Source organism: Algoriphagus sp. AK58, assembly GCF_014324365.1.
Lineage (GTDB): Bacteria > Bacteroidota > Bacteroidia > Cytophagales > Cyclobacteriaceae > Algoriphagus.
Genome location: NZ_QEIG01000007.1, coordinates 1 through 57,671 on the forward strand (window position 1 = coordinate 1; position 57,671 = coordinate 57,671).

General features: G+C 43.7%; 55 protein-coding genes (1 of these 55 running past the window's edge). 22 read left to right on the forward strand and 33 right to left on the reverse strand.

From position 1 onward, the window contains the following. The 5 genes from DDT91_RS05585 to DDT91_RS05605 form a co-directional block, all read right to left on the reverse strand. Nucleotides 1-879 (reverse strand): Ig-like domain-containing protein (locus DDT91_RS05585; RefSeq protein WP_187175165.1); only part of this gene is annotated, 879 nt, incomplete at its 3' end. A 568-nt stretch (nucleotides 880-1,447) separates the two neighbouring features. Beyond that, nucleotides 1,448-3,349: a transcription termination factor Rho gene (gene rho / locus DDT91_RS05590; RefSeq protein ID WP_187175166.1), complete on the reverse strand. Its 1,902-nt coding sequence runs from the start codon at nucleotides 3,347-3,349 to the stop codon at nucleotides 1,448-1,450. A gap of 204 nt (nucleotides 3,350-3,553) precedes the next feature. After that, nucleotides 3,554-4,243: a DNA repair protein RecO gene (gene recO, locus DDT91_RS05595; RefSeq protein ID WP_187175167.1), complete on the reverse strand. Its 690-nt coding sequence runs from the start codon at nucleotides 4,241-4,243 to the stop codon at nucleotides 3,554-3,556. 11 nt (nucleotides 4,244-4,254) lie between these two features. Next, a complete protein-coding gene (locus DDT91_RS05600; RefSeq protein ID WP_187175168.1) occupies nucleotides 4,255-4,839 on the reverse strand; it encodes a thymidine kinase in 585 nt (194 codons plus the stop codon). 2 nt (nucleotides 4,840-4,841) lie between these two features. Continuing rightward, nucleotides 4,842-5,168: a 2Fe-2S iron-sulfur cluster-binding protein gene (locus DDT91_RS05605; protein WP_187175169.1), complete on the reverse strand. Its 327-nt coding sequence runs from the start codon at nucleotides 5,166-5,168 to the stop codon at nucleotides 4,842-4,844. A gap of 33 nt (nucleotides 5,169-5,201) precedes the next feature. Here DDT91_RS05605 and DDT91_RS05610 point away from each other — a divergent pair, with 33 nt between their 5' ends. Next, nucleotides 5,202-6,323 carry a hypothetical protein gene (locus DDT91_RS05610; protein WP_187175170.1) on the forward strand — a complete coding sequence of 374 codons (1,122 nt, stop codon included), beginning with the start codon at nucleotides 5,202-5,204 and terminating at the stop codon, nucleotides 6,321-6,323. A gap of 79 nt (nucleotides 6,324-6,402) precedes the next feature. Here DDT91_RS05610 and rodA read toward each other — a convergent pair whose 3' ends face one another. The 5 genes from rodA to DDT91_RS05635 form a co-directional block, all read right to left on the reverse strand. Continuing rightward, nucleotides 6,403-7,677, reverse strand: coding sequence for a rod shape-determining protein RodA (rodA, locus tag DDT91_RS05615; RefSeq protein ID WP_187175171.1), 1,275 nt, complete (start codon nucleotides 7,675-7,677; stop codon nucleotides 6,403-6,405). Next, nucleotides 7,678-9,480, reverse strand: a complete 1,803-nt coding sequence (gene mrdA / locus DDT91_RS05620; RefSeq protein ID WP_187175172.1) for a penicillin-binding protein 2 — start codon at nucleotides 9,478-9,480, stop codon at nucleotides 7,678-7,680. A gap of 184 nt (nucleotides 9,481-9,664) precedes the next feature. Next, nucleotides 9,665-10,186, reverse strand: a complete 522-nt coding sequence (locus tag DDT91_RS05625; RefSeq protein WP_187175173.1) for a rod shape-determining protein MreD — start codon at nucleotides 10,184-10,186, stop codon at nucleotides 9,665-9,667. Next, nucleotides 10,176-11,015 (reverse strand): rod shape-determining protein MreC, encoded by an 840-nt coding sequence (gene mreC / locus DDT91_RS05630; protein WP_187175174.1) that lies wholly within the window; start codon nucleotides 11,013-11,015, stop codon nucleotides 10,176-10,178. Before mreC ends, DDT91_RS05625 begins: the two co-directional genes overlap by 11 nt. Before the next feature lie 7 nt (nucleotides 11,016-11,022). Continuing rightward, a complete protein-coding gene (locus tag DDT91_RS05635; protein WP_111394575.1) occupies nucleotides 11,023-12,051 on the reverse strand; it encodes a rod shape-determining protein in 1,029 nt (342 codons plus the stop codon). A 318-nt stretch (nucleotides 12,052-12,369) separates the two neighbouring features. Between DDT91_RS05635 and rimP the strand changes: the two genes are divergently transcribed. The 9 genes from rimP (at nucleotide 12,370) to DDT91_RS05680 (ending at nucleotide 23,128) form a co-directional block, all read left to right on the forward strand. After that, on the forward strand, nucleotides 12,370-12,843 hold the full coding sequence (gene rimP / locus DDT91_RS05640; protein ID WP_187175175.1) for a ribosome maturation factor RimP: 474 nt from the start codon (nucleotides 12,370-12,372) through the stop codon (nucleotides 12,841-12,843). Nucleotides 12,844-12,848: 5 nt separating this feature from the next. Further along, entirely contained in the window at nucleotides 12,849-14,093 is a 1,245-nt protein-coding gene (gene nusA, locus DDT91_RS05645; protein WP_187175176.1) for a transcription termination factor NusA, read from the forward strand. A 61-nt stretch (nucleotides 14,094-14,154) separates the two neighbouring features. After that, a complete protein-coding gene (infB, locus tag DDT91_RS05650) occupies nucleotides 14,155-17,028 on the forward strand; it encodes a translation initiation factor IF-2 (RefSeq protein WP_187175177.1) in 2,874 nt (957 codons plus the stop codon). A gap of 61 nt (nucleotides 17,029-17,089) precedes the next feature. Then, a complete protein-coding gene (locus tag DDT91_RS05655; protein ID WP_187175178.1) occupies nucleotides 17,090-17,272 on the forward strand; it encodes a hypothetical protein in 183 nt (60 codons plus the stop codon). Nucleotides 17,273-17,396: 124 nt separating this feature from the next. After that, nucleotides 17,397-17,942: a hypothetical protein gene (locus tag DDT91_RS05660; RefSeq protein WP_187175179.1), complete on the forward strand. Its 546-nt coding sequence runs from the start codon at nucleotides 17,397-17,399 to the stop codon at nucleotides 17,940-17,942. A 293-nt stretch (nucleotides 17,943-18,235) separates the two neighbouring features. Continuing rightward, nucleotides 18,236-19,156 carry a transporter gene (locus tag DDT91_RS05665; RefSeq protein WP_187175180.1) on the forward strand — a complete coding sequence of 307 codons (921 nt, stop codon included), beginning with the start codon at nucleotides 18,236-18,238 and terminating at the stop codon, nucleotides 19,154-19,156. 12 nt (nucleotides 19,157-19,168) lie between these two features. Then, nucleotides 19,169-20,710 (forward strand): phosphatase PAP2 family protein, encoded by a 1,542-nt coding sequence (locus DDT91_RS05670; RefSeq protein ID WP_187175181.1) that lies wholly within the window; start codon nucleotides 19,169-19,171, stop codon nucleotides 20,708-20,710. A gap of 19 nt (nucleotides 20,711-20,729) precedes the next feature. Then, nucleotides 20,730-21,830 (forward strand): hypothetical protein, encoded by a 1,101-nt coding sequence (locus DDT91_RS05675; protein ID WP_187175182.1) that lies wholly within the window; start codon nucleotides 20,730-20,732, stop codon nucleotides 21,828-21,830. 137 nt (nucleotides 21,831-21,967) lie between these two features. Further along, complete coding sequence (locus DDT91_RS05680) at nucleotides 21,968-23,128, forward strand: DUF3179 domain-containing (seleno)protein (protein ID WP_187175183.1); 1,161 nt, start codon at nucleotides 21,968-21,970, stop codon at nucleotides 23,126-23,128. On the opposite strand, the gene DDT91_RS05685 is transcribed toward DDT91_RS05680, so the two are convergent. Continuing rightward, nucleotides 23,125-24,756 (reverse strand): carbon starvation protein A, encoded by a 1,632-nt coding sequence (locus tag DDT91_RS05685; RefSeq protein ID WP_187175184.1) that lies wholly within the window; start codon nucleotides 24,754-24,756, stop codon nucleotides 23,125-23,127. The genes DDT91_RS05680 and DDT91_RS05685 overlap by 4 nt on opposite strands. A 212-nt stretch (nucleotides 24,757-24,968) precedes the next feature. On the opposite strand from DDT91_RS05685, the gene accD reads away from it, so the two are divergent. The 7 genes from accD to DDT91_RS05720 all read left to right on the forward strand — a co-directional run bounded on the left by accD (nucleotide 24,969) and on the right by DDT91_RS05720 (nucleotide 32,285). Then, nucleotides 24,969-25,811: an acetyl-CoA carboxylase, carboxyltransferase subunit beta gene (gene accD / locus DDT91_RS05690; protein WP_187175185.1), complete on the forward strand. Its 843-nt coding sequence runs from the start codon at nucleotides 24,969-24,971 to the stop codon at nucleotides 25,809-25,811. 135 nt (nucleotides 25,812-25,946) lie between these two features. Further along, nucleotides 25,947-27,251 carry an NADH:ubiquinone reductase (Na(+)-transporting) subunit F gene (gene nqrF, locus DDT91_RS05695; protein ID WP_187175186.1) on the forward strand — a complete coding sequence of 435 codons (1,305 nt, stop codon included), beginning with the start codon at nucleotides 25,947-25,949 and terminating at the stop codon, nucleotides 27,249-27,251. A 267-nt stretch (nucleotides 27,252-27,518) separates the two neighbouring features. After that, nucleotides 27,519-28,670 carry a formimidoylglutamase gene (locus DDT91_RS05700; protein ID WP_187175187.1) on the forward strand — a complete coding sequence of 384 codons (1,152 nt, stop codon included), beginning with the start codon at nucleotides 27,519-27,521 and terminating at the stop codon, nucleotides 28,668-28,670. After that, nucleotides 28,670-28,897, forward strand: a complete 228-nt coding sequence (locus DDT91_RS05705) for a cytochrome b5 domain-containing protein (RefSeq protein ID WP_187175188.1) — start codon at nucleotides 28,670-28,672, stop codon at nucleotides 28,895-28,897. The genes DDT91_RS05700 and DDT91_RS05705 overlap by 1 nt, the downstream gene beginning before the upstream one ends. 1 nt (nucleotide 28,898) lies before the next feature. After that, a complete protein-coding gene (locus tag DDT91_RS05710; RefSeq protein WP_187175189.1) occupies nucleotides 28,899-29,741 on the forward strand; it encodes an N-acetylglucosamine kinase in 843 nt (280 codons plus the stop codon). Further along, nucleotides 29,738-30,559, forward strand: a complete 822-nt coding sequence (murQ, locus tag DDT91_RS05715) for an N-acetylmuramic acid 6-phosphate etherase (protein ID WP_187175190.1) — start codon at nucleotides 29,738-29,740, stop codon at nucleotides 30,557-30,559. Before DDT91_RS05710 ends, murQ begins: the two co-directional genes overlap by 4 nt. A gap of 211 nt (nucleotides 30,560-30,770) precedes the next feature. After that, the gene (locus DDT91_RS05720) at nucleotides 30,771-32,285 is read left to right on the forward strand and encodes a pseudouridine synthase (RefSeq protein ID WP_187175191.1); all 1,515 of its coding nucleotides are present in this window, start codon (nucleotides 30,771-30,773) and stop codon (nucleotides 32,283-32,285) included. Between the two features lie 32 nt (nucleotides 32,286-32,317). Here DDT91_RS05720 and trxA read toward each other — a convergent pair whose 3' ends face one another. From trxA to DDT91_RS05770, 10 genes are all read right to left on the reverse strand, one after another. Next, the gene (trxA, locus tag DDT91_RS05725; RefSeq protein WP_187175192.1) at nucleotides 32,318-32,623 is read right to left on the reverse strand and encodes a thioredoxin; all 306 of its coding nucleotides are present in this window, start codon (nucleotides 32,621-32,623) and stop codon (nucleotides 32,318-32,320) included. Between the two features lie 45 nt (nucleotides 32,624-32,668). After that, entirely contained in the window at nucleotides 32,669-33,214 is a 546-nt protein-coding gene (locus DDT91_RS05730) for an OmpH family outer membrane protein (RefSeq protein WP_187175193.1), read from the reverse strand. Nucleotides 33,215-33,227: 13 nt separating this feature from the next. Next, nucleotides 33,228-33,758, reverse strand: coding sequence for an OmpH family outer membrane protein (locus tag DDT91_RS05735; RefSeq protein ID WP_187175194.1), 531 nt, complete (start codon nucleotides 33,756-33,758; stop codon nucleotides 33,228-33,230). Nucleotides 33,759-33,848: 90 nt separating this feature from the next. After that, on the reverse strand, nucleotides 33,849-36,545 hold the full coding sequence (locus tag DDT91_RS05740; protein ID WP_187175195.1) for an outer membrane protein assembly factor: 2,697 nt from the start codon (nucleotides 36,543-36,545) through the stop codon (nucleotides 33,849-33,851). 7 nt (nucleotides 36,546-36,552) lie between these two features. Beyond that, entirely contained in the window at nucleotides 36,553-37,290 is a 738-nt protein-coding gene (locus DDT91_RS05745) for an isoprenyl transferase (RefSeq protein WP_187175196.1), read from the reverse strand. An 80-nt stretch (nucleotides 37,291-37,370) separates the two neighbouring features. Beyond that, a complete protein-coding gene (locus DDT91_RS05750) occupies nucleotides 37,371-38,132 on the reverse strand; it encodes a DUF6089 family protein (protein ID WP_187175197.1) in 762 nt (253 codons plus the stop codon). A gap of 92 nt (nucleotides 38,133-38,224) precedes the next feature. After that, nucleotides 38,225-39,100 (reverse strand): NAD kinase, encoded by an 876-nt coding sequence (locus tag DDT91_RS05755; protein ID WP_187175198.1) that lies wholly within the window; start codon nucleotides 39,098-39,100, stop codon nucleotides 38,225-38,227. 89 nt (nucleotides 39,101-39,189) lie between these two features. Next, on the reverse strand, nucleotides 39,190-39,855 hold the full coding sequence (locus DDT91_RS05760) for a CBS domain-containing protein (protein WP_187175199.1): 666 nt from the start codon (nucleotides 39,853-39,855) through the stop codon (nucleotides 39,190-39,192). Nucleotides 39,856-40,133: 278 nt separating this feature from the next. Further along, the gene (chrA, locus tag DDT91_RS05765; RefSeq protein ID WP_187175200.1) at nucleotides 40,134-41,333 is read right to left on the reverse strand and encodes a chromate efflux transporter; all 1,200 of its coding nucleotides are present in this window, start codon (nucleotides 41,331-41,333) and stop codon (nucleotides 40,134-40,136) included. Nucleotide 41,334: 1 nt separating this feature from the next. Next, nucleotides 41,335-42,315 (reverse strand): isopenicillin N synthase family oxygenase, encoded by a 981-nt coding sequence (locus tag DDT91_RS05770; RefSeq protein WP_187175201.1) that lies wholly within the window; start codon nucleotides 42,313-42,315, stop codon nucleotides 41,335-41,337. Nucleotides 42,316-42,388: 73 nt separating this feature from the next. On the opposite strand from DDT91_RS05770, the gene DDT91_RS05775 reads away from it, so the two are divergent. Genes DDT91_RS05775 through DDT91_RS05785 form a run of 3 tightly spaced genes read left to right on the forward strand, consistent with a single transcriptional unit; the run spans nucleotide 42,389 to nucleotide 44,943 of the window. Beyond that, entirely contained in the window at nucleotides 42,389-43,159 is a 771-nt protein-coding gene (locus DDT91_RS05775; protein ID WP_187175202.1) for a hypothetical protein, read from the forward strand. 36 nt (nucleotides 43,160-43,195) lie between these two features. Further along, the gene (gene serS, locus DDT91_RS05780) at nucleotides 43,196-44,467 is read left to right on the forward strand and encodes a serine--tRNA ligase (protein WP_187175203.1); all 1,272 of its coding nucleotides are present in this window, start codon (nucleotides 43,196-43,198) and stop codon (nucleotides 44,465-44,467) included. A 56-nt stretch (nucleotides 44,468-44,523) separates the two neighbouring features. Next, nucleotides 44,524-44,943, forward strand: a complete 420-nt coding sequence (locus DDT91_RS05785; protein ID WP_187175204.1) for a nuclear transport factor 2 family protein — start codon at nucleotides 44,524-44,526, stop codon at nucleotides 44,941-44,943. Between the two features lie 2 nt (nucleotides 44,944-44,945). On the opposite strand, the gene DDT91_RS05790 is transcribed toward DDT91_RS05785, so the two are convergent. From DDT91_RS05790 to DDT91_RS05825, 8 genes are all read right to left on the reverse strand, one after another. Further along, nucleotides 44,946-45,839 (reverse strand): bestrophin family protein, encoded by an 894-nt coding sequence (locus DDT91_RS05790; RefSeq protein WP_187175205.1) that lies wholly within the window; start codon nucleotides 45,837-45,839, stop codon nucleotides 44,946-44,948. Nucleotides 45,840-46,020: 181 nt separating this feature from the next. Continuing rightward, nucleotides 46,021-46,635: a dephospho-CoA kinase gene (gene coaE / locus DDT91_RS05795; protein ID WP_187175206.1), complete on the reverse strand. Its 615-nt coding sequence runs from the start codon at nucleotides 46,633-46,635 to the stop codon at nucleotides 46,021-46,023. Then, nucleotides 46,628-47,593 (reverse strand): YbbR-like domain-containing protein, encoded by a 966-nt coding sequence (locus tag DDT91_RS05800; RefSeq protein WP_187175207.1) that lies wholly within the window; start codon nucleotides 47,591-47,593, stop codon nucleotides 46,628-46,630. The genes coaE and DDT91_RS05800 overlap by 8 nt, the downstream gene beginning before the upstream one ends. A gap of 7 nt (nucleotides 47,594-47,600) precedes the next feature. Beyond that, nucleotides 47,601-47,918: a preprotein translocase subunit YajC gene (gene yajC, locus DDT91_RS05805; RefSeq protein WP_187175208.1), complete on the reverse strand. Its 318-nt coding sequence runs from the start codon at nucleotides 47,916-47,918 to the stop codon at nucleotides 47,601-47,603. Nucleotides 47,919-47,922: 4 nt separating this feature from the next. Beyond that, the gene (locus DDT91_RS05810; RefSeq protein WP_187175209.1) at nucleotides 47,923-48,462 is read right to left on the reverse strand and encodes a DUF1573 domain-containing protein; all 540 of its coding nucleotides are present in this window, start codon (nucleotides 48,460-48,462) and stop codon (nucleotides 47,923-47,925) included. A gap of 1 nt (nucleotide 48,463) precedes the next feature. Further along, nucleotides 48,464-48,766, reverse strand: a complete 303-nt coding sequence (locus DDT91_RS05815) for a YtxH domain-containing protein (RefSeq protein WP_187175210.1) — start codon at nucleotides 48,764-48,766, stop codon at nucleotides 48,464-48,466. A gap of 7 nt (nucleotides 48,767-48,773) precedes the next feature. Continuing rightward, nucleotides 48,774-49,958, reverse strand: coding sequence for a transcription antitermination factor NusB (nusB, locus tag DDT91_RS05820; RefSeq protein WP_187175211.1), 1,185 nt, complete (start codon nucleotides 49,956-49,958; stop codon nucleotides 48,774-48,776). Nucleotides 49,959-50,077: 119 nt separating this feature from the next. Next, nucleotides 50,078-51,178, reverse strand: coding sequence for a Glu/Leu/Phe/Val dehydrogenase (locus DDT91_RS05825; protein ID WP_187175212.1), 1,101 nt, complete (start codon nucleotides 51,176-51,178; stop codon nucleotides 50,078-50,080). A 146-nt stretch (nucleotides 51,179-51,324) separates the two neighbouring features. Between DDT91_RS05825 and DDT91_RS05830 the strand changes: the two genes are divergently transcribed. Both DDT91_RS05830 and DDT91_RS05835 read left to right on the forward strand, forming a co-directional pair. Continuing rightward, nucleotides 51,325-53,115, forward strand: a complete 1,791-nt coding sequence (locus DDT91_RS05830; RefSeq protein ID WP_187175213.1) for an ABC transporter ATP-binding protein — start codon at nucleotides 51,325-51,327, stop codon at nucleotides 53,113-53,115. A 68-nt stretch (nucleotides 53,116-53,183) separates the two neighbouring features. Further along, nucleotides 53,184-53,501: a hypothetical protein gene (locus DDT91_RS05835; RefSeq protein WP_187175214.1), complete on the forward strand. Its 318-nt coding sequence runs from the start codon at nucleotides 53,184-53,186 to the stop codon at nucleotides 53,499-53,501. Nucleotides 53,502-53,554: 53 nt separating this feature from the next. Here the strand turns inward: DDT91_RS05835 and DDT91_RS05840 are convergent, their stop codons facing one another. The 4 genes from DDT91_RS05840 to DDT91_RS05855 all read right to left on the reverse strand — a co-directional run. Further along, nucleotides 53,555-54,919, reverse strand: a complete 1,365-nt coding sequence (locus DDT91_RS05840) for a peptidylprolyl isomerase (RefSeq protein WP_187175409.1) — start codon at nucleotides 54,917-54,919, stop codon at nucleotides 53,555-53,557. A 42-nt stretch (nucleotides 54,920-54,961) separates the two neighbouring features. After that, nucleotides 54,962-56,956, reverse strand: a complete 1,995-nt coding sequence (locus tag DDT91_RS05845; protein WP_187175215.1) for a peptidylprolyl isomerase — start codon at nucleotides 56,954-56,956, stop codon at nucleotides 54,962-54,964. 87 nt (nucleotides 56,957-57,043) lie between these two features. After that, nucleotides 57,044-57,457 (reverse strand): ATP-binding protein, encoded by a 414-nt coding sequence (locus tag DDT91_RS05850; RefSeq protein WP_187175216.1) that lies wholly within the window; start codon nucleotides 57,455-57,457, stop codon nucleotides 57,044-57,046. Beyond that, nucleotides 57,447-57,671, reverse strand: the 3' portion of a protein-coding gene (locus DDT91_RS05855) for an STAS domain-containing protein (protein ID WP_187175217.1). It continues 120 nt past the right edge of the window; 225 of the gene's 345 nt are visible here — the last part of the coding sequence; its start codon lies off the right edge, out of view — the gene reads right to left on this strand; the stop codon is at nucleotides 57,447-57,449. The genes DDT91_RS05850 and DDT91_RS05855 overlap by 11 nt, the downstream gene beginning before the upstream one ends.

Consider the following 57,671-nt stretch of genomic DNA (forward strand, 5'->3'; position numbering starts at 1 on the left):
ATCTCCGGTTACTAGGCCTGTTGAAGGATTGACTGTAGCAATGGCAGCATTATTTGTTGTCCAGGTACCCCCCGGAATTGTAGAGGCGAAAGTTGAAGTTCCGCCGATACAAACGGCTTGGTCACCACCCAGTGTACCTGCACTTGGCGGAGCGGTAACAGTCACGGTTCGTGTAGCTGTTGCGTCGGCACAACCTCCGGTTCCGGGCACGGTGTAGTTAATGGTAGCAGTACCTGCCGCTACCCCTGTTACTACGCCTGTAGATGGATTGACAGTGGCAATTGCAGAATTACTTGTTGACCAAGAACCACCGAGAACCGTGGAATAGAAAGTTTGAGTTCCACCTACACAAACATCTTGAATACCGCTCAAACTTCCTGCGTTGGCAGGGGCAGCTACGGTAATTGTTCCTGTTCCATTACAACTTCCTCCATTTGCTTCAATGGAGTAGGTATAAGGAGATCCAACGGAGCTATTCGGATCAGGGGTGCCACTGATTGTTAAGATATTAGAGGAGTAATTAAAGGTAATTCCTGCAGGAAGGCTAGTTACAATAACATTAGTCGCACCAATTATTTCATAAGTTATATTTACTATAGCTTGTTGCTCACAAACTGATTGATTAATTGTCCCAGCAGCAGAAGTCAAAGTTATCGGACACGGTAAAACCTCCATTTCCCTAAAGGCCTCCTCTATTGCGTCGGGATTTTCGGGCTCTATTTGGCTTTCTAATTCTTCCTCGACTTCAATTTCATCATGAAAAATTGTGGCGATAGGCTTGAATAAAATAAGCTTACCTGTATTGGTTTGGGTAAAGGAATACCAGCTGATCAGGATCAGTACCGATAAAAAGGTAAATTTTAATAAGCCTTTATTCATTTCTGCTTCTTAAAAAGCATTTTGACTACACAAAATTGCATTTTGTTTTTAAATAAATCAAATTTCCTCCTTACTATCTTATCGACTGACTTTTTGTGGATTGTTAGTTAAGGGATAATATTGGGGTGACTTGATTTTTATAATTCCTTTTCTGCCAGAATTGGGTAATCAGGAATTATTTTTCTTTCTATTCTATTATTTGATTTGGTGTATTGTTATGTTTTACAGCGCCTTAAAGATACGGCTAAAATAACATTCTAAACATTTTGTTATCAAAAAGCGACAGATTATTTAGTGGTTATTCATCTTAAGATTTTTTGGGCCACTCATTTAAATATTTGGGCCGATTATTTACCGGGAATCAGAAATTAAAACTTGGGTAAATACTGTCCTAGGATAAAAATCAGTTGGCTATGATGATTCCTGATTGAGCTAGAAATTGGGTTCTCTTACCTTAGGTAGGCTGGTGGTTATGAGTGGATTTTGCCAAATAACTTTTTTCTTGGAGAGGAAAAAAATAACCCCAGCCTTTCAGCCGGGGTCGTTTTAGGATTTATAGGAAGGGATATTATCCGTTCATCGATATCAAAAACTCGGCATTGTCCCGGGTTCCTTTCATACGCTGAAGCAAGAACTCCATGGACTCCTGAGAGGTCATGTCGCTCATCAGCTTACGGAGAATCCATACGCGCTGCATTTCTTCTTTGTCCATCAACAGGTCCTCTCTTCGGGTTCCTGAGCTGAGTACATCGATGGCAGGGTAGATTCTTCGGTTGGCCAGCTTCCGATCCAGCGCCAATTCCATGTTGCCTGTTCCTTTGAATTCTTCGAAAATCACCTCGTCCATCTTCGAACCGGTTTCTACCAGGGCAGTGGCGATGATGGTCAGGGAGCCTCCGTTTTCCACATTTCGGGCTGCACCGAAGAATCGCTTGGGCTTGTGCAAGGCATTGGCATCCACCCCACCGGAGAGAATCTTTCCGGAGCTTGGGACTACGGTGTTGTGTGCACGGGCCAGGCGGGTGATGGAGTCGAGAAGGATGACCACATCGTGGCCTACCTCGACCATTCGCTTGGCTTTTTCGAGTACGATATTGGCTACTTTAACGTGTCTCTCTGCCTGCTCGTCGAAGGTGGAGGAGATAACTTCTGCTTTAACTGAGCGTGCCATATCCGTCACTTCTTCAGGTCTTTCGTCGATCAATAAGATCATCAGATGGACTTCAGGATGGTTGACCGTGATGGCGTTGGCGATTTGCTGTAAGAGGACAGTCTTACCGGTCTTTGGCTGCGCCACAATCATGCCCCGCTGTCCCTTTCCGATCGGAGCAAAAAGGTCCAAAATTCGGGTGGAGTAGCCGTCCGGCTTGGTGGATAGGTTAAGTCTTTCCTCAGGGAAAAGAGGGGTGAGGTATTCGAAAGGAACACGGTCACGGATTTCGTCAGTCGTCTTGCCGTTGACAGTGCCAAGCTTGAGCAGGGCAAAGTACTTTTCTCCTTCTTTTGGAGGACGGATAGATCCTTTGATATGGTCACCGGTTTTCAGTCCGAAAAGTTTGATCTGACTTGGAGATACATAGATGTCGTCCGGAGATGCCAGGTAGTTGTAATCCAAAGATCTCAGGAAGCCATAACCCTCCTGCATGATTTCGAGCACGCCTTCATTCTCGATCACTCCGTCAAATTCCCGTGGGCTGACGAAAGGTTTTTTGCGGGGATTGCCCGGGATCGTTTCGGCTGCCGGCATCATTACTTCATCCTGAGACTTGAAGTTTTTGCGCTTGGGCAGTTCTACTTCTCCCTCAGGTCTTGGAGCTCTAGGCTCTTGGGTTGTCGGAGGGACAGGGGCAGGAGGGGTTTGTTCTGAAGTAGTTTCCTCTGCAATGCTTTCGGATACATTCACCTCTTCAAATACTCTCCTTCTTGGCCTAAAAGTTTTTGGTTCTTCCGCCGGAGTCTCGGAAGGTTCTTTTTTCTCCGGTCTTAGCTCTTTTACTTCGGGTTTGAATTCTTTGTTTTCCGGTCTGGGTTCACGTTCTGGTCTGGGTTCACGTTCCGGTCTCGGCTCGCGACGTTCGGGTCTGGGGGTGAATTCTTTTGGAGCTCTCGGTTCAGTTTTGGGAGCTTCTTTTTCCTTGGCTGCGGGAGTACTACTTGCCTCTGCTTCGGATGCAGCTTGGATCTCAGTGACGTTTTGTCTTCTGAACTTTGATTTGAATTCGGGTTGATCGGATGGAGCAGCAGGGGCAGGTGATTCGGGTTGTTTTTCTGCTGCTTCGAGGGCTTGGGTCTCTACGATAGAGGGCTTTTTCTTGGGGAGGGCTTGTTCAGGAGTGATTGCCTGCTGATCGAGTATGGCGTATACCAACTCGTCTTTCTTGAGAGATTTGAAGTTTTTGACTCCAAGCTCCTCAGCAATCTCCTTCAGTTCAGATAAAAGCCTGATTCTGAGTTCTTCTATGTTGTACATAAAGAGGGTGTGAGATAAATAAGATCTGTAAAATGCGGTTATTGGGATCGTGGATGATTTTCTGAGCAAAAAAGGTCTGCAGGAAAGACTCAAGTCAAAGTGGGCTGACTTGCTTCATACACGGTGATGGTACAATATTAAACGTTGTGGATGGATTTAACAAATTTTTTCTTTTTGCCTTGATTTTTTTAAACCTGATAGAATTCAGCCCATTAGCTGTCGGATGATGGGCAGGGATTTGAGTGGAGATGGATTGTCCAAATGCTCGGAGTGAAATTCCAGTAGGTGATCGAGAAGCTTTCTTCGCAACATCACGGGTATTCTGTATTGACTTTCATATCGCCGGGACAGTAAATCCTCCAAGTATTCCAAGGTGAGTCCGATTTCTTCCGGTGGAAAGGGATGGTTTACGGTTTCTACCAAAAACCCTTCTGAGGATTCCGGGGCAAACCCCAGGTATTTGGCTTTTTCGAGCAGGAATACCAAGGGGAAGTGCCCCAAAGTACTTTCCTGCCTGTCTAACACCAAGACACTTTCTTCCAAAAAATCAAAGAGCCATTCATTTTGATAGCCTTCGTAAATGCTTCGGTTGATCACCTCAGTCATAAACAAGGCGATGCTTGTACGGGCAAAATCAAAGGGAATCAGCCGGTGAGGGTGGACAATTTTGGCTTCGGAAATACGCTGAAGGCCAGCATTTTCCTTGTCATACACCACCAAATCGAGCATGGTTAGCGGCTGATAAAGTGCTATTTTACTGCCCTTTCCCTGAGTTCTGACTCCATTGACCAAGTAGGATTTAAGACCCAACTCCCGGGTGAAGATCTTCACGATGATGCTCGTGTCACCATACCTAAGGTAATTGAGCACGATCCCGGCGGTCTTTTTCAGCATGGTGAGAGGTCTTATTTTTTGTCCTCAAAGAAGCATTTGCGGCAGCGGGCTTCGTAGCTTTCCTTTTCACCCAAGACTACTTTTTCTTTTGCTTCGGTAAGCCGAAAGGAAAAAGCCGCCAAATCCCCGCACTTCATACAGATCGCATGCACTTTGGTGACATATTCGGCAATTGCCATAAGCCGGGGCATGGGCTCGAAGGGCTTGCCCTCAAAATCCATATCCAAGCCCGCTAGAATCACCCGTTTGCCTTGATTGGCGAGGATTTGCACCACGCGAACGATTTCTTCATCAAAAAACTGTGCTTCGTCTATTCCTACCACATCACAGTTTCCGGAAAGAAGAAGAATATCTCCCGCAAAATGGACCGGAGTGGACCGGATACTGTTTTCATTGTGTGAAACCACATCTGACTCATGGTATCGCTTGTCCACGGAAGGCTTGAAAATCTCCACTTTGAGCTTGGCCAATCTGGCCCGGTTTAGTCTTCGGATCAACTCTTCCGTTTTTCCCGAAAACATAGACCCGCAGATCACTTCGATCTGTCCTTTTCGCTCGGTTTGTTTTCTACTGCTTAGGGAGGGTTCTATAAACATGGTTAATCCGAATACTTCAGGTGTGGGAATTTGTTGATTTCGGCAACTTTGATGGTGAGCGTGTTCTTCAGTAAGTTAGCCTGACAGCAAAGGCGCTCATCGGGCTTGAGTCGGTTTTGGTTTCTGTAAAATAACTCCCGGTCAGTTTCCGGACTTAGGTTTTCCTGTCCTTCCAAGATGATCATTTTGCAGGTGGTACAACGACCTTTTTTACCACAAGCATGCATCCAATCGATGCCGTTTTCATGAATTAATTCGATAACTTTACGATCGGTATTTTCCGAATCGATCGTGAAATTTTCAAGATTTTGAATGATAATTCGGGGCATCAGTTCGTTTGCTTTTGAAAACAAGACCTACCCATGACAGTTCAAATTAACAGCAATTATTTAGAAAATTATTCCAAAGAATACGCCCAGTTGGTCTGTGATCGATTTTTTAACGGGCGGCAATTTATCACCGGACAGGAAATAATTCAGCTTACCAGTAGTACTCAGGTTAATTTTTTTGTGATCAAGAGGTTGTTTGAGCTTTGGCAGGAAGAATTGGCCAAGCTGAAAAGCAGCCCTTATTTCGATTACAGAGACATTGCGGTGCATGACGCTTTGACCCAGTTTATGAATGTGCTTTCGCGCAGGATCAAAGTGGAGAGAACCTATCTCGAGCCTATGGTCAATACGGCTGTGAAACAAGCAATCGAGGTGGCCACTGACCCGGTTTCTTTTTATCAGCGGGAGATCAGAAAAGCCCCTTCAGGTAAAATCAATGATTTCCTACGGGAAAATAAAAAATACTATAAGTGGAACGATAAGGTGGTCACTTTCCTGATTGATAAAGCAGGTTTTGGACATGATGTGGAAGCGTATCACAGGGCCATTTCTGCTAATTACCAAGTGATCAAAGATTCCTTGGAGTCAGTCAACTTGCTTTTAGCCACTTTGGGAGAGGTAAAAGCTTTCAATCTTGATCTCTATCTGGTGAATGAGCCTGCTGCTTCCTCTCCTGAGGCAGAAGAGGAAAAACTGCCTCAAGAACCGGCTCCTTCTTTCTTTGAAGACATAGAGGATGATCAACCCATTAGTCCAGCCCCTTCGCCCACTCCAGTCAAGGAACCAGAATTTGTCTCCAAGGTAGTCGGAACCCCGCCGGTTTTCAAAAGTAACCCTGCAAGTGCAGGGGTTATGTTGAATGCTTCGAAGCTGAGGGCACAATTTTCCTCTGAGTCTTACAAAGGAATGAAAGGAATCATGGGGGAATTGTCAGAGAGCCTTGCCCTCAATCAGCGCTTTATGTTTACCAAGGAATTGTTTGACGGGAATGCGGATTTGCTCCGTCATGCGCTCAAGTCCATCGACGTGGCGGGATCATTTGAAGCGGCGGTGGACCTGGTAAATTCACGTTTTGTGGCTGAATTGGGGTGGGAAACCGACTCCGAACCCGTCCAGGAGTTTATGCGATTGGTCTACAGAAAATTTTTGGATTGATATCCAAAAGGCATTAAGAGAAGAGCGGAAAATTCAGAGTTTCCCGCTCTTTTTTGTTTTCTGGAGAGGCAAATCTGCCTTAGCTGATTCTACCGAGTTGAGTGGCTCTTGAAGAGTCAAATTTGATAAAAATGAATAACAGAACGGTGAATGACCAGAGTGAAGATCCTCCATAGCTAAAGAAAGGCAGAGGAATCCCCACTACAGGGAACAGGCCAATAGTCATGGCGATATTGATCATGAAGTGAAAAAGCAGGATGGAAACGACTCCGTATCCGTATATTCTTGAAAAACGAGTTTTCTGCCGCTCTGCCATAATCACCAATCGATACAGGAGCCCTGCAAATAATCCTATCACCACCAAGCTTCCTATCCATCCAAATTCCTCTCCGAGGGTACAGAAGATAAAGTCGGTGTGTTGCTCAGGTACAAAGTCAAACTTGGTTTGGGTTCCTTCCAGGTAGCCTTTTCCCAACAGTCCTCCTGACCCGATCGCAATTTTGGATTGGGTCACATTCCATCCCACCCCTAAAGGGTCAATGTCGGGATTAAACAATACCATGATTCGGTTTTGCTGATGGGGAGGGAGTTTTGCTACCACAAAATCGATGGAATAGATGTAGGCGATTATACCGATTCCGATCAGGGAAAATGCCAGGATTCTTTGCCAGGTTCTTTTTCCCAGGAAAATAAGAATCCCTGCAAAAATCGCCACAGCAAGCGCCAGATAAAGATTATTGTCAACTCCCAAGGCCAAAAGAGTAATAGCTACAAATCCAAATCCCAGAATGTAATACCACTGTGGAAGGCCCTCTCTATAAAACATCAGCAAAAAGGAAAAATACACCATGGCCGTCCCTGTATCAGGCTGAAGCAAAATCAGGGCAATGGGGATGAGAAGGACGCCAAAGGCGATGATTTGATAGTTCTTTTTGGAAAGGTCAAACGTAGGTCGCTCCATGACTTTAGCCAAGGCCAGTGCCGTGGCAAATTTGGCAAACTCTCCAGGCTGAATGCGGAAATCTCCAAAGCCAATGGACAAGGTCTGTCCGTTGACCTCTTTTCCTACAAAGGGGGTCACGACCAGCAGCAACATGAAAATTACATAGATCACTAGGGAGAGGTTTTCAAAAAACCTATAGTCAGCCACCATAATGATGGTGATCAATGCGATAGCCGTACCGATCCAAACCAGCTGTTTTCCCGAATTGATCGAAAAGTCAAAAATGCTTTTTTCTACCTGGCTGTCATACACTGCTGCATAAATGTTGAACCAGCCGATGATGACCAAGGCAAAATAGATGGATACTGCGATCCAATCCACCCGGTTGATATGAATGTCTGATTCTCTCATTTAGTAAATAAAGTTTCCTGCCAGTACATACTGCTCCAGTTCCGGTCTGGTGATTTGACCTTTGATGTATTTCTCGATCATGAGGGAGGCTGTACTTGCTGCTGCCCGACCTCCCCAGCCTGCATTTTCCACATACACGGCGATGGCGATTTTGGGATCGTCTTTTGGAGCAAATGCAATAAATACAGAGTGGTCCTCTCCGTGTGGATTTTGGGCAGTTCCGGTCTTGCCCGCAATCACCAAATCCTTGATCACTGCCCGGTTGGCCGTACCATAAAGTGCCTCCGCCATGGCATCCTGTATCAGGTCAAAATGATGGGCATCAATCCCCACATCGTGTTTGATCTGGAATTTGCCGGGTATCAAAGTTGGATCGCCATCGACTGCCTTCACCAGATGAGGTGTGTAATAATACCCCTTATTGGCAAAAATTGCGGCTAGATTGGCCATTTGAAGTGGAGTCACTTGCATTTCACCCTGACCGATGGAAAGCGAATAGATCGTGGAATATTTCCACCTTCCTGGGCCATAGACTCGATCATACAGTTTGCTGGAAGGAATATCTCCCCCCTTTTCTCCCATCATGTCCAAGCCCAAGGGGGACCCCAAGCCGAATTTGATCACATGCTCTCTCCAGGCATTCAACCCGATCTCTGTGTCCTTAAAGGTATTGGTGGAGACCTCCTGATTGATGATTTGCCGAAAAGCCTGATGGTAATAGGGATTGCAGGAGTTACGGATCGCCCCAAACAAATTCACGGGATTGGGGTGATTATGGCATGCTACCAGAGACCGGTTGCAGGCAAAGGTGGAATTGGGAGTCAATATTCCCTCCTGAAGACCTATCAAGCTTTGGACAATTTTGAAAATCGATCCCGGAGGATACATGGCCATGATCGGCCTGTTGAATAAAGGCTTCGATTTATCGTTGTTTAGCCTTCGGTAGGTTTTGCTGAATTCCGCGCCTGTAAGCTCGTTTGGGTCGTAGAATGGAGCAGAAATCATCGCAAGGATTTCGCCTGTTTTGGGCTCAATCGCCACCACAGAACCAGTCTTCCCATTCATCAGCATTTCTCCGTAACGCTGAAGTTCTAAGTCAATGGTAGAAGTGATGTTTTTTCCTGCCACAGAGGCTGTATCGTATTCACCGTCTTTGAATGGGCCTTTGTCCACCCCGCGGACGTTCACCATCTTGTATTTTACACCCTTTTTGCCCCTCAGCTCATTCTCATAGTAGCGCTCCAGCCCGCTGAGTCCCACATAATCGCCCTGGGAGTAATATTTGAGGGTGTCTTTTTCAAGTTGGCCTGCACTGATTTCACCGATATACCCTAAGGCATGGGCAGCAGTGGGAGTGGGATAGGATCTGACCGATCGGGTCATGATAAACAGTCCCGGATAATCCACCAAAAAGTCCTGAATTCTGGCAAAATCAGTGGTAGAGATTTGCTTGATCAGGGGGGAGGGTTTTACTCGGGAGTAATTTTTTGCTGCTTCATACTTCTCGATCAATTCCTCCTTGCTGATCTTGAAAAGCTGACAAAAGCGGGTTGTATCTCCGACTTTAAATTCTTTCGGTACCACCATCAGGTCAAAAATCGGATTGTTGAACACCATCAGCTTACCATTTCGGTCGTAAATCAACCCGCGATAGGGGTGGTCTACAATCCGCTGAATAGCATTCCGTTCAGCTCTTTTCATAAAGCTGTCATCCAGCACTTGGATCATAAAAAGCTTGGTAAGCAGTACAATACTCACCAAGAAAATAAAGATGAGAATGACTACAGGTCTTTGGTCTTTCATCTGATTACACCTTGATTTTTTATGGTCATCCTGATAGCTATTGGGAGGAATCTCGCACAGCTTAGTTTCATGCTCGTTTGAAATTTTTAATGCTGCTCGATTTCACGTGATTATAATTGTTTCTCCAAGGTCACATGGATTATAATTATCCCCGTTTCTGACCGTAACAACATGCTCGATTTCATCAGATTCCTCTCCTGCGTTTGAAGAACAGTAGTTGGACAAGTATAACCAAAAGCGTGGTGAAAATCGCGGAAAACAAGCTTTTGTTGATTACCCCCAAAAAGCCTCCGGTACCCCATTGGTCAGCAATAAAAAACACCAGGGAATACAAGAAAATCAAGGGAAACGCGTAACTGACAAATCTTCCAACCCCAATCTCTGAAAGGCTTGGAACTTCTGCTTCGTCATATCCTCCCGTTGGGCTGGTTGCTTTGAGCCAAAGTGGTCTTACAAAAGCCAAGGCCGTGGCTGCTGCGGCGTGCATCCCTATCGTTTCATAGAAAACGTCCAGAGCAAAGCCAAGCAAAAATGCAATGATCAACAGCGGAACAGTCCGAATGGAGGTCGGTAAAATCAAAATCCCCAAGAGGTACAAAAAACCAAATGCGACTCCAAAAAGGGCCAGGTTTTTCAATAAAAAAATCTGAACCAATCCCAATAGCAGCAGAAGGAGCGTAAAAGAGATTAAAGTTCTAATATTCATTGGTCAATTCAGCTTGACGATATAAAGAATCCAATTCGTTGAATCTGGTGTTTTCGACCAGATAGACATAAGTTAATTTACTGAAATCTGCGCTCAGCCTCACGGTCAGATCCAGATAATTGGGATCTTTTTTGTCAGCCTCTACTTTTGAGATGATTCCGATGAGAATTCCTTCCGGAAATACAGCATTGAATCCTGAGGTGATCACAGAGTCCCCTTCCTGTGTTTTCACGTGTCTGGGTACATAGAGCAGTTTGGCTTCTGCCGCATCTGCTCCATTCCACTGCACAGAGCCAAACACTTCGGTGGATTTGATCTTGGAGGAAACGAGCAAACTGGTATTCAGCAAGGAAAATGCCACGGAATAGTTTTCGGAAACAGATTTTACTCTTCCCACAGCACCTTCGGAATTGAATACGCCCATACCGGGTTTGACACCGTCTTTGGACCCCTTATTCAGGGTAAGGTAATTCTGAGAAAACCGAAGTGAATTGGCGATTACTCGGGCTCCTTTGAACTGAAAATTCATTTCCAGTGCGGAATCAAGGGCAATTGGCATGCTGTCCGGCTTGGATTGCAAGGCCAAGAGTTCACTCATGATCTTGGCATTTTCTTCGGTCAATGCTTCATTGGCATCTGCCAAAGAAAAAAACTGTACCACGTCGGCCTGCTTTTGCAATACCGATCCGATTACTGCATTCGAACTGTTGAAGAAAGCTGCACCCTGGGGAGAATTGTTGGAGACAATCATCCAGACTGCCACCACTTCTAGAAAAACAAATAAAAGAAATGCCCTTATTCGATAAAGGAACTGTAGGATGCGTAGCATTCAGTACTTAGGTCATCAGAACGGTTCGGAAGTTTTGGATATTTTTCAGGGCAGTGCCTGTTCCTCTTACTACAGCACGAAGCGGATCTTCGGCAATGTGGATAGGCAATTTGGTTTTTTGATGAAGGCGCTTGTCCAACCCTTTCAGCAAAGCACCACCACCGGTCAGATGGATACCATTGTCATAGATGTCGGCCGAAAGTTCCGGTGGAGCGATCTCCAAGGCTTTCAGGACCGCTTCTTCGATTTTTGAAACGGACTTATCCAGGGCAAAAGCGATTTCTGAGTAAGACACTTTGATCACTTTGGGAATGCCTGTCATCAAGTCCCTTCCACGGATTTCATAATCTTCCGGAGCATCATCCAGCTCAGTCAAAGCCGAACCAATGGCAATTTTTACTTTTTCGGCAGAGCGCTCCCCGATGAGCAAATTGTGTTGACGTCTCATGTAATCCAAGATGTCCTTGGTGAAGGTATCACCTGCTACACGGATAGATTGGTCAGCCACGATGCCGGACAGAGCAATCAATGCGATCTCGGTAGTACCACCTCCGATATCCACGATCATAGAGCCCATGGGCTTTTCAATATCAATACCGATACCAATTGCTGCTGCAATTGGTTCGTAGATCATGTACACCTCTTTGGCACCGGCATGTTCGGCAGAGTCACGAACTGCACGCTTTTCCACTTCCGTAATTCCGGAAGGAATACAGATGACCATGCGGTGAGATTGCGGGAACATACCTTTTTTCTGACCGGGGATCATTTTGATCAGGCCTCGGATCATTTGTTCTGCCGCATAGAAATCAGCAATCACACCATCCTTGAGAGGACGGATAGTTTTGATGTTTTCGTGGGTTTTTTCGTGCATGTTCATAGCCTCTCGGCCGACTGCAAGAACCCGATTGTTGGTTTTGTCTATCGCAATGATGGACGGTTCGTCCACCACGATTTTGTCTTTATGAATGATCAGGGTATTGGCTGTACCCAAATCGATGGCTATATCACTAGAGAAAAAATCAAATAATCCCATTTTGAAGTGTTGAGTTGGCTATGAACTGGATATTGGAGTTTAAGATAGTACCTGAGTACGGTTTTTAAACGTGGGTCGGCAAAATTATTATCTTAAATCGACAAAACTGAGGGAAAGAAGATTTTTTTGTTTTTAAATCACATTTCGTTTTTCAAGGACGATATCAGAATGTTTCCTTTGATTTTTCTGAAGAAAATGCTGAATAACCTCAGCTTTCATTTTGGTCGTTTTGTATTTCGGGATTCTTTATATTACTTTTGTGCCGTATTCGAAAGTTTCTGGAGGGGACACAAGTCCCCTCTTTCATTATCCTTACTTATGACTGAGCTGAAACAAACGATCCAAGAATTGGTAGATAAGCACCTTCCGGACCAAAGCCATTTTGTGGTGGAGGTAAAAATGGAGGAGAAAGCGGGCAAAACCAGGCTTTTGATTCTCATTGACGCGGATCAGGGATTGACTATTGATTCCTGTGCTTTGGTAAGCAGAGCGGTATCCGAAGAGCTTGAAGCCAAAGATCTGATCGGTCAGGCCTATGTCTTAGAGGTGTCCTCGCCAGGTTTGGATTATCCGCTGAGCAGCCGTAGGCAATACCTTAAGAATTTGGATAGAGAGCTAAAAGTTCTTTTGAGTTCAGGGTCAGAGTTGACCGGAAAGCTTTTAGAAGTAGGTGAATCTGAAATCAAATTGTTGGTCAAAAAGAAGGAAAAAGGGAAAAAGGCCACCGAAGAGGAAATGGTGGTTCCTTTCGAGCAAATCAAGAAATCAATCGTACAAGTATCTTTTAAATAACTCCAATGGATGCCAAAATCTTAATAGAATCCTTCGCAGAGTTTGCGAGATCTAAAAATGTGGATCGACCTACGATGATCCGTATTCTGGAAGATGTATTCCGAGCGATGATCCGTAAAAAATTTGAGACGGATGAAAACTTCGACGTGACTATCAACGCAGACAAGGGTGACCTTGAGATTTTCCGTATTCGTGAGATTGTGGATGACAACTCTGAGGATATTTGGGATTTTGACAAGATCAGCTTGAGCGATGCGCAAAAAATTGAGCCTGATTTTGAAATCGGTGAGGAAGTTTACGAGAAAATCGAACTGGAGGAATTCGGAAGAAGAGCGGTCCAAATGGCTCGTCAGACTCTGATTCAGCGTATCAAGGATCTTGAAAAGGACATCCTATACAATAAGTATGAGGAGCAAGTTGGAGAAATTATTTCTGCAGAAGTTTATCAGATTCTAGGTCGCGAAATTCTTCTGATCGACGGAGAGGGTAATGAATTGATTCTTCCAAAAGGAGAACAGATTCCTAAAGACCGATTCAGAAAAGGAGATACAGTAAAAGCTATTGTCCACCGAGTGGATATGATCAATGGTAATCCTAAAGTGATCCTGTCAAGAACATCTCCGGTGTTCCTGGAGAGATTGTTTGAAAATGAGGTGCCTGAAGTGTACGATGGGCTGATTACCATCGTGAAGATCGTTCGTGAACCGGGAGAAAGAGCCAAAGTAGCTGTAGAATCGTACGATGACCGCATCGATCCGGTAGGCGCCTGTGTGGGGATGAAAGGTTCTCGAATTCATGCAGTAGTGCGTGAACTTCAGAACGAAAACATAGACGTGATCAACTACACGGATAATTTGGAGCTTTATGTTTCAAGGGCTTTGAGCCCTGCCAAGGTCTCCTCTATCAGTGTCAACCCAGATTCCAAGCGAATCTCTGTGTTTTTGAAGCCAGATCAGGTTTCCCTTGCCATTGGCAAAGGCGGCTTTAATATTAAATTGGCAAGCCGATTGGTAGGTTACGAAATTGATGTATTCCGTGAATTGAATGAATACGACGATGAAGATGTGGACTTGAATGAATTCTCTGATGAAATTGATCAGTGGATCATCGATGAACTGAAGAAAACGGGTTTGGATACCGCCAAGAGTGTGTTGGCGCTGACCAAGGAGGATTTAATCCGAAGAACTGAGTTGGAAGAAGAGACTATTGATGAGATTTTCCGAATACTCAGAACAGAATTTGAACAATAAGGGGAATTAACCCCGAAGAATACCCTAATTTTATTTAAGATTTCGAAAGAGGTTTTTGCTTATGTCAGAAGAAAAAATGATGCGATTAGGCCAGATAGCCAGAAAGCTCAACGTGGGTACGGCAACCATCGTGGAGTCACTGGCTAAAAAGGGCTATGAGGTAGAGAACAATCCCAATTCCAAGATTAACATGGATCAAGTGGCCATGCTGGAAAAGGAGTTCAAATCCTCTGCCCTTGAAAAGGAAGAAGCTTCCCACCTATCCATAGGGAAGCGTCATGAGCCTATATCGCTCGAGCCTGAAACACCAAAGCAGGAAAAAGCTCCCGAGCCTATTCCAGCCCCGGTTCATAAGGAAGAACCCAAGCCGACTCCAGTTCCTTCAGTAAAAGCCGAGGAACCCCAACCTGAGAAAATCACGCCTGAAGCTCCAAAGTTGGAAGGGATAAAAATCCTGGGGAAAATTGACCTGGACAAAAAGCCGGCTCCTACCCCTACCCCTGCTCCAACTCCGGCTCCGCAACCCAAACCTGCTCCAGCTCCAACGCCGGTTGTGGAAAAAGCTCCTGAGGCTCCAAAACCTCAGCCAAAGCCACAACCCCAACAGCAAGCAGCGCCACAGCCTAGACCAGAGCAAGTTCAAAAGCAGCCCGTTCCCGCTCCTCAACCTAAGCCGGCTCCTGAGCCAGTGAAAGAGCAACCAGTAGAAAGCGAATTGATCTCTGCAAAAGCGGATTCCTTAAAAGGCTTGACCGTGCTTGGAAAGATCGAGTTGCCAGTGGACCGTGCCAAGAAAAAAGGAGGACCAGTAGCTTCTTCTGACGAAAAAGGAAGAGACAAAAAGCGACCTAGAAAACGTATTGACAAACCTGGAGCTCCAGGTCAATCTGCCGGGCAAGGTGGAGGCCAAGGTGGTCAGAACAGGCCTCAAGATCAGCGTGGAGGAAAACCAGGTCAGGGTGGAGGCCAACAGCAAAAGGGTGGACAGCAGCAGAAAGGCGGAGGAAATCAGCCACAGCAGCAACGCTTGCAAAAGGCTGAGCCAACCCAAAAGGAGATTCAGGATCAAATCAAACAGACTTTGGCTAGACTTCAGGGCAACAAGCCCGGAGGAGGAAAGACAAAGACAAGAAGAGATAAACGCGCAGATCGTGACCGAGAGGTAGAATCAGAAGGCGAAGAGTCAAAAGTATTGAAGGTTACCGAATTTATTTCGGCAAATGACCTAGCCGCCTTGATGGATGTTTCGGTGAATCAGGTCATTTCTACCTGTATGTCCTTGGGTATGTTCGTTTCGATCAACCAGAGACTGGATGCAGAAGCCATCACCATTATCGCGGATGAGTTCGGCTATGATGTGGAATTTACCAAGTCCATCGAAGACGAGATGGAGGAGGAAGCGGTGGATTCTGAAGAGGAATTGGAAGAAAGAGCACCGATCGTGACCATCATGGGTCACGTAGACCATGGTAAAACCTCTTTGCTAGACTACATACGCATGTCCAAAGTGACTGCGGCTGAAGCGGGCGGTATTACCCAGCACATTGGTGCTTACGATGTGATGACCAAGACTGGGCACAAAATTGCCTTCCTTGATACTCCGGGTCACGAGGCATTTACAGCGATGCGTGCTCGTGGTGCCAAAATCACTGACGTGGCCATCATTGTTATTGCAGCTGATGACAGCATCATGCCACAGACCAAAGAGGCCATCAACCATGCTCAAGTGGCGGGTGTGCCGATGATCTTCGCGATCAATAAGGTAGATAAGCCAAATGCCCGTCCTGAGAAAATCAAGGAAGAACTGGCAAACATGAATCTCTTGGTAGAAGATTGGGGAGGTAAATATCAATCCCAGGAAATATCCGCAAAAACGGGTCAAGGCGTAGATGAGCTCTTGGAAAAGGTGTTGCTTGAGGCAGAAATCCTCGAACTGAAAGCCAATCCAAATAAAAATGCTGTAGGAACAGTCATCGAAGCCTCCTTGGACAAAGGTCGCGGATATGTCGCCACCATCATGGTTCAGGCAGGTACCCTTCGAATCGGTGATATCATGCTGGCAGGTCAGCACTATGGTCGTGTGAAAGCCATGTTTGACCACAAGGGCAAAAAGCTGAAAGAAGCAGGACCTTCCACTCCGGTCCAAGTATTGGGTCTCAGTGGCGCTCCTCAGGCAGGGGATACCATTAAGGTGTACGACACAGAAAGAGAAGCCAGAGAAATCGCCAACTCCAGAGAGCAAATTCAGCGTGAGCAGAGCTTGCGTACCAAGAAACACATCACCTTGGATGAAATCGGTCGCCGATTGGCAATCGGAAGCTTTAAGGAACTCAACATCATCATCAAAGGTGACGTGGACGGTTCTGTGGAGGCACTTTCTGATTCCTTGCTCAAACTTTCCAAGGATGAGGTGAAAGTGAGCATCATTCATAAAGGGGTGGGTCAGATCTCTGAATCGGATGTATTGTTGGCCTCTGCCTCAGATGCGATCATCATTGGATTCCAGGTTCGTCCTTCTTCCAACGCCAAGAAACTGGCCGAGCAGGAAGAGATCGAAATCCGTCACTACTCCATCATTTACGATGCGATCAATCAAATCAAGGATGCGATCGAAGGTATGTTGGAGCCGGAATACGAAGAAGTCATCACTGGTAACATTATCGTGCGTGAGGTATTCAAGATCTCCAAAGTGGGAACAGTTGCGGGTTCGTATGTGACCGATGGTTTCATTACCAGAAAGAACAAAATCCGCATTATTCGCGATGGTATAGTTATCCATGAAGGAGAAATCGATCAATTGAAGCGATTCAAGGACGATGTATCTGAGGTGAAGGCTGGATACGAATGCGGTATCTCCATCAAAAACTTCAACAATATCCAAATCGATGACACGATCGAAGGATACGAGATGAGAGAAATCAAGCGCAAGAAATAAAGATTCTGACTTGAAAATAAAAAAAGGAACGGTGAAAGCCGTTCCTTTTTAGTTTTGGGCTATGCTAGAAGCTTTCAAAGTCTTACTGCTGATTTCTCTGGTGATCTCACTTGTCTTGCTTTTGGCAGGACTGGTCCGGCCTGTCTATGCATTATGGTTTTTGGCCCGGTTCAATCGTCTTAAGGTGATCAAAGTATATGGAATTGCTTCTTTGATTTTCCTCGGCATTTGGGTCTTGCTCTAGAATCAGAATAATTTTTCATATAAGAGAGAATTTCCATAAATCCATCTGTTCTTCAAAAAAAAGGATTCTGAAATTTTATTTTTCGAAGATTTTCATCCATTTTTCAATTTGTAAACTTGTAGCCTTGAGAAAAGCACTTGCCATAGTATTACTTCTTTGCTTTGCCATTTTTCACTTTGGCTACTATGCTTTTTATTTCTCTGCCAATATTTCTATAGAAAACCGTTGGAAAGACCAAATCTATGGCGATCAAATTGGGCAGTTGGAGGAACGAATGTTGGAAATTCCACTCAACGCTCCTTATATGTCCAATCAGGAGGAATTTCAGGCGACCAATACCCGTTTTGAGAAAGACGGTAAGTACTTCAGAGCGATTAAGCAGCGTTATCAAAATGATACTCTTCAGGTGGTCTATGTGCCGGATACTGCTAGAAAAGCCCTGGATTCTACTGTAAAAAAATGGATTGCTTCTTTGGTTGATGATGAGTTGCCTCAGGATCAAAGCGGCAAAAGCTTTCTCAAATTATTCGCAAAAGACTATCTGGAAACAGACGTATTCGGTTTGGAGTCTCCAAGCCGCATAGGTTATGAAATAATGATTGGGTTTATTTTTTCACCTTACATGAGTCCTTATTTCACCTTAGACTCTCCGCCTCCACAGCTGGGGTAATCTTTTAATCATATACGGTTTCCAAAAAGGGAGCAATCTTACATTTAGGTCTTACCAAACTAGGACAGGTCTATGGCACGTTTGGAGGTCGAAAGGCGGTTTGATTCATGCTTTACAGCCTTCTGACGCCCAACTACTCTTTGGGTTTATGCTATGGATTACCTAAGGATTTCCTTTTAAGATGATTCCCTGATTCTTTGGATTCCTGCCAGTTCCATTTTATCGATAAGTCCAGGCGTATGGTCTGGAAAGTTCGATGGAATCATCTTTTCCTCAATTCACTATCTATTACTATGAATTTCAAATCCAGAATTCTGGGCTTGCTTTGCGCAAGCTTGGGAATCGCTACTATATCTTTGGCACAAACCCCCACAGATGGCCTGATGATGCCCAAAGGGGAGATTTGTATTGCTGTTGTGTATGAAAATTCCTCCTGGGGACGTTACTGGGAGGGTACTTACTCGAGAGAGAATGCAAATATCGGAACCTTCACCAGGCAGATGCTGATGCCAATGGTGGTAGGCGGAATTACAGACAAAATCAATTTTATTGTAAGTCTTCCCTATGTAAAAACTGCCGCTACCGGCGGGCAAATGGCAGGGGTCGAGGGTATCCAAGATTTGGGTCTATCCCTCAAAGCTCAGGTAGTTGACAAAGCACTGGGAAAGGGGAAACTGATGGGTTTCACCAACCTCAGCTTTAGCACGCCAGCATCCAATTACCTATCGGATTATATGCCTTTTAGCTTGGGATTTGGTGCTAATGAACTTGGCCTGAGAGCTATCGGTCAATATGAATTGGATAAAGGGCCTTACCTCAGGGCTTCATTTGCCTACCTACACCGAGGGACAACTGAAGCGGAACGGGATTTTTATTACAATGATGGAGCATATTACACCTCTACCATGGATGTGCCAGATGCCATTCATGGTCAATTGGCTTTAGGTTCTTGGTTTTTGAATAAAAAACTCAGAGTCGAGGCCAGCCTGACTACTTTCCGCTGTGCCAATGGAGACGATATCCGGGTATACAATATGCCTCAGCCTACCAACAAGGTGGACTTTGATCGGATAGAAGGTTTTGCACAGTATTATTTTACCGGCGGACGCGGCTTTGGAGTGATCGCTTACTATAACCACATGTTTTCAGGTCGAAACATGGGACAATTTTCAGGATTTGGTCTGGGAATGACCTACCAGTTTAAGGCCTTTTAATCTACCATTCTTATGAAAAAATACTTCTACCTCATTATAACTCTACTGTCCTCTGCTTTTCTCTTAAATGCTTGTGTAGAGGATTTGCCAACTCAATATGAATATACCGGCTATGAATTTGCGGACCTCGACCCAAATGCTGGCCAGTGGAAATTGGTCATTCATACCTCTAACGAGCAGGTAGCTATTCCAACTCCTCCTCAGACGGGTTCTTCTGAATTAAACAGGGAGCTAGCAGAGGCCAAACAAAAAATCGCAGCGGCGACTTCTGCACAAAGGGAATCTGTCAAGTATTGGACCAATAATCCGCTTTTACGATGGAATGAAATCGCATTAGAGCTAGCTACCAAGTATAATCTGATACCTGCTCCGAATCCCGATGGAACCTATCCTTCGCCGGATCCTGCCAACCCTGGAAAATATCCACTTTTTCCATACTCCCATCCTCCTTATACCAGCCGAATGTTGGCGTATTTGAGTGTGGCCCAGTACGATGGTCTGATCATGGCATGGCATTACAAATACAAATTCAAGCGGGAAGCTCCCTATCAGCTTGATCCACAGATCAAGACTGCCTATGAGTCTAACAATCTCTTTTCCTACCCTTCTGACGGTGCGGTAATCGCAATTTCATCCCGGGAAATTTTGACGGCCATGTTTCCTTTGGAAAAAGAATATCTGGCTCGAATGGCTGAAGAGCATTTGGAATCTTTGATTCTTGCTGGGATCAATGTTTCCAGTGATGTGGAAGCAGGAAAATTAATCGGTGCAGAGGTGGCCAAAACTGCTTTGGCTCGTGCATCTACCGATGGGATGAGAAATGCGCAAACCAACAAAGCCAAATCAGATTCGATCAAAAATGCCGCGAAGGAAAGATTTGGATGGTTCTGGGAAAATCAGGAATCTCCCCAACGCCCCGTTGGATTGGCTCCACTATTCGGAAAAGTACGCCCTTGGAATATCCCTAATGTGGAAGCTGTACGGGTGGGACCTCCACCAGCCCCAGGATCAGCAGAGTTTAACAAGGATGCGGAAGAGCTGAAAAGATTTGCTGCAAATCTGACTCCCGAGCAGCGTAGAATAGCCAATTTCTGGAATGATGGGCTGAATACTTACACTCCTCCCGGACATTGGAACCGTTTTGCAAAAGAAAAAACCGTGGCATATCGCCTTAGTCCGGTGCGTACGGCGAGGATATTTGCCTACATGAATATGGCGATTATGGACGCCGGGATCAGTTGCTGGGATGTGAAATACTACTATCACTATCCACGACCTATTCAAACTATTCCGGGATTCAAGACTATTTTGGGGACGCCTAATTTTCCTGCCTATACCTCAGGGCACAGTACATTCTCTGCAGCAGCAGCTGAAGTTTTATCTTATTTCTTCCCAACAGATGCCGCTCAGTTTAGAAAATGGGCGGAAGAGGCGGCACTGTCCAGAATATATGGGGGAATTCATTACCGCTTTGATGCCGAGGTGGGATTGGAACAGGGCAAAAATGTAGGTTCCTATTCTGTGGCTAAGGCCAAGCAGGATGGAATCGATTAATAATTAACCTCAAAGCACTATGAAAAAGATTATACTATCCCTAGCAATTGGGATTTTCTCATACATGAATTCTTATTCCCAAGGATGTGTCGCTATCCGTCAATTCTCCGGAATCGCTAATGCTGTGGGTCAGCTTAATGTTCAGTCCAAAGGAGATTGGAACCTCAGCACCAACTATCGGTACTTCAAATCCTTCAGGCATTTCAGAGGCACTCATGAAGAGCCTGAGCGAGTCGAGCAGGGGACAGAAGTGATCAATTGGTCTCACGGAGTGGATTTCAACGTCAGCTATGCGTTGACAGATAGACTTTATGTTTTGGCTTCTTTGCCTTTTGCTTACAATGAAAGAAGCTCACTTTATGAGCACGGGAGACAATCCCGGCACATGTCCTATTCAGGAGGATTGGCTGATGTCAGAGTTGGGGCAGGATATTGGCTTCTATCAGGAGAAAGAGCTGCAAAAGGCAATCTGTCTCTGGGGCTAGGATTTAAGCTGCCTACCGGAAACTACAATGCCAAAAGCACCTTTTACAATGTCGGGCCGAATGGAACTTCACAGATTCGCCCAGTTGACCAAAGCATCCAACTGGGTGACGGCGGATTTGGGATCACTATCGAGTCTCAAGGACTCAAAGAATTCAAATCTTCCCTTTTCGGGTATTACAATGCCTTTTATTTGCTTAATCCCCGAAACACCAATGGCACCCAGACCTTTCGCGCCAGACCAAGTGAGGCAATCATGAGCGTGCCTGATCAATTTGGCTTGCGGGCAGGTCTTTTCTATGGGGTCAAAAAAATCCACGGATTGGGATTCTCCCTAGGAGGTAGATTGGAGGGAGTTCCAGTCCGGGATGTGATAGGGGAAAGTGATGGTTTCCGTCGTCCGGGATATGTCATTTCCGTCGAGCCGGGAGTGAGTTACATGTTGGGTAATGTGACTGCGACCCTCAACGTGCCGGTAGCCTTAGTCAGAAACCGGACCCGCAGCCTTACCGACATTGCCGATTCGACTCCAGAAAATATACGTCATGGGGATGCTGCCTTTGCCGATTACCTGATCAACTTTGGCGTGGCTTGGAGGATTTCTAAGAAAGAACCAGCTGTATTTAACTCACTTTAATGGACACAAGCCCGAAATGTGTGAATTCGGGCTTGTCTGTTTTTCCACAGCTGCACATTTCAAATGGGAAGGTTTTTCCAGCCTTCCCATGAAATTGGGCTTTTGTCAGTTTCATTTTCTACTGAAAAAATCATCCTATGAAAAACCTGTTTTATCTGGGTTTGAGCTTGTTGGTGCTGTTTGAATTTCTTAAGATTTACTTCATCATGCCCTTCCCTGGCAGCCAGCAATGGGATTCCATTGATTTTGCCCATTTCCTGCACCAGTACCGATGGGTGTTTAGGATAGCCTTGGGGGTTGTGATTTTAGTCGGAGTAGTGCCCGCTGTTTCAGGGAAAAGGAAATGGGTCTCGGCTCTTTCTCTGGTAATCACCTTGGCCGCTATTTGGGCCTTCCATTTCAAAATGGCAGCGGATGCCATGTTTCAAGAACCCAGAGAGCTCTGGTTCCTTACCCGCGACTCTTTTGATGAAAATGACAGTTTACTGGTCATTGCCATTGAGAAAGGTGACGAAGCCAAGGCCTATCCCATCCGGTACATTGTCTATCATCACCAAGTGAGAGATACCCTGGCCGGAGAGCCAGTGATGGTCACGTATTGTTCCGTATGTCGGTCAGGAAGAGTGTTTTCGCCATTTGTGGATGGGAAACCCGAGAATTTCCGATTAGTAGGCATGGATCATTTCAATGCCATGTTTGAGGATACAGAGACCGGCAGCTGGTGGCAACAGGCCACAGGAGAAGCGATCACCGGGGAGCTAAAAGGGAAAAAACTGGAGGAAATCGAATCCATCCAATTGACGGCTAGTGCTTTTTTCAAAGCTTACCCAAACGGGAAAATCATGGCTGAGGATCCAAACTTCCTATCGAAGTACGATTCTCTTGGAAAATTTGAGAAGGGAAAAAGCGAAAGCAAACTCACTGGCACGGATCCATTTTCCTGGAATGAAAAGTCCTGGGTGGTCGGCGTGGATCTGGAAAAAGGTGCCAAAGCCTATGACTGGAACCTGCTACTGGAAAAAGAATCAATCCGGGATCGGGTAGGCAGCCAAGACATTTTGATTCTCCTGAATAAAGACACCCAGAGTTTCGTGGTATTCGAAATTCCTGCGGATACCCAGTCCCATCTTTGGACTGGTGACACCCTTTACCTGGATTCAGCGGCCTTTACCTTTACGGGAAAATCACTGAACCCAACCCAAACAGATTTGAAACGTCTCAAGGCCTACCAGGAATTCTGGCACAGCTGGAGGACTTTCCATCCTGAAAGTGAAGGACCTAACCCAAAACCTCTCTAGACTTTTGCAGGCTCCCTAACCTCCTTTTTCAAACTCTTGAAGGCAAGAAAAATTAGAGAAATCGCCAAGACAAATAGCAAAGCAGCAATTACTGCCAAGACATACCCTTTTTCCTGATAATTTTTCCAGGCAAAAAGCCCTAAGGATGCCAAGGTCACGGTAAACATGAAGAACATGGGGATGGTGACAAACGTGGCAGGTATATTTTTCTTGATTAGCCATACCGCAATGGTCAATAAAGCTAAAGCAGCCAAAAGCTGATTGGCCGAACCGAAAATGGGCCATAGGGTGGAAAATTCTCCAGAGGCAAGCAGCAGAATAGACAAAATCACCACAATAAAAGTGGAGATATACCGATTTTTAGCAAGTACCTGTGCCGCAGGTTGGGGCATATCCTCGAAATATTCCTGAAGGGTAAATCGGGCAAGACGAGTACAAGTATCCAAAGTAGTCAAGGCAAAAGCAGAAACAGTCAGGGCCACAAAACCCACTGCGAAAGTTTCGGAGATCCCCAATGTGGCAATCATTCCTCCCAAACCGGTAGAAAACAAAGCAACAGGACCTTCTGCGCTCAGCCGTTCTACATATTCAGTTCTTGACAAAACCACCACTGCACCTACCGAAATAATGGCGAGGAAGGATTCGATCAACATGCCCCCAAAACCAACGATTTTGGCATCACTTTCTTTGTCTAACTGTTTTGATGTAGTGCCGGAAGCAACAAGGGAATGAAAACCGGATATCGCACCGCAAGCTATGGTTACAAATAAAACAGGGAAAACATACCCCAGGCTTTCACTTGAAGCCTGCACCTGCGTACTCATTTCTATTTGCGGATTTGCCACCACTACACCTGCTACAGCGGCGATCATCATCCCATAAAGGAGATAGCTGTTCAGGTAATCTCGGGGTTGAAGAAGTAGAGAAACCGGAGTAACCGAGGCCAGAAATGCATAGGCCAACAATCCCGAGATCCAGATTTTGTAATCCAAAACAATTGGCAACTGGGTTCCCAAATAAACAAAATAGTACATGAGAACTACCCCGATGATGGTAATCAGGATAAAGGCCAGATTTCTATTCCCTACTAATCGGTTCACAAAACCAAAGGCTATGGCCAGAAAAATGAAAAGAATCGAAGCGGAGGCTACTCCAGGGTTAGCTATAAATGTCTTGGCAATGATATCTGAAAATACCCCGATGACGAGAATCAGGGTGGAAAAGCTAAATAGAACAAAGAGCTGCTTGCCTTTAATTCCGATTTGATTTCTGATGATCACTCCGATGGATTTTCCGTCTGTCCTGAGAGAGGCCGCCATACTTCCCAAATCGTGTACTGCTCCGAAGAAAATGCCCCCCACCAGAATCCAGATTACTGCCGGAATCCATCCAAAAGTCACTGCTATAATTGGCCCGACAATCGGCCCGGCACCGGCAATGGAAGCAAAATGGTGTCCCAAAACTACAATGGGTTTGCTGGGTTCATAATCCACTCCGTCCCGATGGGTATGAGAAGGCGCTTTCCTCGAGTCATCAAGCCCAAATCTCTTGTAGACAAAGTTTCCGTAAACCTTGTAGGCAATGAATAGGATTACGGCCGAAATCAGTAGCAGAAGGGACAAACTCATGGTTATTTGGAGGAAGTGGTCAAAGACATTTTGAAAATCGTGGATTTCTTATCCTTTCCAAAATAATGTAAAAATGCCCGGCTTAAAAAGGGATTTTTCCTGATAGGAAGTTTTACACAATCAGCCTTCAAAGGGCAATTAAATTTTAATTACTGGAGATTAGGTCTAAATTTGTGACCTTTGACTTGTCAAAAACAACCTAAAAAATCTTTATGGCTTGGTTTAAACGAACTGACAAAGGCATCAAAACTTCCACCGCGGAAAAGAAAGATGCGCCCGACGGACTTTGGTTTAAGACCCCCAATGGCAACATCATTCATACCCGGGAGTTGAAAAACAATGCCTACGTATGCCCGGATGATGATTTTCATGTGAAAATCGGCTCCAAAGAATACTTTGAAATTCTTTTTGACAACAACAAATTCACTGAGCTGGATGCCGAGATGAAATCCGGAGATCCGCTCAAGTTTGTAGATACCAAGCCTTATTCCTCCCGAATAGAGGCTACCATCAAAAAGTCTGAATTGAACGATGCTGTTCGTACTGCCTATGGCAAAATGAACGGTTTGGATATTGTCATAGCCTGTATGGATTTCAATTTTATCGGAGGATCCATGGGTTCGGTAGTAGGAGAGAAAATCGCTCGGGCAATCGATCATTCCTTGAAAAATAAAGTTCCATTCCTGATGATCTCCAAATCCGGAGGAGCCCGAATGATGGAGGCAGGTTTTTCATTGATGCAAATGGCCAAGACCTCTGCAAAATTGGCCTTATTGGATCAGGCAGGCATCCCTTACATTTCTCTTTTGACAGACCCTACTACCGGTGGAGTGACGGCATCTTATGCCATGTTGGGAGATTTCAATATTGCAGAGCCCGGTGCATTGATCGGATTTGCAGGACCAAGGGTAATCCGTGAGACCATCGGAAAGGATTTGCCTAAGGGTTTCCAAAGTTCCGAATTTGTGTTGGAACACGGATTTCTTGATTTCATCATCGATAGACGGCAGTTGAAAACAAGATTGACCACTTTGCTAAACCTCCTGAACAATTAATCAGTTATTTTATCAAATTCATTTCTGAATTCAAGCCAAAATTGAATCCCTTTTTGGCCTGTTTTATGGATTAATAAATATATTTGTGCGGCCAAAAAAGGGTCAATTCCTACGAAAAAGTAAAACCAAAATTTCATGGGTTCTGTAATTATTACGTCCATTGTAGCATTCACGGTGATTATCCTGCTACTGGTTCTTATTCTCTTGTTTGCCCAGTCAAAGCTGGTCAATTCCGGGGATGTGAAGATTATCATCAATGGTGACGAAAGCAATCCGATCGTAGCTTCTGCCGGTTCGAGCTTACTTTCTACCTTGGGAAATCAGAAAATTTTTCTTCCTTCTGCCTGTGGTGGCGGCGGTACTTGTGCCATGTGCAAATGCGTGGTGGAAGATGGAGGTGGAGATGTGCTTCCTACTGAAGTAGGTCACCTCAGCCGAGCCGAACAACAAGGCAAAGTAAGATTGGCCTGCCAAGTAAAGGTGAAGCAGGACATGAAAATCCGTGTTCCTGAAGAAATCTTTGGGATCAAGAAATGGGAATGCGAAGTCATTTCCAATTACAACGTATCGACCTTTATTAAAGAATTTAAGGTAAAACTTCCTGAAGGTGAAACCCTTCACTTTGAAGCTGGAGGATACATTCAGATTGACGTTCCTGCGATCACTGTCAACTTCAAGGACATGGATATCACTCCGCATCCTGAATTGGGACACCCTAAGGACGTATATAAGAGTGATTGGGATAAGTTTGGCTTATGGAGTCTTGTCATGAAAAATGACGAGCCTCTATTCAGAGCCTATTCTATGGCCAATCACCCTGCGGAAGGAAATATCATCATGTTGACCATCCGTATCGCTACACCGCCATGGGATAGAGCTAACAATAGATGGATGGATGTAAACCCAGGTGTTTGCTCCTCCTATGTGTTCTCCAGAAAGCCAGGTGATAAAGTGACCATTTCTGGTCCTTACGGTGAATTCCATATCAATCCAACCGAAAGAGAGATGATTTACATCGGTGGTGGTGCAGGTATGGCCCCATTGAGAGCGCAGATTTTCCACCTGTTCCACACTGAAAAGACTCACAGAAAAGTGTCTTACTGGTATGGTGGACGTTCTAAGAAAGAACTCTTCTACGTGCCTCATTTCAGAGCGATTGAACAAGACTTCCCTAATTTCAACTTCCATATCGGACTTTCTGAGCCACTTCCGGAGGACAATTGGAAGATCAAGAAGTCATTGGATGATAGAGAGGCCGATGGTTACGTAGGATTTATTCACCAGGTGTTGTATGACAACTACCTGAAGAATCACCCTGAACCAGATGAAGTAGAATACTACCTCTGCGGTCCTCCTTTGATGAACGCGGCTGTTTTGAAGTTGCTCGATGACATGGGTATTCCTAAAGAAAACATCAGATTTGACGACTTCGGTGGTTAATACAGATCAAAGAATCCCGCTTAGGCGGGATTTTTTAGTTTAGTACTATTTTTGTTGACCTGGATGGGCATATAGCATTCTTTCTCGAGGATTAAAAAGAGGTTTTGGAGTCTAATAGGTTTTTCCCGCATTGGAATTCTTCGGTGACCGGTTTCTTTTGCCTTCATTGGCCAAAGAAGTTTGCCACTCATAGCCATGATAAAAATTGCCTACAGTGAGAATTGCATATAATCAGATTGTTTATTTTTAATTCCTCAAACACCCGCTATGAATATCCAATCCTTTTTTGAACCTGTAGCCTCATTTCTATTTGAAAAGAATTTTCAGGAAAACTCCTTCTTCAGCCAATTAGCGATACATCGGGATGCCTTTCCGGATCTGAAAGGCATACAAATAGCGTTGATAGGGCTCAAGGATGGCAGAGGGGCTAAACAGTCGGAAAGTGTGGAAAGAGGCAGTTCAGAGATCAGAGAAAAATTGTATGAACTGAAAAAAGGAATCGTACCCTATAAGATAGCTGATTTGGGAGACCTCATTTCCGGAGAAACGCTGAATGATACCTATCAGAATATCCGTCAGGTGGGAGACTATCTCATGAAGCATCAGATCTTACCTGTATTCTTCGGCGGCTCTCATGACCTGGATTACGGGCAGTACCTTTCCTATCAGAAAATGAAGAAGCTGGTCACTTTGGTGACGGTGGATGCCAAAATTGATATGGAAGAGATCGGTCCTGAAAGTGATCGGCATACTCAGGAAATCGTACTTCATCAACCCAATTTTCTCTTCTCCTACACCCATTTGGCCTATCAGAGCTTTCTAGTGGATCCAACCTTGGTTAATGTGATGGAGAAGCTCTATTTCGATCACGTGCGTCTAGGGCAGATCAGAGATAATTTCAAAGAGACAGAGCCTTTGATCCGGGATGCAGATTTGATGAGTTTTGATCTGTCCGCAATTCATTCTTCAGTAGCCCCGGGAGCGATAGACGCGCAGCCATTTGGTCTCACTGGAGAAGAAGCCTGTCAGATCTGTTGGTTTGCCGGAACCAATGAGAAGCTGAGCTCCTTTGGAATCTATGGATATGATCCCTATTTCGATGATGCCCATAATAAAACAGCTAAGGTAGCGGCGGTGATGATCTGGTATTTTATCGAGGGTTTCTACAGCCGAAAAGACAGTCTTTCTTTCAAAAGCGCAGACTACATCAAATACACCGTTTCCCTGGATACCAAGCCCAATACTTTGGTTTTTTATAAAAGTAAACGAAGCGGTAAATGGTGGATGGAAATCCCCCACAATGAAACGGACCGATTTGACCGGGTAAGTACGGTTCCTTGTAGCTATTCTGACTATCAATTGGCCCAAAAGGGTGAAATCCCAGAGCGCTGGATCAATGCACAGATCAAATTGTATTGATGAAGGTATATTCCAAACAGCAACTTGCACTACGAAATGGTCAGGACAAGCCCGAAATATGGGTGGCGTTTCGAGGGATTATCTATGATGTAAGTGCCTCACGATTGTGGAAAAATGGGAAGCATTATGAGCACTGGGCAGGTCAAGATCTAACTGAAGAACTCACCGATGCCCCACATTCAGAAAAAGTATTTGAAAAATTTCAGGCCATAGGCCAACTCGTATAGCATGATTTTGATTGCAGACAGCGGCTCCAGCAAAACAGACTGGAGAGTAATTCACAAGGATGGCCAAATCAGCCAACACCGGGGAGTAGGGTTTAATCCTTACTACATGACATCGGAAGAGATGGCTATCCAAATGAAGGAGGACTTTTTGGTGAATCTTTCTGAGGAAATCCAGGAGATTTACTACTATGGAGCGGGATGTGCAGCACCTGAGCGACAAGAAGAAGTAAGGCAAGCACTGAGGACCATTTTTCAAAAAGCGGATATTCACATAGATCATGATCTATCCGCTGCGGCCCATGCGACCTGTGGACATAAGCCAGGCATCGCCTGCATCTTGGGGACAGGATCAAACAGCTGTGATTATGATGGAGAAAAAATCATCGCTACACGGCCCGCGGCAGGATATATTTTAGGGGATGAAGGTGGAGGCTGTTATGTGGGCAGAAAGTTTCTTCAGGATTTCATACACGAAGAAATGCCTGAGAAAATCCGTGAAGCTGCCATAGAGCGGTTTCATATCACCCAGAATAGTATTCAGGATCATGTGTACCGGCAGCCTTATCCCAGCCGGTATATGGCCAGCTTTTGCAGGTTTATCACCGAACATAAAGCAGACCCGTATTGCTATGGTCTTTATTACAATTCTTTCAAGGACTTCTTTGCCAAGCATGTCTGTAAATACCGGGATTTTCAAAAGAAGCCTGTCAGTTTTGTAGGATCTATTGCCTACTACAACAACGATATCTTGAGAAAAGCTGCCTTTGATACGGGTATTCAGGTCAATAGTATCATCGAAAGTCCCATAGCAGGACTCACTCTTTACCATCAGGAAAAATTATGAACAAGGTTACCGAAAGCAGCTCCCATTATGAAAACCTCGAGCAAATGGAGGTCCTGGAATTGCTGCAGAATATCAATGCCGAGGATCACAAGGTAGCGCCAGCGGTGAAAGAAAAATTGCATTCCATCACAGCCTTGGTAGAGCAGATCATTCCGAGGATGCAGGAGGGAGGAAGGCTGTTTTATATCGGAGCAGGGACGAGTGGCAGACTGGGGATTTTGGATGCTTCCGAATGTCCGCCTACGTATGGAGTCCCTCATGATTGGGTGATTGGCTTGATTGCCGGTGGAGACGCGGCGATTCGAAAGGCAGTGGAAAATGCCGAAGACGATCCTGAGCAGGCTTGGAAGGATATTCAGGCGTATGGTTTTTCTGAGTGGGATACGGTGATTGGGATTGCAGCCTCCGGCACCACTCCCTATGTCATCGGTGGCGTGAAAATGGCTCGGGAAAAAGGCCTTCTCACTGGTTGTATCACCTGCAACCCGGGTTCTCCGTTGGCAAAGGCCGTTGAGTTTCCTATTGAAGTGGTAGTCGGTCCTGAGTTTGTCACTGGAAGTACCCGAATGAAATCGGGAACAGCTCAAAAATTAGTTCTCAACATGATTTCTACTACTGTGATGATTAAGCTGGGAAGAGTGAAAGGAAATAAAATGGTGGATATGCAGCTTTCCAATGCCAAATTGGTTGATCGGGGTACCCGAATGATCATGGAAGCCACGGGCTTGGACTATGAAGTGGCCAATCAATTATTGCTTTCCCAAGGTTCTGTGCGAAACGCTACAGAATATTATTACAAAAATCAAAAAGGAGCTTAAATAAAATTTCGAATAGGAGCACAAGTTTGAGGGGAATCCCCGTATCTTTGTTGCCCGATTAAGCGTTTGAAATTCATGTGGTTATAACTTGACAAAAATACCACATGGAATCGTACCAATTGAATTTGATTCCTAAGTTAGGTATTTTCCTAAAGCTCGATTTCAGTTGCTTAATTCTAACACCAAACTACAGCAGTGATGCTGCAAAATCATGAAAAAGAACAATCCTAGAAAACCATTTTTCAGCGAAGACAAAAAGGACTTCGACTCCCCAAAGCGACCTGACTTTTCTCCCAAAGGGTCAAAATTTGGTAAATCTGATAGCAAATCTGATTTCAAAGGAAAGTCCTTCGGTAAGAAGGAGGATTCTTTTGATAAAAAACCTTTCCGAAAAAAATCAGAAGATCAACCATCCTTTGGGGATAAACCAAAGGGAAGATTTTTCAAGGAAGAGGGAAAAACCTTTGGGAAGCCGGCATTTGACAAGCGAAACGAAGCCGAATCCGGTGGACGTAAGCCATTTGGCGAAAAGCGTTTTGATAAGTCTTCTGGCGAGCCTAAAAAGTGGGAAAAAAGAGAAGACCAGCCTTTTGGCAAAAAAACGTATGGAGAAAAACCTGACAGATTCAAGAAGGAAGGTTTTTCTGAAAAGAAATTCAGTTCCAGAAAGCCGGACTTTGAAAAGCCCTACGGAGAGCGTCCCGAAAGAACAGGAAAAGGTGATTTTTCTAAAAACAAGTTTTCCAAAGGCCCAAAATCAGACTTTGACAAGCCGTATAAGAAGGATTTTTCAGGAGAAAAATCCAGCCCCGAAAAGGGAGAGAAGCTGGTTTACAAAGGAAGAGGAAGAGATCAAAAGCCTATTTTTGGTGTAGAAGAGAAGCGATTTAATCCTGAGGGTGGAAACGAAAAACGTGGATTTGGTAAAAAACACCCCAAGCGTGTAGAATTGAATCCGGATCGTCCGGATTATAACTTCGACAATCTGCCGCAGAAGAAGAACAAAAAGGAATCAGAAGATCTACTCCGTCTCAATAAATACATTGCCAATTCAGGGATCTGCAGCCGAAGAGAGGCAGATGACTTGATCGCCAAGGGTTTGGTGACAGTCAATGGGGAGGTAATCACCGAAATGGGCTACAAGGTCAAAAAGACCGATCGCGTGGTATTCGAGGGGAAAAAGATCAATCCTGAAAAGCCTGTCTATGTGCTTTTGAACAAACCAAAGGACTTTATCACTACCACGGAGGATCCCATGGAGCGTAAGACAGTCATGAAGTTGGTAGAAAATGCCTGTGAGGAGCGAATTTTCCCGGTAGGTCGCCTGGATAGAAATACGACAGGATTGCTACTCTTCACCAATGATGGTGAACTGGCTGCTAAACTTTCCCACCCTTCCAATGAAATCAAAAAAATCTATCAGGTAACCCTGGATAAGCCCCTTACTCATAAAGACGAGGAAGCAATCCTAGAGGGCTTGACATTGGAAGATGGAGATGCCAAAGTGGACGATATGCAGGTACTTTCCAAAGATCGAACGATTTTAGGATTGGAAATTCATATTGGCAGAAACCGGATCGTTCGAAGAATTTTTGCTCATTTGGGCTATGAAGTGATCGCCTTGGATCGGGTGATGTACGCAGGTCTGGATAAGAAGGATCTTAAGCGTGGCCATTATCGCTTCCTCACCGAGCAGGAAGTGATTCGTTTGAAATATTATATCTAATCAAAAAGGCCTCAATTTGAGGCCTTTTTGGTTCATACAAATCCTTTGAGTTGCTGTATCAGATCTCGCTTGGTGATGATTCCCCCTTTTCTCCAAAGGATTTTTCCTCTTTTGAAAAGAATATAATGGGGGATCGATCTGACTGCAAACTGCTGTGCTAGCTGTGGGTGCTTGTCTACGTTTAACTTCAGCAACTTGATTTTTCCTCCCAATTCCAACAACGCTTCATCCAGTACCGGATTCATGGTCTGACAAGGGCCACACCAATCTGCATAAAAGTCCACTAAGACGGCATCGAGGCTTTGGCTGATGATTTCTTTTGGATTCTTTTTGGGCATTTGATGGCAAAAAAAACCGGCCTTTGGGGCCGGTTTGAGTGGATATTATTTTTGAGTAGGTTGCTGAGGAAGTTGGATTCCCAATTTGGCAAGGACTAGTTCAGTGAATTTGTCTTCTTCCTTGGTGTAAAGAAGGATAGGGGACTGACCGGCTGTTTCCGCGAAGATGTGTGTGTAATTGTTTTCAGCAGCTACAGCATTGATTGCGTTGATTACTTTGGTTTGTACCGGCTCCAATAGTTCTTGGAGTTTTCTCTGGTAAGAAACCTGAGCATCTTGCTCATACTTTTGAAGATCTCCCTGAAGTTTGGTGAGTTCTTGCTCCTTGGCAGCTCTTGCTGTTTCGGTCATGGTAGGCGCTGCTTGCTGATAGGCCTGCACCTGCTTTTGGAAGTCGGCAGCTTTAGTTTGGATATTGGTCTGAAGCTGGGTTTGGTAGTCTTGGATATCTGCCCCGATCTGTTCCATTTCAGGCATTAGGTCCATGATAAACTCCACGCTCGTATATCCGATTTTTATGTTTTGAGCCTGAGCGGTGAATCCTACGAACAGCAATGCCATTGCGGCTAGGATAACTTTTACTTTCATCATTTGGTGTTTGTATTTAATTGTTTTCTTCTATTCCTAATTCTTCCAGGACAAATTCTGAATAATCGTGCCTTGGGTCAGTGTAAATGATCGCCGAGGGACCTGCTGCCTTATCGAAGAGTACCGCGAGATTATTTCTTCGGGAAACTCGTTCGATGGCATCGTAGATTTTGGATTGTAGGGGTTGGAGCAGTTCTGCCTGCTTTTGGTAATACATCCCGTCGATTCCAAAGATTCGGCTGTTAAATTCTTGCGAAGCCTTTTGCTTTGCTTTGATCTCTTCCAACCGTTTTTGATACATCTCTTCAGTTAGAAGAACCTCTTCAGCTTTTAGCTGGGTATTGAGATCTTTTATTTCTTGATCCAAAGTTTGTGCCTCTTTCTTCCATTGATCACTCAGTTTTTTCAGCTCATCTTGGATTACCTTGTAGTCTGGATGCTTGTTCAAAATGTATTCTGAATCAATATATCCAAATTTTTGAGCTACTAAAGGCCCTGAATTCAGAAGAATGAGCAGCAAAAGTACAATTTTCAGTGATTTATTCATGGTTCGATCCTGTTTTCCGTAGAATAGCCGCCTGTTTTTTAGCCTATCTATTTTTGCATAAATTAACTAAACGCCCTACAGAATTCAAGATTATCTGAATTGCTGACCAATGGTAAAGTGGAATTGTGGACCACTTTTTTGGATAGAGCCGGGAATAGGATCAAATCCGTATCCCCAATCCACTCCCAACAGACCGAATGCAGGCATGAAGATTCTGGCACCAAAGCCTGCAGATTTCTTGAGATCATAAGGATTGAAGTCCTTATAATCTCCCCAGTTGTTTCCTGCTTCCGCAAACGTAAGAAGGAAGATGGTTGCTGCCGGGTTTGGAGATACTAGGAATCGAACCTCCATCACATACTTATTGTAGACTACTCCACCATAAGGCTCAGGGTTTGCAGTACCTCTGGTCGCTCTACCAGGAGTAATGGATTGGTTTTCATAGCCTCTTAAGCCGATGATTTCCTGACCCAAGGCAAAGTTGTTAAAGGTCATTCCATCCCCTCCCATTACAAATCGTTCGAGTGGAATAATGCCAATTTCACTTCCATAGGATCCCAGGAAGCCCATATGCGCTCTGGCGCTGGCTACCCATTTGGTGGAGCCAAATATTGGGGTGTAGAAGGAGGCATCAAACATCCACTTATGGTATTCCAGCCAGTTGTACTTGGCTTGATCCGGAGATTCACTGGTAATGTTTGGATTGAGTGAAGTGTAAGGAGGAGTTACATTCACAGCCAACATGATGTTTGATCCTAGCCTTGGATAGATGGTATTATCTACGTTGTTTCTAGCCACGGTAGTATTCAACGTAATACTCTTTGAGTTTCCGGTGGGGTAGCTAAGTCCAAAGGAAGTTCCGAATTGGTTGAATTCGTAGTTCTGGAATTGGATAGAATTACTGATACTAAAATAGTCATCCGGCCAGGTGACCCTCTTGGCTAGTCCTACGGTCACACCGGTGATCTTGAAAAAGCCAAGGTTATCTGCGTTTGGATTTTGGTTGAAGAAATCAACCTGTCTCTGAACCGAATGATTGAATGAGAAGCTCAACGCATTAGGTTTTTTACCTCCAAACCAAGGTTCGGTCAGGGATAGAGAATAGTTTTGGAAGGTTTGACCATTTGCCTGTACTCTCAAAGAGAGTTTTTGACCATCACCTACAGGAAGTGGATCCCACTTGCTGAAGTCTCCGATGTTTCGAACTGAGAAGTTGTTGAATACCAATCCTACTGTTCCAACAAATCCGTAGAAACCACCCCATCCACCTGATAATTCAATCTGATCATTAGGCCTTTCCTCAAGCTCGAAAGTGATGTCTACAGTCGCCTGCTCAAAGTTAGGTCTCAAATCAGGGTTGATTTTTTCAGGATCAAAATAACCCAAGGTAGAAAGCTCACGGATAGTACGGACTAACAAGCTTCGATTGAATTTTTGGCCTGGAAGTATTCGGATCTCACGCATCACCACGTGATCTGAGGTACGTTCGTTACCCTTAATGCTGACACTGTTCACAGTAACTTGTGGGCCTTCAAAAATCCTCATTTCCAGATCAATTGAATCGCCGGTCACATTGATTTCTACTGGGTCGATATTGAAAAACAGGTACCCGTTGTCCTGATACAAGGAGCTGACGTCATCACCTTTTTGTGGGTCGTAGTTAAGTCGCTTGTCTAATTTTTCTTTGTCGTAGACATCACCTTTTTGAATACCCAGTTTTGCCAACAATACCTCACTCGGATGGATGTAATTCCCTGTAAAGGTGATGTTTCTGTAATAATATTTTCTGCCTTCTTCTACAGCGATGTCAATGTTGATTTTATCCTCTGAAAAATTATAGACGGAATCATCAATGATCTTGGCATCTCTGAACCCTCGGCTGTTGTAGAAAGCAATAGCTTTTTCTTTATCGCTTCGATATTCTTTAGGGATGTACTTTGATCCGTTGAAAAAATTAAGTTTGAAATTTTTGTTGATGTAATTTTTGACATCTTCGCTTGAAGCCGAATCGGTATGCAGTAGGGATTGGGTAACGCTAGTGACATCCGCATCCGTCAATCGGGTATAGATATCCTTAAACACCGCCACTCGGGCGTATTCTTTGGTTTTCTTGAGCTTACCTTTGATGGCACCATCTGAAATTTCTTCATTTCCATAGATTTTGATCTCGTTGATCTTCACTTTGGAATTGGTATTGATATCAAATCTGAGTTTGACACTGTTGGGAAGTGTGGTGTCCCGTTCTTGGATAATTTTCACATCTGTGTTCAGGAATCCTTTATCCAAGTAATACTTTTCGATATTTCTTTTGGCAGTATTGAGTACATCATCTCTTACTACCCTTCCCCGGATATTGACTTTGTCCCGTAGTTCTCCCTCTTGGGTTTTGTTGATTCCGGAGAATTCGACTCTTGAAAATCTTGGACGTTCTGTTAGGTCAAGAAGCAGATAAATATCATCTCCTTCGATTTTGGTAACGAGAATTTTCACATCGCCTATAATCCCCTGGCCCCAAAGTTTTTTGAGCGCATTGGATATAGCTTCTCCTGGTACATCGATCCGGTCGTCTACCTTGAGCCCGGAAAGCGAAATAATAGCCACCTCGTCTAAGGTCGATAGACCTACTGCCTTTATCTCTGCTATTCTGAACTTTTGAGGTTTTGAGTAGTTCAATTCCAGTATGTTGACAGGCCTGGTAGAGGCGTAGCGGCTTTGGCCCAGGCGGATTTGGGCCATGGAACTTGCCGACCAAATCAAACAAAACAGAATTAATAAACTTCTTTTCATCAATTACTTAAGATTTAACTTGCTCACCGGTTTTGCCGAATCTTCTCTCTCTTTTTTGATAATCTTCTACTGCGGCATAGAGGTGCTCTCTTCTGAAATCTGGCCAAAGAACCGGTGTAAAATACAACTCGGTGTAGGCCAATTGCCAGAGAAGGAAATTACTGATCCTGAATTCCCCGCTTGTCCTGATCATCAATTCTGGATCTGGAATCCCTGCGGTGTCCAAATTATCTGCCAGGGTTTGTTGGGTTATTTCTTCAGGTTTTAACTTTCCTTCGGAGACTTTTTGAGCAATGCGTTTGGTGGCTTGGGTAAGTTCCCATTGACCACTGTAACTTAATGCTAAGATTACAGTCAGGCCGGTATTGGAAGCCGTCAGTCTTTTGGCTTCCATGAGTTTTTCATGAGCGGATGAGGGCAAACTTTCCAAATCCCCGATGGCATCCAGTCGGATGTTGTTATTCATCATCAGCGAGATTTCATCGATGATGGTTTTTACCAACAATTCCATGAGGGCTTTTACTTCATCTTGGGGTCTAGACCAGTTTTCCGTAGAAAAGGAAAATAAGGTTAGGTATTTTACTCCCAAAGCATCTGCCCCCTCTATAGCATCTTTAACAGCCTGAATGGCATGTCGATGACCGAAGATTCTCATGGCGCCTTTTTTTTTGGCCCAACGGCCGTTGCCGTCCATGATGATCGCAATATGTTTTGGGATATTGATTAGGTCTAGTTTTTCCTTCATTCCAACGCTTGGGTACCTACATTTTTGGAGGTACAAAAATGCTATTTCTTTTTCAATAATCTGCCCTAGGCTTCAATTAATTAATAGGCGTAGCACTTTACGTTGGTGATGGTGTAGCTAAGGGTAAGCCCTAGAAAGTAATACCAGTCCTTCGTATTCGGATTGCCAAAATTAATGATGTGGGTTAACGTCTTCCCGGTAATAGGATCTACTTCCGAAATGGGAAAAAGGCCGGCATTGGAATCGATTTTGTCGAGGTAATCCGTAAATGTAGCTCTGAATCCAAGCTCTCCAGCCAAGGTCCAGCGATCATTTAACCTATATTTTACTCCCCCTCCAAATGGAATTACCGGTGAAAATAATTGGTAATAATCCGCAGGAGTGAAGCGCTGTGCACTGTAGCGTCCTTTCATGGTGAAAAAGGAATAACCCAATCCAAAAAAGGCATAGGGAGAATACCTAAACTCGGAGTCATTTCTCAAGAAGTCCAAGAAATTGAATTCCATTACCGCAGAAGCTTCTATCACCCCTCCTCTAAATCGGGCATCCCTACTTTGGTATACCAAATCCAAAGGTTTAATCTCATCATCACCTTGAAGTACTGCAGTACTCAGGCCGACTCTGAGAGACCACACATTGTCAAAATTTCTCTTGCCAAACAACGTGCCTTGAAGCCCTAATTGGCCGGGGTCAATTTTTCGAATAATATCACCTGAATAGACCGCTCCGCCAATTCCTCCACCGATTTCATATTTTTGGGCTTTTCCTTGAGAAAAACTGGCTAATACGAGAATCGCCAAAGCGGTTAAATATCTGAAAATCTTAAAATTGACCTTTTTCAAGACGATGCAAGTTATGAAGTACCTAACGTTTAAAAAACGACCTTTTGTATTTACTGGGTTAATAATTGTTAAGCTTGGCTAATGCGATATTCTCAGTTTCTCATGTCAAATCCCCAATTCAATTTTTGACGGAGTGTATCAAAGAAATGATAATGGGGCAATTTCACCAATTTTGCTGAAAACTTTTCTTTTTTCACGCTAAGCTTCAAATCCGAAGAAATTGCGGTAGAACGGGAATCAAGGGAAATCATAAACTTGTCAGTTCTTCCTTCGATTTCAAAACTTATTTCTGCCTCATCCGAAACGATGATGGGCCTAACATTTAAATTGTGCGGGCTTACCGGTGTGATGACAAAATTTTTTGCTCCGGGGGTAATTAAAGGGCCTCCGCAGCTTAAGGAATATCCTGTGGAACCTGTAGGGGTGGATACGATCAAGCCGTCCGCCCAATAGGAGTTGAGGTACTTTCCATCTATAAAGGTGTGAACCGTAATCATGGAAGAAGTATCTCTCTTGTGAATGGTAAACTCATTCAAGGCAAAATTCAACCCGTGGAAAAGTTTTCTGTTACTATTCAGTGAAAGTAAGGTTCGGGATTCGATTTGATAATTTCCATTTACCAATTGGCCAATTGCTTCTTCGATTTTGTCTGTGGCTACCGTAGCCAAAAATCCCAATCTTCCGGTATTGAGACCAAGAATCGGGATTTCCCTGCTTCCTACTACACATACAGTATCCAGCAAGGTGCCGTCCCCACCGATTGACAGAAAAAAATCCAATCCGGAATAATCTTCGGGACTTTCCAATACCCAATATTTCAAGGATTGATTTCCAAGTTGCCTTAGCTGCCGGTCAAAAGGTTCAGTGATGAATACGTCAATCCCAAAAGACTCTAGTAGCTTAAATAGAGACTGGACCTGCGGGAAAAATTCTGCCTTCAAAGAGAGGCCATGCAAGGCGACTTTCATCTGAGGATAAATTGTTTTATAGGGTCAGATGGGATATCCCAGGGCATCAGTCCCCTGTTGGAAAGGTCTTTATTTGGGCATTTCATGCCTCAAATATCTAAAAATCTCAATAAGTTACCGATACGGTCCTCCTCACTTGAGATACCCGTCTCTTCTTGGTAATGGTCGATTACCCGATAGCCAAAACGCTCCAAGGTAGCTTTGACATGACGGAGTTCCGGCTTGTCCAGCTTTAGGGTCAGCTTTATTTTACTCTCGTCCAAGGGGTCAGAGGTAATAAAGGAGCTTAGGATTTTTGTGTTTTCAGATTCTACCAAGCGGGCAATTTCAGAGAGCAGGTAATCTTTCATCTGCAGAGAAAGAATCAATACGCTTCCCTGAGACTTGATCGAAAGACTGTCTGCAAAAGCAGCAATGGCATCTTCCATGGTCACCACACCCAGGTAAGTGTTTTCCCGGTCTACGACAGCTACCAGATTGGATTGGTTTTCAGAAGCTACTCTAAGTACATCATAGATGTGCTTATCCGAGTACACCCAACAAGCATTGCACTCTAGCTGAATGTTTCCAATTAATTCTTGTGGGTCATTTAGCTCAAAAATTATTTCGTCTTCTATGAATCCCAAAAACCTACCTTGATCTGTAACGGGTAAAGAATCAGTTCTGATTTCTTCCATCCAGCTCAATGCCATCCCTGCACGATCAGTCAATTTGAGCGGAGGGATAAGGCTGTTGATGAATTCGTAGGCTTGCATAGAAGAAAGTTAGGAAATGAATTCAGAACTCAAAACGCTTTCGAGCCTATTGTTGTTCCAAAAGAAGTTTTTTAAATCTTTTCTATACATCTGCTTTTTTACCAGAAGGCATAGCTAGCTTAAGAAATTTTTCGAAAAGGTTGAAATCTGGAATCCTTTGGTCTTCGGTCGCCTGTGCTGAGCACCTTACCGATGAGAGTCGGGAAGTTCGAAGCATCCGACCCATTAATCAAAGGGTAATTGGATGGTGGTGCAATTGCGGACAATCATTGAATCTTTTATCCTAAAAAATGTTGCGTCAAAATTCCCAAAACAATACCTCCGGCAATGATCATTGGAGATGAAACTTTGGAAAATTGCAATAAAGAATAGGTGCCTAGGATAAAAAAGATGTTGATGCCATTGGATTCCAAAGGTTCAAAAAGCAGGTAGGCCGCAGCAATCAACATCCCACACGAAACCGCATTGATCCCCTCTAAGGCAGCTCTGACAGGACGGTAGAGTTTTAGTTGATCCCAAAAACGGATCACGAAAAAAATCAGAAAAATTCCAGGAAGGAATATCCCTGCGGCTGAGATCAAGCCTCCTATAATAAATCCCAAAAGGCCTCCATCCCTCATGGAAAGCGCTCCAACGTACGATGAAATTGAAAATGTAGGCCCGGGAATACCTTGGGAAATCGCATATCCGGTCAAAAATTCTTCAGAGCTTAAGTAACGCTTGAAGTCCACGAATTCAGTGTACAAATAGGGGACTAAAACTTGTCCTCCTCCAAAAATCAAGCTCCCGTTTCGGTAGAAATTTTCAAATAAAAGGATTGGCTGATACTTGGTGATAGCTCCTGCTACGGCGGCTATAATCAATACGCCTGCCCAGAGATAAAAATTGCTCCATTTGATTGTCAAAGCCTTTTCCTCTTCTGCTTTAGGCTGATTTTTATATTTCATCGAAGTACTGAGACCTCCGAGAATTAGCATGACAGGAAAAATATAGGGGGAACTGTAAAAGAAAGCTACAAATGCAGAAATCAGCATTAAGATCATAGCTTCGGTAGTCTTGATCATTTTGCTGATGGTCTTTTGAGCAGCAAATATGATAAAGCCAATCGCCATAGGTTGAATAAATCGGGCAAAGTTGAGAGCTCCGGGAGTGTTTTCCTGTAAAAAATCAATCAAAATCGCGGCTGCCATCATTATGCTGGTTGCAGGCAAAATCCAAACAAAAAGTGCCAAATAGGCAAGATTAGGGCCTCCGACCCTGAATCCTATAGCAGAGACCAATTGGGTAGAGGAGGGGCCTGGGAGCATATTGCAAAGTGCATTGAGCTCCCAAAGCTCCTCTTCTTGGATGTATCCCCGTTTTTTGACCATTCGCTCCAGCAGCATGGCAAGGAAAGCCTGCGGGCCTCCAAATGCAGTAAGCGAAAGGGTAAAAATATCCTTCAAAAAAACGTAATATCGGACCTTCCGTACCGACATTTTATTTTCTTAGACCTAGTTCTCGTAGCCTTTCCTCCAAAAACTCTCCGGCTGTCGCATCTGCAAATTGCTTCGGATTTTTTTCGTCAATGCAACTTTCAAGACAGGTGAGATCCATTTCAGAGCGTGGATGCATGAAGAATGGAATCGAATATCTGCTGGTATGCATCAGTTCCCTTGGAGGATTGACTACACGATGGATGGTGGATTTTAGTTTTTTATTGGTCAAGCGCTCGAGCATGTCCCCTACATTTACAACTAGCTGATCCGGAAGTGCTGTGATTGGAATCCATTTTCCATCTTTTCTCAACACCTGTAGTCCATCGGCACTGGCTCCCATCAAAAGAGTGATCAGATTGATGTCCCCATGTTCGGCAGCACGTACCGCATCTGCAGGTACTTCATCCGGATTTTCAATCGGGAAGTAATGAATCTGTCTTAAGATAGAATTGCCGAAAGCTACTTTATCCTCAAAATACTCTTCTGGCAAATCAAGATTCAATGCAATAGCTCTCAACATTTGCTTACCTGCATTTTCTAAAGTTTGGTAAGCTTCGATCGCATCTTTTTTGAATTGGGGGATTTCTTCAGGCCAGAGATTCGCCGGATATTCCGCCTTGACCGCATCTGAGTCAGGGATCAGGTCCAGTTCCTGTCCCACATGGTAGAATTCTTTCAAATCTCCAGTGTTTCTGCCTTTGGCATGTTCCTTACCTTTTCCGGTGTAACCTCTCTGATAGCCGATTTCGGGCTTTTCATATTTTGCCTTTACCTCGTCTGGAAGGGCAAAGAAAGCCTTGATTGAGTTATAAAGCCTATCTTGAAGGTCTTGAGAAAGTCCGTGATTTTTGATTGCAACAAAGCCGATGTTTTGATAAGCTTCTCCAAGGGTTTTAACAAATGCTGCTTTTTTATCAGGATTTCCTGAGGTAAAATCTGCCAAATCCAAGCTTGGAATTTCATCAAATAAGATGTCCATCAATTGTGTAGTTTAGTTGTTGTTTCAATATAATTATTCAAAAATAAATATCTTTAAACTCAATCTAGGTGGTGGTATGAATAAAATCCTTATTTTCCCAATAATCTTTGGTTTGTTGTTTTTTTCATGCAGTGAAGAAAAGAAAAAGATTAATGAATCTGGCATTGAGGAAAATCCGGTCGTCGGAGCAGGAGGTGAATCTTTGCCCAACGTTACTTTTTACCAATACGAGGATTCTTCTTCTTTCCCCGATGCGATTTTGGAGCTTTATACCCCTCTGGGGAACCAGGTATTCAAACCCGGAAAAGTTCCTTTTGAATTTAATGTCAAGAATTTCCTCTTAGAAAATGGGGGAAACAATGAAGCCAGGCTAGTGATGATCCTGAATGGTGGGGATCCCATCGGCTATTTTTCTCCGATATTTCAGAGGGAACTTACAGTCGGCACCTACAGAGTCGTGGCGTATTTGGTGGATGAGGAGGGATTAGCTTTGAAAAGCTTTGGAAATTATGTGGATAGGGACTTTATGGTAGGAGATTCCAGACCTTTTCCATATTCTGCCGAGCCTTACCTAGCACTCAATTTCCCAAGAAATGCCCAGATTCTCCCTCTTGGTGAAGAGATGGTTGTTGATTTTTTGGTTTTGGGGGGAGATATGAAATTGGATGGATTAAAGGTGAAAATTTCTGTGAATGAATTTACTTATGAAATAGATCACATGGCTCCTATTCGGGTGACTAATCTTCCAAAGGGCGATTACCAAGTGAAGGTGCAGTTGGTCCGTTCCGATAATAAGGAATTGGAGGGGCCTTTCTCCACCATTACAAAAACTGTCTTTGTCCGATAAGTCTTTATCTTTGGGCCTTCAAATATTGATTTTATCATGCTCTTAGTAAATCAAATCCGGGAAAACTATGATCTAGTTCTTGCCGGTCTGCAAAAAAGGAATATTTCCAATGCCGCAGAAGTACTCGCCAAGGTCATTGCATTGGATGATTTGAGAAAATCCTCCCAATCACAAAGGGATCAAATACAGGCTGAAGCCAATACGATTTCAAAGCAGATCGGTCAACTGATGAAGGAAGGTAAGACCGAAGAGGCCAATGCTATTCGAGAACGTACCGCTGAGATCAAAATTCAAATCAAAGAACTCGACGAGCAAAATGCAAAGGCGGAAGAAGATCTTAGGGCCTTGCTATATACCATCCCAAATGTACCTCACACTTCTGTTCCATCAGGTAAAACGGCAGAAGACAATGAGGTAGTGTTGGAGCACGGACAGATACCGAGTCTTTTTGAAGGAAAGCTTCCCCATTGGGAATTGATCAAAAAGCATGATATCATTGACTTTGACCTGGGAATCAAGATCACAGGCGCAGGCTTTCCAGTATATAAAGGAAAAGGTGCCAGGTTACAGCGGGCTTTGATCAATTTCTTCTTGGATCAGGCCTTGGCTGCAGGGTATTTGGAAGTCCAGCCTCCCATATTAGTAAATGAGGATTCCGGATATGGAACGGGTCAATTGCCGGATAAAGAAGGCCAGATGTACTTCGCGTCTGCAGATAATCTGTACTTGATCCCGACCGCTGAAGTTCCAATCACGAATCTCTATCGCGATGTAATCCTGAATGAAGGAGATCTTCCAATTAAAAATGTGGGATATACCCCTTGTTTTAGAAGAGAAGCAGGCTCTTGGGGAGCCCATGTTCGAGGACTCAACCGACTCCACCAATTCGACAAAGTTGAAATTGTTCAAATTACTCATCCGGACCAGTCTTATGAAGCTCTGGAAAGTATGAGTAGCTATGTACAGGGATTATTGCAAAAACTTGAACTTCCCTATCGGGTACTCAGGCTCTGTGGAGGTGACATGGGCTTCACGTCTGCACTGACCTATGATATGGAAGTCTACTCAGCTGCCCAAGAGCGGTGGTTGGAAGTCAGTTCGGTTTCCAATTTTGAAACCTATCAGACCAACCGACTGAAACTGAGATTTAAAGGAGAGGATAAGAAAACCCAACTCGCCCACTCGCTGAATGGAAGTGCGCTGGCACTTCCCAGAATCGTGGCTGCTATCTTGGAAAACAATCAGACACCGGAAGGAATCAACATGCCAAAAGTATTGCACCCCTACCTAGGTTTTGACAAGATTTAATTTTCAGACCGCCCAAAAAATCACAATCGGGCGGTTTTTTTCATTTTAAGAGGCTCATGAAAAAAATATTTCTACTGTTCCTACTGTTGTTCCCCATAACATGTTTTTCTCAGTCTGAGGAATTGGAGGCTGCCTCTCGAACAGTTCAGCTTTATTTCGAAGGCATGATGGAAAGAGATCGGTCAAAATTGGAGGAAGCCTTTTTTCCTCAGGCCAGACTGATTGGATACCGCGGAGATCAATTGTTTGTTACTCCTTTTGAGGAATGGGCAAGCGGCACTTCAAAAGGTACTCCACGTGACCCAAATCTTTTCAGAAATGAGCTCAAATCCATAAGAATCGTCGGAAATACGGCTTTGGCAGAGACAGAGCTTTATTGGCCCGGGATCTATTATTATGACTTTTTAACCCTGATTAAAATGGAAGGCAAATGGAAGATTGTCCATAAGTCCTGGTTTGAAAAAAAGCTGGATTGAGCTTACTCACCAAGAATCTCACCCACGTGTTGGTGGATGTTTTCCGAGATTTTTTCCATAGGAAGATCATTTTGGTCTTCTCCGAAAGGTTCTTCGATTTCTTCAGCGATTAATTCCAAGCTGGCCAAAACATAGAAAATAAAAGCGACAATCGGTGCCGCAAAATATCCCATGATCACGGAGTATCCAATGGGTAGTGTAATGGTGTAAAAGAGGATGAATTTTTTGATAAATGAGCTGTAGCTGTAAGGAATCGGGGTGTTTTTGATGCGCTCACATGCACCGCAGATATCCGTGAAGGAGCTGATTTCCCCATTGAGTACAATGAGTTGGTCACCGGTGATTTTTCCTTGCTTGTACAGGCCATTGACTCTCCCAAACATCAATTTTGCCACTTGATTGGGTACGTGCCTTTCGTTGTTGTTTGCATTAGGGAGATCGTCAAAAATCTGATCCTCCTCATCCAGCATAAATTCGGTGGATTTTGACTGAAGGTGATCTTTGAGAACAAAAGCGTAAATAGGTATACTTTTTCTGAAAAACTTCCTGTTTTGTTCATCCTTTGGGTCAAGGATGGCCGCCAGTTTGAGCGCAAAGTTTCGGCTGTTGTTTACCAAACTTCCCCAAAGTTTCCTTCCTTCCCACCATCTATCGTAGGCTGTATTGGTGCGAAAGACGAGAAGCATGGAAATAACAAAGCTTAGTAAAGAATGCATGAGTGGAAGATTTTTCACCCAGCTATTTTCTCCTATGCGGAAATATTCAATTTCCAGGTATGCAATACCCAAAGAATAAAGCAGAATTATGAGAATCAGCGGGGCAAGCCTAAAAAGGGTATCTGATTTTTGAATTAGAAAGACAAACTGTGCCCAATCCTTGGTGTTGTAAACCTTCATTTCTAGTGTTAAAAAGCAAATCTTTGATTAAGATGGGGAATTCTTGTCTTAGAATAAAACTTATTTTCTCTGACAAAAAGTTGTTTTTTGTGCCCTCTATCCTTTTTCGACAGGCATAAACCTCTCAGGGGGCCATAAATATCCGAGGTATCTCCTTTCTAGTCCTTCCCAAACTTTGGAATCACGCCTCTATCATATGGCTGCTAAGGCGATTATGAATCTCCAAGATCTGAGGGATGACCATCTTGTTATCTGAGTTTTTGATGACAAAGTCAGCCCGTTCGTTTTTTTCTTCATCAGGCAATTGCTGATTGATGATATGGTTGACTTGGGCTTCTGTCCTGTGCGGATCACGGAGAAGGATTCTTGCCATTCTAATTTTAAGCGGTGAGCTGACATTGATCACGTAGTCTAGCTGATCCGCTGACCCCGTTTCAAATAAAAGTGCTGCTTCTTTAATGACGTAGGGGGAATCCTGTAATTTAGCCCATTTGTCGAAATCTCTTCCCACAGCAGGATGGACCAAAGAATTGATTTTTGCCACTTTTTCAGGATCCGAAAAAACGGTTTCCGCCAAAAAAGCTCTGTTTAGCGATCCGTCTGGTAAATAGGAGGACTCTCCAAAACTGGAAATAATTTCCTCTTTAAGGCTTGAGTCATGAGTCATGAGCCATTTAGCCCGGTCATCGGCCGAGTAGATGGGAATTCCCAAAATGGAGAACACTTGGCAAACGGTAGACTTACCAGAACCAATTCCGCCCGTAACTCCTACTAATATAGGTACTGACTTACTCATATTTCAATTTTACCTGGGCGGGTTCGATTTTTAAATCCTTAAGGTAATCAGGCTTTGGGGATACTTCCAAGGTAATTGTACTGTCTTCGCGGTTACGTCTTCCGTAGTTCAGAATAGCCTCAAACTCTATTTCTTTGAAGTCATTGACTTTTCTTTCGTCCACCAGATAATACATCATCGGGGTAATCTCTTCATTTTCAAGGCTAGCTCTTTTTGGGAAGTTCAACTTTTTGATTTTTAGCCTTTTATTTCCCTCTAGGTATTTGACCACGTCAAATTGCACCTCAATTTCTTTTTGTTCGATTTGGACTAGTTGAGCAAGGTTTTTGTCCAATTCTAATGTTACCTTCTTGGTAAAATTGTTGTCGATTCTGTTCTCATTTAGGATTACCGGAAACTTTCCATCAAAAGAATCCAGTATGGACGAGGGTCCAGTGACAGAAATCTGTTTTGGAAGAAAAGTGATTTCGCCATCTATTTCTATATTTTTCCCCAGAGAGTATCCGGCGGTATCCAATACTGGCGTCAGGTTTTTGGTGACAATACGGTCTATTTGAAAAAGGATGGAGTCCTCCAATAAGCCTTCCAGTTGGGTAGGGGTGATGAATTCCCCCAATGGTCTTTTTAATTCCGAAGTAAGAATGAATTTACGCTCAGAAGGCTCGGCCAGAATGATCGAAAAAGGCGGTTCATTCAGATTGAAATACTTTCTGAGAAGATCCCAACCATTACCTGAGATTTGGATTTGGACACTTTCTGGAAGGGGTTTGACAGGGACAAAGTTTTCCCTGTCAAACTCCCATTGGATGGGGTAATCGACAATGGTATTGTAATTGTCCTTGTTCAGGGCATTTAAAATCCAAAAAGTGGTAGCCGCTATGATGCATAGGACTACCACTTTCAGATCAGAGAGTCTTTTTGAAGAAATCCTCCAAGAGGATTTTTTGGATTCAGGCAAAGCTACTTTATTTGGTTGAACCTGTTTTCTTGGTGAAATCCAAGGAGATGGCAGATTTTTCGATTTTGATCTTTACACCTCGGTCGATATCCAAAATCACGGCATCACCCTCTACACTGGACACTTTGCCATGAATTCCGCCTATGGTGACTACGTCATCTCCTTTTTTGATTTCTTCAATAAACTTCTTGGTTTCTTTTTGTTTTTTCTGCTGTGGTCTGATCATAAAGAAATACATGATCAGAATGATTGAGCCAAACAAAAATACTTGTCCAAGAATACCACCGCCACCTGCTGCGGCTTGAGCTAATACAGTATTAATCATGGTATTATCTCTTCAATGGTCCTGATGGAGCAGTTGCGCCTGCTAGTTTAGGAGTTACGCTCCCCTTCATTCTCAGACGGGTTACAGTAGGATTGGTGTTGGCTTGGATGGTTACAGTAGGCGCCTGTGCTCCTGATTTTGCGGTAGAGTTGAATACTACTTTTACAAAGCCTTGTTCACCTGGCTGTACAGGAGTCTTGGTCCAATCAGGGCTAGTACAGCCACAAGAAGCAGTAATGTTGGAAATGACCAAAGGAGCCTGACCGTTGTTGGTAAAGTTGAAGATGTGCTCGATAACTTGACCTTCGTTGATGTTTCCGAAATCATATTCCATCTCTGCAAACTGGAATGCACCAAGCGTGCTAGGGTCTGCTTCAGTGGTAGTTTGTGCATTTACCGGAGCAACTGCTGTATTCGCTCCTTCCAATGCTGCAATTTTATCTTCTAAAGCCTTGATTTTTTCAGCCTGATCATCGTTTTTCTGTGAACAGGAGGCCATCAAAACCATCGCCACAGCGATGGCGCTCAATAGTTTGATTTTCATGTTAGTTTTTACCTTGGTTTATTTGATCGATTAGTTTGTTTACGTCATGAAGCAGATTTTCTGCTTTATTTTTTGCTTCTGAAATAACTCTTTTTCCCTCAGACTTGGCTTCGTTGAGGTGTAGTTCCTTTCCTTCTACTAACTCGCCAATGAGGTCTTCAAGTTCCTTTTTGTATTTGGAGAGTTTAAAAGAAAGCTTGTCCCTGGTATTGGCTCCTGTGTCAGGTGCAAACAAAATACCCAATGCAGCACCAACTCCGGCGCCGACTACAAATGCCAATAATGTGTTTGTACTTTTGCTCATGGTTGTATTATTTATTGTCTAAAAGTCCTCGACCACTCTTACGGATTTGTCCGCTGTCTGTTAACTCTTTTGCCAAAACATCCAGTAGTCCGTTGACAAATTGCTTGCTTTTTGGCGTACTGTATGTTTTTGAAATATCAATGTACTCGTTAATGCTGACCTTCACCGGAATGCTGGGGAAATTTTTCATTTCGGCGAGGGCCATGGAAATGATCACTTTGTCAGTAAAAGCAAGACGGTCAATATCCCAGTTTTTGGTTTTTTGAGCGATAAGTGCCTTACTGGCAGTATCATTTTCGATGGTGAAGTTAAAGATATTTTGAAAAAACTCTTTGTCTTCATCCCAATTCATGGCAATCTCCGGGAGGGGGTCTGACTGTCCTTCTTGCTCGGTAGCTGCATTTTTCAACACCTTAGAAGCCAAACTTCTTACCACGGACTTGTTTTCAGTCCAATTCAAATCCTTTTCGGAGAAATAATTCAAGATGACTTCATTTTTGAAAATTATCTTTTTCAGAAGGTCATCTACCGCTTCAAAATCTTGCTCCAACGTTGGGTTGGAGATTTTCAGATAGTCTTGGTAAGTCTCAGAGGGCTTGATATAGTCTCTAAACCATTCTTTGATTTCCAGTTCTAGATCATCAAGATGTGCATTGTTTCTTACTACTGCTGCCTGATAGGACTGAGACTCCCGGATATTTTTCAATACTCGGTTATTCGCCAGGTTAAGCTCATTTCCGAAAGCAATGGGAGCTTCTCCGCTTAGCTTTTTCTTTTTCTCTAAGTCTTTCTCCACATGTTTGGCGAAAGCCTGAAGCAATTCGATCGCTAAAAGATAAAGCTGAGGAATTCGTTCTGCCGAGGTGACCATGTTTTTCAAAAGAAACTGCCGGTCTTTTTCATTTGCAGCATGAAACTGTTTCAGTGCATCCAAAACCACTTTTTTGATTTTTGGACTGGCTTCAGATGATTTAAGGAGTTGTTCGTTTTCCAGATTTTGGTCAAACAGGCGAATGGCTTCTTCGGCATCCCTATTCAGTGCGGCCTTGTCCTGAACCTCCATACTGTTGAGATCTGGTAAGAAAGACTCCCGTATGAAGTCCTTGGCCAGGTTTAGATTGGATCCTTTACATTGTTCATAGGCATAGAGATTCTGAAATGCCTTGACTCTGAGGATTCTTCTGTTTAGCATATTTTCTTTAAAGAGCTGTAAATATAGGGAATTTGAGCGTGCCTAGCTTCATGAAGCCAAAGACAAAAAAACCACCGGAAGGCATCCCCCGGTGGTTTGAATTGGATAGGAAATGAATCTCAGAAAGGAAGTTTAATTCTTCCGATCGCTGCAATTCTTTCCTGTGCTGCTGCGATAGCTGCCTGCTGTGCAGGAATATTTTCTTTTTCTGATTTTTCCAAGATAGTCAGACAGGTCGTGTATATTTTCTCGGCTTGGGCAAATACGGTCTCTTCCTGATAATCTCCGTAATATTCAGCACCTACGTTGATCACCCCACCGGCATTGATGAGGAAGTCAGGGGCGTAAATGACTCCTTTTTCCATCAGGATCTTTCCGTGCTTGGCTTCGTCTTTCAATTGGTTGTTTGCGCCACCGGCCACGACAGCACATTTCAAGCGGTCAATAGTCTGATCATTGATCGTGGCACCAAGTGCACAAGGAGCGTAGATGTCCATTGGCAAATCGTAGATCACATTGGGGTCTACTACAGTGGCACCTGTAGCCTTGGCTACTTCTTTGAGTTTATCTTCAAAAATATCCGTGATCAAAATCTCGGCACCTTCTTTTACCAGATATTCGATCAGATATTTCCCTACTTGGCCTACACCCTGTACCCCGATTTTCTTTCCGTTAAGTGAATCAGATCCAAATGCTTTTTTGGCAGCAGCTTTCATACCCATATAGACACCAAAAGCAGTGACTGGAGAAGGGTCGCCTGCGCCGCCTTTGATTTTGGGAAGGCCAGTGACATGTCGGGTCTCCATGGCAATGTATTCCATGTCGGAAGTCTTCATGTTTACATCCTCTGCGGTGACATACCTTCCACCCAAGCTCTCTACAAAACGGCCAAATCTTCTTAAAAATGCCTCGTTTTTCAATTTGGGATCACCAATGATTACGGCTTTTCCACCACCCAGATTTAGCCCTGCAAGTGCATTTTTGAATGTCATGCCTCGGGAAAGTCTCAAGACGTCTGTGATTGCCTCTTCTTCGGTGGCATAAGGCCACATGCGGGTACCTCCAAGGGCAGGTCCTAGTACCGTATTGTGAATACCGATGAGTGCTTTCAGGCCAGTAGCCTGATCCTGACATACCACGAGCTGCTCGTGATCCATGGTGGTGATTTGTCCGAAGATGGATCCTTCACGCACGGTTTCGGTCGCATTAATCTCTAACATGTGAACTTAGCTTTTTAGAATATGTTATATTTGGGCTCTTACCTTCAGAAAAAGGCTGATACAAAATTAAATACTTTTATCAGCCTTCAAAGTAATTGCGTCAATAGTTTCTGTAAGTTTATCAGTGATTTTAAAGTTTTTATTTGGTGAAGCCTCTTTGGAGAATCAATAAGTATTTATACAAATACAAGGGTTTGCTGCTCTTGGGAGTAGTTTTTACGGTGATCTCAAACATCTTCGTAATTATCCCTGCTCAACTTGTCAGAATCGCAATAGATTATGTGGTGGAGAGTTTTTGGCTTTATCGGCCCCTTACCAAAGGAGGATTGGGTGAAATTGCCCGTGAAAATTTTCTGGAATACGTCTTTGTTTTTGGGATTTTGATTTTGGTTATGGCCCTACTAAGGGGTTTTTTTCTTTTTCTGATCAGGCAGACCATCATTATCATGTCCCGAAAGGTGGAGTATGATATGAAAAATGAAATCTTCGAGCATTACCAAAACCTACCCCTGAGTTTTTACAGAAAAAACAGTACCGGTGACCTGATGGCTCGGATTTCGGAGGATGTCAGCAGAGTCAGAATGTATCTTGGACCGGCCATCATGTATGGACTCAATTTATTGATTTTGTTTCCTTTGGTGATTTTTTACATGATTTCGGTCAATGCCGAGCTTACCCTTTATTCTCTTTTGCCCCTGCCTATCCTTTCTCTCAGTATCTATTTTGTCAATAATCTGATCAATGAGCGTTCAGAAAAAATCCAGAAAAGTCTATCCAACCTCAGCACCTTCGTTCAGGAGGCTTTTTCAGGGATTCGTGTATTGAAAGCCTTTGTCAGAGAAGAAGATTCTGCCAGAGAGTTTGCAGAGGCTAGTGAAGAATACAAACACAAATCCATAGAACTGACCCGGGTTAATGCCCTGTTTTTCCCATTGATCATGGCTTTGGTGGGGATCTCTACCATTATCACTGTTTATGTGGGAGGGATGAAAGTTATTCAGGGGGAGATCGGATACGGAGTGATCGCAGAATTCATCCTTTATGTCAATATTCTCACTTGGCCGGTAACTTCCTTGGGTTGGGTTACAAGTATTGTGCAAAGAGCCGCAGCCTCTCAAACTCGCATCAATGAGTTTTTAGATATTCAAAATGATATTGTGAGTACTGAAAATTTCGAAGGAGAGCTTGAAGGAGAAATTTTGGTAAAGGATCTTTCTTTTATCTATCCTGATTCGGGAATTAAGGCCTTAAATGAGGTTTCCTTCCAAATCAAGGCAGGGCAAACTTTGGGAATCATCGGTACGACGGGTTCTGGGAAGTCAACCATAGCCAATCTGTTGATGCGGATGTATGATCCTACGGAAGGGCAGATTTTGATAGACGGGAAAGATATTCGGAGTTATTCAATCTCTAATTTGAGAAGGCAAATTGGCTTTGTGCCTCAGGATGTTTTTCTTTTCTCGGATACAATTGCAAATAATATTGCCTTCGGTCTGGATCATCCTGACATGGCATTGATCGAGAAGGCCGCAAAAGATGCGGATGTCTATCAGAATATAGTTGATTTTCCAAAAGGCTTTGAAACCATGCTTGGAGAACGGGGAATTACCCTTTCCGGGGGACAGAAACAGCGAGTCTCGATTGCCCGCGCCATCGCTAAAGAGCCAAAAATCCTGATTTTGGATGATTGTCTTTCTGCTGTGGATACCAAAACCGAAAATGCCATTCTCACAGCTCTCAAGAAAATTATGGAAAACCGTACTTCGATAATCATCTCACATCGGGTTTCCTCTGCAAAATTGGCCGATCATATCATCGTATTGGACGAAGGTAAAATCATCGAACGGGGCAACCATGAATCCTTGATGGCACAGAAAGGAGTCTATGCTGAATTGTTTGAGAAGCAAACCCAATCTGCCGAACAAATTGACGGATAGATTTCTCCCGGTTTCCACTTTTCTGTTGATTTTCTGTAACTTGGGTAGGCACTAAACTTATTTTTATTATGACTGTCAAAAAATCAACCACGCAAGAACTGGAAGAGGTTCTTCAGGAGATAGGTCAAAAGATCGAAGAACTTGTCAAAAAAGGCGCTGAAGCAGGTGGGGAAATCAAGGAAGAGATCGAGCAGAAGATCAGGGATCTAAAAGAAAATAAGACAACTCTGGAGGCTGAGCTCAAAAAGGCAAAGGAAATGCTGGAAAGGGAATACAGAGATAAGAGAGAAGAACTTGAGCCCAGAATTGAAGAGTCCAAAGGATTCGTCAAAGAGGGGTTTAAGCAAATAGGATTAGGACTAAAAATCCTGTTTGGGAAAAAGTAATAGCTTAAACCAAGAAAAAAGGCCTCGCTGAACTTGTTTCAGCGAGGCCTTTTCTATTTTTCCTTCAGTGCGTTACATCGGTCGTATGCCGGATCGATATCAATGAATACGTCTTCTTTTGCTGTCAGAAACCACTTACTCAGGATTTCATCTTCTTTCCTCCTTAAGGTAGCGGCTTTCATTTTTTCATAGTCATCTTCGAGATTGGCCTTGTGGGCAGGATATCTGGCTTTGTAGAAAAGGATCCTGACTTTGGTGCCTTCACGAGGATCTTCGAACCTTAAGGGCCTGGTAATATCCCCTACCTTCATGGTATCTATAGTGAAATAAAGCACAGGATCTTCTAAGGTTCTCAAAGACAGTCTATTGGAATTGGTGGCAGGATCAGTAAAAAATCCGCCTGCATCAGATGTGGCTCTGTCATCTGAATATTCTTTGGCCGCCTTTGCAAAGTCAATTTTTCCTAGGAGAATCTGGGTTTTTAAGCTGTCTAGGTATTTCTCGGCCTTTAAGATGTCCTCTTCCGATGCTCTTGGAATTCGTAAGATATGCCGAGTGTTGAATGTATTCCCTTTGATTTCCAGGAGTTGAATCATGTGAAATCCAAACTGAGTTTCGATGGGGTCGGATATTTCTCCAGGTCTAAGTCCTAGGGAGGTCGCTTCATATTCTGGAGCCAATTCTCCTCTTCTGAAGAAACCCAGATCGCCCCCTTGGGCTGCAGATCCCGGATCCTCTGAGTGTTTTCTGGCCAGTTCAGCAAAAGTGGATTTACCATCCAGGATTTCCTGCTTAAACTGAAGAAGTTGGGCAATAATATCCTCTCTTATTTTAGGATTGGCTTCTGGTTTTTTTACAATTTGGCCCACCGTCGCCTCAGAAGTAAACAGTGGCAAGGAGTCTCTCGGGATGCTGTTGAAGAAGGCTCTTACTTCCGCAGGAGAAACCGTGATACCTTCGGTGATCTTACCTCTCATTTTTTGCACGATGAGCTGTTCACGGATCACTTCTTCAAGTTCGGATTTTAGCTGGTCTGCAGATTTGCCATAAATCTCGGCAAGCATGTTTTCATCGCCTCCAAATTGCTGCATCACCATGTTGAAGCGGTTATTGGTTTGAACCAAAACCTCCGCATCCGTTACCATGACCGAATCGATTTCGGCTTTGGCCACCATGAGTTTGTTGATCAAAAGGCTTTCAAACACCTCACAGCGGTTTGGGGCTTCCATTCCTTGTTGGGATTGGGCAATGGCTTCGATATACGTCTTTTGGACTTCTGACTCCAGGACGATATTGTTGTCCACTTTGGCAACAATTTTATCCAAAACCTGTCCTGTGGGTTGAGTCTCTTGGGCATAGCTTTGTCCCAAGATCATAAGTCCCACAAGGCTTGGCATTAGTCGGTTTAGCAATTTCATCATGTTTATTTCATCTTTTTCGGAGATTCCGAATAGGTGGAATTATCTGTTCAAGGCAATAAAAGCTTCTTCTTTGACGGTTTGATTTATTTGAACAGGGTATTTCCCTCTGAGTCTTTCTGTTAGATTTTTATCCAAAAATTCCTGATAATCTCTGATTACCAATCCTCTGGATTCTTCGAATTTTCTCGGACCGGAAGGAAATTTCTGTCCAAGATTAATCAAATAGGTTGCCCCATCTATCAAGACTTCTTGATAGGGGAGGTCCAAATTGATTTTAGATAGTATTGGGTGATCTTCGTATTCAAAAGTCCCTGATTCTGTGGTGAAGGCCAAAGGAGAGGTGGCTTTATAGCTGGACTCAAAGGCCTGAATGGAGCTGGGATTATACCCATTTCCTTGTAGCGTTTTTCTGGCGGTTTCCAGTTTGGTTGGATCAATTACCTTGACTATGTAAGCATCTACCCGATTTTTCCATTGATAGTCGGAGATGTTTTTCCTGAAAAAATCCACTTGCCCCAATGAATCAGTGATCCCCTTTTGCCAAACTTCCTGGTTCATCAGTGAGAACAACAATATCCCATCGCGATACTCTTTTAGCAGCATCTGGTACTCCTTATTGTTTGATTCTAGGTCTTTCTCTTCGGTTTGAGCCAAAATGCTGGCAACATATCTTTCATACCAAGTGTCAAAAGTGCCTGCTTTGCCTTTTGGGACGAATTCTTCCTCCTGCATGTACCTCCATAAGTCTGCCGCCTTATAGGATTTTCCCTGGAGGACGAATAATTCTGTGTTGGTTAACCCTTTGGAATCCAAGACTCCTCCAAATGTAGATTTTGTCACATCGTTGAGTACTGAAGAAAGAGAAGATATGGAGGCTTCGTTTTCTTTGAATCCATACCTGGCTTTTTGAACGGCGACAACTTGTGATTGAATCATTCCTGACCTAGAGTCCCTTAATATTCTAGACCGTATGCTTTCCTCCATTTCTTCAAATGAGTCAATGGGTTTTTTGGCTTCTAATCTTAAAATGTGGTATCCATATTGCGTTCTCAGAGGAGGTGAGACCTCTCCGATTTCAGTCAATGAGAAGGCGGCCATTTCAAATTCTGGAATCATCATACCCACCCCAAACCAGGGCAATGTTCCTCCGTTATCTTTTGTACCAGGATCCTCCGAAAAAGTCTTGACAATATCTTCCCAAATTGTATTCTCCTTTTGAATCTCGGTATAAATGTCTGAGATTTTTCTTCTTGCGTTTTCTTCCTGACCAGGACTTTGAGGGTCAAATCGAACCAGAATATGTGAGACTCTAACTTGTCCCGGATTAGGCTGGCGATCCTTTACTTGGATGATGTGGTATCCGAAATTGGTTAATACCGGATCTGAAACCTTTCCCGGCTGCAATGCGAATGCCGCATCTTCAAAAGGCTGAACCATCTGAAGGCTTGTAAAATAGCCTAGATCACCTTTGTTTGTTTTGGCAGATGGGTCGTCTGAATATTGGACGGCTAACTCGTTGATGTCTCCTCCGTTTTCGATTTCTCCTTTCACCTTCAGAGCCATTTTTAAAACAATAAGGCTGTCTTCATTGGAGGCATTTGGAGGAAATTGAAACAGAATATGGCTCGCTCTTATGATTTCCTCCATTCTTGAATAAGCCTTTCGTAATTCACCTTCCTCAATGGAATTTTTGATTAAAAAAGGTGCGATCAGGGTTTCTTTGAAGGAAGCAAATTCCCGGAGAAATTCATCTGATTTGTCTAGACCCAGAGATTCAGCTTCTCTGACCTTGAGTTTGTAATTGACAAAAAGTTCGAAGCTTTCTTCAAATTCTTCCCTGCTTACACCGGGTATGGATGGCTCTGCACCTTTTCCTTTAGACAGTAAATAAACCAATTCCTCCTTCTCTACAGGAGTACCCCCAATGCTCAACAACACCTCATTTTGATTTTGGGCTGCGGTTTCAAGCGGGTAGAGACCTGCGTTTATTAGGAAAATAAATGCAAGAAGAGCCGAAAGGGTTCGGTAATTCATGAAGTGGAAAGCCGATTTAAAATGCAATGTTACAAATTTATCAGGAATTCACGTGGAATGCCTTGGTGCATGGGGTTTTAACCAAAATTAGGATCTGAATCTTTTGACCAGTCTACAGGTATTGGTGCCGTTGTTGGACTCAAATTCGATTTCGTCCATTATTTTCTTTACCAAAATGATGCCTAAACCGCCCTTTCTTTTTTCGACCATGACTTTTTTGAGATCAGGGACCTCATATTCCAAAATATTAAAAGCGCTTCCTTGATCTGTAATTTCAAAAATCAACTTTTCATTTGAATCTTTTACTTCCAGTTGGATTTGGTCTTTTGGATTGCAGCCATGGGAATGAATGATCAGGTTGGCACATACCTCTTCCACTGCCAGGGTTACCTGGTGTTTTTCTGTGTCAGACAATGAAAAACCAGCCAATGTCCTTTGAAGAAAGGTTCTCAAATCTGAGAGCGCTGACGTCTGACAGGATATGTTGAAATTATGCTTCATTTAGACTCCCAATTGCTGCACTTTTATCTTCAAAAATTGGTATCAACTGATCTAATCCTAAGATTTTGAAAACCTCATAAACTCTTGGAGGCAGTCCAAAGATTCCCATCCAGATACCCTGGTCGTTGAAATCTTCTAGATAAGACATGAATACTCCCAGTCCCGCAGAGGAGATGTACTCTAAGCCCTGCCCATCCACCAAAATGTGTTTAGC

Coding starts and splice junctions, on each gene's coding strand:
- rho (WP_187175166.1), bottom strand. CDS start 3,349: ATGTACAACATAGAAGAACTCAGAATCAGGCTTTTATCTGAACTGAAG.
- recO (WP_187175167.1), bottom strand. CDS start 4,243: ATGCTGAAAAAGACCGCCGGGATCGTGCTCAATTACCTTAGGTATGGT.
- DDT91_RS05600 (WP_187175168.1), bottom strand. CDS start 4,839: ATGTTTATAGAACCCTCCCTAAGCAGTAGAAAACAAACCGAGCGAAAA.
- DDT91_RS05605 (WP_187175169.1), bottom strand. CDS start 5,168: ATGCCCCGAATTATCATTCAAAATCTTGAAAATTTCACGATCGATTCG.
- DDT91_RS05610 (WP_187175170.1), top strand. CDS start 5,202: ATGACAGTTCAAATTAACAGCAATTATTTAGAAAATTATTCCAAAGAA.
- rodA (WP_187175171.1), bottom strand. CDS start 7,677: ATGAGAGAATCAGACATTCATATCAACCGGGTGGATTGGATCGCAGTA.
- mrdA (WP_187175172.1), bottom strand. CDS start 9,480: ATGAAAGACCAAAGACCTGTAGTCATTCTCATCTTTATTTTCTTGGTG.
- DDT91_RS05625 (WP_187175173.1), bottom strand. CDS start 10,186: ATGAATATTAGAACTTTAATCTCTTTTACGCTCCTTCTGCTGCTATTG.
- mreC (WP_187175174.1), bottom strand. CDS start 11,015: ATGCTACGCATCCTACAGTTCCTTTATCGAATAAGGGCATTTCTTTTA.
- DDT91_RS05635 (WP_111394575.1), bottom strand. CDS start 12,051: ATGGGATTATTTGATTTTTTCTCTAGTGATATAGCCATCGATTTGGGT.
- rimP (WP_187175175.1), top strand. CDS start 12,370: ATGACTGAGCTGAAACAAACGATCCAAGAATTGGTAGATAAGCACCTT.
- nusA (WP_187175176.1), top strand. CDS start 12,849: ATGGATGCCAAAATCTTAATAGAATCCTTCGCAGAGTTTGCGAGATCT.
- infB (WP_187175177.1), top strand. CDS start 14,155: ATGTCAGAAGAAAAAATGATGCGATTAGGCCAGATAGCCAGAAAGCTC.
- DDT91_RS05655 (WP_187175178.1), top strand. CDS start 17,090: ATGCTAGAAGCTTTCAAAGTCTTACTGCTGATTTCTCTGGTGATCTCA.
- DDT91_RS05665 (WP_187175180.1), top strand. CDS start 18,236: ATGAATTTCAAATCCAGAATTCTGGGCTTGCTTTGCGCAAGCTTGGGA.
- DDT91_RS05670 (WP_187175181.1), top strand. CDS start 19,169: ATGAAAAAATACTTCTACCTCATTATAACTCTACTGTCCTCTGCTTTT.
- DDT91_RS05675 (WP_187175182.1), top strand. CDS start 20,730: ATGAAAAAGATTATACTATCCCTAGCAATTGGGATTTTCTCATACATG.
- DDT91_RS05680 (WP_187175183.1), top strand. CDS start 21,968: ATGAAAAACCTGTTTTATCTGGGTTTGAGCTTGTTGGTGCTGTTTGAA.
- DDT91_RS05685 (WP_187175184.1), bottom strand. CDS start 24,756: ATGAGTTTGTCCCTTCTGCTACTGATTTCGGCCGTAATCCTATTCATT.
- accD (WP_187175185.1), top strand. CDS start 24,969: ATGGCTTGGTTTAAACGAACTGACAAAGGCATCAAAACTTCCACCGCG.
- nqrF (WP_187175186.1), top strand. CDS start 25,947: ATGGGTTCTGTAATTATTACGTCCATTGTAGCATTCACGGTGATTATC.
- DDT91_RS05700 (WP_187175187.1), top strand. CDS start 27,519: ATGAATATCCAATCCTTTTTTGAACCTGTAGCCTCATTTCTATTTGAA.
- DDT91_RS05705 (WP_187175188.1), top strand. CDS start 28,670: ATGAAGGTATATTCCAAACAGCAACTTGCACTACGAAATGGTCAGGAC.
- DDT91_RS05710 (WP_187175189.1), top strand. CDS start 28,899: ATGATTTTGATTGCAGACAGCGGCTCCAGCAAAACAGACTGGAGAGTA.
- murQ (WP_187175190.1), top strand. CDS start 29,738: ATGAACAAGGTTACCGAAAGCAGCTCCCATTATGAAAACCTCGAGCAA.
- DDT91_RS05720 (WP_187175191.1), top strand. CDS start 30,771: ATGAAAAAGAACAATCCTAGAAAACCATTTTTCAGCGAAGACAAAAAG.
- trxA (WP_187175192.1), bottom strand. CDS start 32,623: ATGCCCAAAAAGAATCCAAAAGAAATCATCAGCCAAAGCCTCGATGCC.
- DDT91_RS05730 (WP_187175193.1), bottom strand. CDS start 33,214: ATGATGAAAGTAAAAGTTATCCTAGCCGCAATGGCATTGCTGTTCGTA.
- DDT91_RS05735 (WP_187175194.1), bottom strand. CDS start 33,758: ATGAATAAATCACTGAAAATTGTACTTTTGCTGCTCATTCTTCTGAAT.
- DDT91_RS05740 (WP_187175195.1), bottom strand. CDS start 36,545: ATGAAAAGAAGTTTATTAATTCTGTTTTGTTTGATTTGGTCGGCAAGT.
- DDT91_RS05745 (WP_187175196.1), bottom strand. CDS start 37,290: ATGAAGGAAAAACTAGACCTAATCAATATCCCAAAACATATTGCGATC.
- DDT91_RS05755 (WP_187175198.1), bottom strand. CDS start 39,100: ATGAAAGTCGCCTTGCATGGCCTCTCTTTGAAGGCAGAATTTTTCCCG.
- DDT91_RS05760 (WP_187175199.1), bottom strand. CDS start 39,855: ATGCAAGCCTACGAATTCATCAACAGCCTTATCCCTCCGCTCAAATTG.
- chrA (WP_187175200.1), bottom strand. CDS start 41,333: ATGTCGGTACGGAAGGTCCGATATTACGTTTTTTTGAAGGATATTTTT.
- DDT91_RS05775 (WP_187175202.1), top strand. CDS start 42,389: ATGAATAAAATCCTTATTTTCCCAATAATCTTTGGTTTGTTGTTTTTT.
- serS (WP_187175203.1), top strand. CDS start 43,196: ATGCTCTTAGTAAATCAAATCCGGGAAAACTATGATCTAGTTCTTGCC.
- DDT91_RS05785 (WP_187175204.1), top strand. CDS start 44,524: ATGAAAAAAATATTTCTACTGTTCCTACTGTTGTTCCCCATAACATGT.
- DDT91_RS05790 (WP_187175205.1), bottom strand. CDS start 45,839: ATGAAGGTTTACAACACCAAGGATTGGGCACAGTTTGTCTTTCTAATT.
- coaE (WP_187175206.1), bottom strand. CDS start 46,635: ATGAGTAAGTCAGTACCTATATTAGTAGGAGTTACGGGCGGAATTGGT.
- yajC (WP_187175208.1), bottom strand. CDS start 47,918: ATGATTAATACTGTATTAGCTCAAGCCGCAGCAGGTGGCGGTGGTATT.
- DDT91_RS05810 (WP_187175209.1), bottom strand. CDS start 48,462: ATGAAAATCAAACTATTGAGCGCCATCGCTGTGGCGATGGTTTTGATG.
- DDT91_RS05815 (WP_187175210.1), bottom strand. CDS start 48,766: ATGAGCAAAAGTACAAACACATTATTGGCATTTGTAGTCGGCGCCGGA.
- nusB (WP_187175211.1), bottom strand. CDS start 49,958: ATGCTAAACAGAAGAATCCTCAGAGTCAAGGCATTTCAGAATCTCTAT.
- DDT91_RS05825 (WP_187175212.1), bottom strand. CDS start 51,178: ATGTTAGAGATTAATGCGACCGAAACCGTGCGTGAAGGATCCATCTTC.
- DDT91_RS05835 (WP_187175214.1), top strand. CDS start 53,184: ATGACTGTCAAAAAATCAACCACGCAAGAACTGGAAGAGGTTCTTCAG.
- DDT91_RS05840 (WP_187175409.1), bottom strand. CDS start 54,919: ATGAAATTGCTAAACCGACTAATGCCAAGCCTTGTGGGACTTATGATC.
- DDT91_RS05845 (WP_187175215.1), bottom strand. CDS start 56,956: ATGAATTACCGAACCCTTTCGGCTCTTCTTGCATTTATTTTCCTAATA.
- DDT91_RS05850 (WP_187175216.1), bottom strand. CDS start 57,457: ATGAAGCATAATTTCAACATATCCTGTCAGACGTCAGCGCTCTCAGAT.